This is a genomic window from Acetanaerobacterium elongatum, assembly GCF_900103835.1.
Taxonomy (GTDB): domain Bacteria; phylum Bacillota; class Clostridia; order Oscillospirales; family Ruminococcaceae; genus Acetanaerobacterium; species Acetanaerobacterium elongatum.
Genome location: NZ_FNID01000025.1, coordinates 1 through 43,166, shown reverse-complemented (window position 1 = coordinate 43,166; position 43,166 = coordinate 1). Strand labels below are relative to the sequence as shown.

At 48.5% G+C, this 43,166-nt stretch carries 38 protein-coding genes and 1 tRNA gene; 12 read left to right on the top strand and 27 right to left on the bottom strand.

Going from position 1 to position 43,166, the window contains the following annotated elements; all coding sequences use genetic code 11:
- Positions 1 to 207 precede the first annotated feature (207 nt).
- On the bottom strand, positions 208 to 651 hold the full coding sequence (locus tag BLR50_RS09855; RefSeq protein WP_092641385.1) for a hypothetical protein: 444 nt from the start codon (positions 649 to 651) through the stop codon (positions 208 to 210).
- A 512-nt stretch (positions 652 to 1,163) separates the two neighbouring features.
- Here BLR50_RS09855 and abc-f point away from each other — a divergent pair.
- From abc-f to BLR50_RS09840, 3 genes are all read left to right on the top strand, one after another.
- Positions 1,164 to 2,762 carry a ribosomal protection-like ABC-F family protein gene (gene abc-f, locus BLR50_RS09850; RefSeq protein ID WP_092641382.1) on the top strand — a complete coding sequence of 533 codons (1,599 nt, stop codon included), beginning with the start codon at positions 1,164 to 1,166 and terminating at the stop codon, positions 2,760 to 2,762.
- Between the two features lie 18 nt (positions 2,763 to 2,780).
- Positions 2,781 to 3,545: an alpha/beta fold hydrolase gene (locus BLR50_RS09845; protein ID WP_092641379.1), complete on the top strand. Its 765-nt coding sequence runs from the start codon at positions 2,781 to 2,783 to the stop codon at positions 3,543 to 3,545.
- 208 nt (positions 3,546 to 3,753) lie between these two features.
- On the top strand, positions 3,754 to 4,788 hold the full coding sequence (locus tag BLR50_RS09840) for a DUF2804 domain-containing protein (protein ID WP_092641376.1): 1,035 nt from the start codon (positions 3,754 to 3,756) through the stop codon (positions 4,786 to 4,788).
- Positions 4,789 to 4,872: 84 nt separating this feature from the next.
- On the opposite strand, the gene BLR50_RS09835 is transcribed toward BLR50_RS09840, so the two are convergent.
- Together BLR50_RS09835 and BLR50_RS09830 are read right to left on the bottom strand one after the other, a co-directional pair.
- Positions 4,873 to 5,268 (bottom strand): bacteriohemerythrin, encoded by a 396-nt coding sequence (locus BLR50_RS09835; RefSeq protein WP_092641373.1) that lies wholly within the window; start codon positions 5,266 to 5,268, stop codon positions 4,873 to 4,875.
- A gap of 110 nt (positions 5,269 to 5,378) precedes the next feature.
- Positions 5,379 to 6,572, bottom strand: coding sequence for a ribose-phosphate pyrophosphokinase (locus BLR50_RS09830; RefSeq protein ID WP_092641370.1), 1,194 nt, complete (start codon positions 6,570 to 6,572; stop codon positions 5,379 to 5,381).
- Between the two features lie 617 nt (positions 6,573 to 7,189).
- Here BLR50_RS09830 and BLR50_RS09825 point away from each other — a divergent pair.
- Complete coding sequence (locus BLR50_RS09825) at positions 7,190 to 8,119, top strand: magnesium transporter CorA family protein (RefSeq protein WP_092641394.1); 930 nt, start codon at positions 7,190 to 7,192, stop codon at positions 8,117 to 8,119.
- Between the two features lie 66 nt (positions 8,120 to 8,185).
- Entirely contained in the window at positions 8,186 to 8,980 is a 795-nt protein-coding gene (gene udp, locus BLR50_RS09820) for a uridine phosphorylase (RefSeq protein WP_092641366.1), read from the top strand.
- Positions 8,981 to 9,069: 89 nt separating this feature from the next.
- On the opposite strand, the gene BLR50_RS09815 is transcribed toward udp, so the two are convergent.
- The 5 genes from BLR50_RS09815 to BLR50_RS09795 form a co-directional block, all read right to left on the bottom strand.
- Positions 9,070 to 9,822, bottom strand: coding sequence for an ABC transporter permease (locus BLR50_RS09815; RefSeq protein WP_092641363.1), 753 nt, complete (start codon positions 9,820 to 9,822; stop codon positions 9,070 to 9,072).
- A gap of 31 nt (positions 9,823 to 9,853) precedes the next feature.
- On the bottom strand, positions 9,854 to 10,810 hold the full coding sequence (locus BLR50_RS09810; protein WP_092641360.1) for an ABC transporter ATP-binding protein: 957 nt from the start codon (positions 10,808 to 10,810) through the stop codon (positions 9,854 to 9,856).
- A gap of 126 nt (positions 10,811 to 10,936) precedes the next feature.
- Entirely contained in the window at positions 10,937 to 11,755 is an 819-nt protein-coding gene (locus BLR50_RS09805) for a MerR family transcriptional regulator (protein ID WP_092641357.1), read from the bottom strand.
- A gap of 138 nt (positions 11,756 to 11,893) precedes the next feature.
- A complete protein-coding gene (locus BLR50_RS09800) occupies positions 11,894 to 13,834 on the bottom strand; it encodes a methyl-accepting chemotaxis protein (RefSeq protein ID WP_092641355.1) in 1,941 nt (646 codons plus the stop codon).
- A 189-nt stretch (positions 13,835 to 14,023) separates the two neighbouring features.
- Positions 14,024 to 15,031 (bottom strand): aldo/keto reductase, encoded by a 1,008-nt coding sequence (locus BLR50_RS09795; RefSeq protein ID WP_092641352.1) that lies wholly within the window; start codon positions 15,029 to 15,031, stop codon positions 14,024 to 14,026.
- Between the two features lie 119 nt (positions 15,032 to 15,150).
- Here BLR50_RS09795 and pdxR point away from each other — a divergent pair, with 119 nt between their 5' ends.
- Entirely contained in the window at positions 15,151 to 16,557 is a 1,407-nt protein-coding gene (gene pdxR, locus BLR50_RS09790; RefSeq protein WP_092641349.1) for a MocR-like pyridoxine biosynthesis transcription factor PdxR, read from the top strand.
- 40 nt (positions 16,558 to 16,597) lie between these two features.
- On the opposite strand, the gene BLR50_RS09785 is transcribed toward pdxR, so the two are convergent.
- From BLR50_RS09785 to BLR50_RS09775, 3 genes are all read right to left on the bottom strand, one after another.
- Positions 16,598 to 17,659, bottom strand: coding sequence for an acyltransferase (locus BLR50_RS09785; RefSeq protein WP_162840394.1), 1,062 nt, complete (start codon positions 17,657 to 17,659; stop codon positions 16,598 to 16,600).
- A gap of 116 nt (positions 17,660 to 17,775) precedes the next feature.
- Positions 17,776 to 18,864 (bottom strand): glycosyltransferase, encoded by a 1,089-nt coding sequence (locus BLR50_RS09780; RefSeq protein ID WP_092641343.1) that lies wholly within the window; start codon positions 18,862 to 18,864, stop codon positions 17,776 to 17,778.
- A 137-nt stretch (positions 18,865 to 19,001) separates the two neighbouring features.
- Positions 19,002 to 19,574 (bottom strand): uracil-DNA glycosylase, encoded by a 573-nt coding sequence (locus tag BLR50_RS09775; protein WP_092641340.1) that lies wholly within the window; start codon positions 19,572 to 19,574, stop codon positions 19,002 to 19,004.
- Between the two features lie 279 nt (positions 19,575 to 19,853).
- Between BLR50_RS09775 and pduL the strand changes: the two genes are divergently transcribed.
- The gene (gene pduL, locus BLR50_RS09770) at positions 19,854 to 20,426 is read left to right on the top strand and encodes a phosphate propanoyltransferase (RefSeq protein WP_092641337.1); all 573 of its coding nucleotides are present in this window, start codon (positions 19,854 to 19,856) and stop codon (positions 20,424 to 20,426) included.
- Between the two features lie 106 nt (positions 20,427 to 20,532).
- On the opposite strand, the gene BLR50_RS09765 is transcribed toward pduL, so the two are convergent.
- The 5 genes from BLR50_RS09765 to BLR50_RS09745 form a co-directional block, all read right to left on the bottom strand.
- Positions 20,533 to 21,327: a polysaccharide deacetylase family protein gene (locus BLR50_RS09765; RefSeq protein ID WP_092641333.1), complete on the bottom strand. Its 795-nt coding sequence runs from the start codon at positions 21,325 to 21,327 to the stop codon at positions 20,533 to 20,535.
- A gap of 28 nt (positions 21,328 to 21,355) precedes the next feature.
- Positions 21,356 to 23,506 (bottom strand): glycoside hydrolase family 3 C-terminal domain-containing protein, encoded by a 2,151-nt coding sequence (locus BLR50_RS09760; protein WP_092641330.1) that lies wholly within the window; start codon positions 23,504 to 23,506, stop codon positions 21,356 to 21,358.
- 415 nt (positions 23,507 to 23,921) lie between these two features.
- A complete protein-coding gene (locus BLR50_RS09755; protein ID WP_092641327.1) occupies positions 23,922 to 24,767 on the bottom strand; it encodes a carbohydrate ABC transporter permease in 846 nt (281 codons plus the stop codon).
- The gene (locus tag BLR50_RS09750; RefSeq protein ID WP_092641324.1) at positions 24,764 to 25,744 is read right to left on the bottom strand and encodes a carbohydrate ABC transporter permease; all 981 of its coding nucleotides are present in this window, start codon (positions 25,742 to 25,744) and stop codon (positions 24,764 to 24,766) included. The genes BLR50_RS09755 and BLR50_RS09750 overlap by 4 nt, the downstream gene beginning before the upstream one ends.
- Positions 25,745 to 25,837: 93 nt before the next feature.
- Complete coding sequence (locus BLR50_RS09745) at positions 25,838 to 27,277, bottom strand: ABC transporter substrate-binding protein (RefSeq protein ID WP_092641321.1); 1,440 nt, start codon at positions 27,275 to 27,277, stop codon at positions 25,838 to 25,840.
- Between the two features lie 648 nt (positions 27,278 to 27,925).
- On the opposite strand from BLR50_RS09745, the gene BLR50_RS09740 reads away from it, so the two are divergent.
- A complete protein-coding gene (locus BLR50_RS09740) occupies positions 27,926 to 28,819 on the top strand; it encodes a helix-turn-helix transcriptional regulator (RefSeq protein WP_092641318.1) in 894 nt (297 codons plus the stop codon).
- Between the two features lie 106 nt (positions 28,820 to 28,925).
- Entirely contained in the window at positions 28,926 to 30,179 is a 1,254-nt protein-coding gene (locus BLR50_RS09735; RefSeq protein WP_092641315.1) for a [Fe-Fe] hydrogenase large subunit C-terminal domain-containing protein, read from the top strand.
- Between the two features lie 51 nt (positions 30,180 to 30,230).
- Here BLR50_RS09735 and BLR50_RS09730 read toward each other — a convergent pair.
- The 3 genes from BLR50_RS09730 to eno form a co-directional block, all read right to left on the bottom strand.
- Positions 30,231 to 30,307 (bottom strand) — tRNA-Arg (locus tag BLR50_RS09730).
- A 189-nt stretch (positions 30,308 to 30,496) separates the two neighbouring features.
- A complete protein-coding gene (locus tag BLR50_RS09725) occupies positions 30,497 to 31,195 on the bottom strand; it encodes a coenzyme F420-0:L-glutamate ligase (RefSeq protein WP_092641312.1) in 699 nt (232 codons plus the stop codon).
- A gap of 146 nt (positions 31,196 to 31,341) precedes the next feature.
- Positions 31,342 to 32,634 carry a phosphopyruvate hydratase gene (gene eno / locus BLR50_RS09720; RefSeq protein WP_092641309.1) on the bottom strand — a complete coding sequence of 431 codons (1,293 nt, stop codon included), beginning with the start codon at positions 32,632 to 32,634 and terminating at the stop codon, positions 31,342 to 31,344.
- A 262-nt stretch (positions 32,635 to 32,896) separates the two neighbouring features.
- On the opposite strand from eno, the gene BLR50_RS09715 reads away from it, so the two are divergent.
- The gene (locus BLR50_RS09715; RefSeq protein WP_242871737.1) at positions 32,897 to 33,961 is read left to right on the top strand and encodes a polysaccharide deacetylase family protein; all 1,065 of its coding nucleotides are present in this window, start codon (positions 32,897 to 32,899) and stop codon (positions 33,959 to 33,961) included.
- Positions 33,962 to 34,185: 224 nt separating this feature from the next.
- The gene (locus BLR50_RS09710; protein WP_092641306.1) at positions 34,186 to 35,298 is read left to right on the top strand and encodes a coiled-coil domain-containing protein; all 1,113 of its coding nucleotides are present in this window, start codon (positions 34,186 to 34,188) and stop codon (positions 35,296 to 35,298) included.
- A gap of 92 nt (positions 35,299 to 35,390) precedes the next feature.
- Here BLR50_RS09710 and BLR50_RS09705 read toward each other — a convergent pair whose 3' ends face one another.
- The 6 genes from BLR50_RS09705 to BLR50_RS09680 all read right to left on the bottom strand — a co-directional run bounded on the left by BLR50_RS09705 (position 35,391) and on the right by BLR50_RS09680 (position 41,426).
- Positions 35,391 to 35,582, bottom strand: a complete 192-nt coding sequence (locus BLR50_RS09705) for an alpha/beta-type small acid-soluble spore protein (protein WP_092641303.1) — start codon at positions 35,580 to 35,582, stop codon at positions 35,391 to 35,393.
- A gap of 210 nt (positions 35,583 to 35,792) precedes the next feature.
- Positions 35,793 to 36,440, bottom strand: a complete 648-nt coding sequence (gene fsa / locus BLR50_RS09700; protein ID WP_092641300.1) for a fructose-6-phosphate aldolase — start codon at positions 36,438 to 36,440, stop codon at positions 35,793 to 35,795.
- Positions 36,441 to 36,818: 378 nt separating this feature from the next.
- A complete protein-coding gene (gene trxA / locus BLR50_RS09695; protein WP_092641297.1) occupies positions 36,819 to 37,133 on the bottom strand; it encodes a thioredoxin in 315 nt (104 codons plus the stop codon).
- Positions 37,134 to 37,189: 56 nt separating this feature from the next.
- Entirely contained in the window at positions 37,190 to 38,260 is a 1,071-nt protein-coding gene (gene pyrB / locus BLR50_RS09690) for an aspartate carbamoyltransferase (protein ID WP_092641293.1), read from the bottom strand.
- 95 nt (positions 38,261 to 38,355) lie between these two features.
- Complete coding sequence (locus BLR50_RS09685) at positions 38,356 to 40,602, bottom strand: glycoside hydrolase family 3 C-terminal domain-containing protein (RefSeq protein WP_242871736.1); 2,247 nt, start codon at positions 40,600 to 40,602, stop codon at positions 38,356 to 38,358.
- Between the two features lie 203 nt (positions 40,603 to 40,805).
- A complete protein-coding gene (locus BLR50_RS09680; RefSeq protein ID WP_162840393.1) occupies positions 40,806 to 41,426 on the bottom strand; it encodes a TetR/AcrR family transcriptional regulator in 621 nt (206 codons plus the stop codon).
- Between the two features lie 189 nt (positions 41,427 to 41,615).
- On the opposite strand from BLR50_RS09680, the gene BLR50_RS09675 reads away from it, so the two are divergent.
- Positions 41,616 to 42,050, top strand: coding sequence for an RrF2 family transcriptional regulator (locus BLR50_RS09675; protein WP_092641287.1), 435 nt, complete (start codon positions 41,616 to 41,618; stop codon positions 42,048 to 42,050).
- Positions 42,051 to 42,114: 64 nt separating this feature from the next.
- Here the strand turns inward: BLR50_RS09675 and BLR50_RS09670 are convergent, their stop codons facing one another.
- Positions 42,115 to 42,693: a hypothetical protein gene (locus tag BLR50_RS09670; protein WP_143008091.1), complete on the bottom strand. Its 579-nt coding sequence runs from the start codon at positions 42,691 to 42,693 to the stop codon at positions 42,115 to 42,117.
- Between the two features lie 219 nt (positions 42,694 to 42,912).
- A partial coding sequence (locus BLR50_RS09665; protein WP_143008058.1) for an integrase core domain-containing protein occupies positions 42,913 to 43,166 on the bottom strand: 254 nt, incomplete at its 5' end.

The following is a 43,166-nucleotide window of genomic DNA, read 5'->3' as shown; positions in this document are numbered from 1 at the left end:
AGTTACATCAGCTATTACAACACCCGGCGTGTGCAACGCAACTTGGGTGTTCTGACACCGTTAGAGAAATTTAATCTCTACTTCGCTGCATAAAAAGCGACCAGTGGTTTTGTTCACCACTGGTCGGGAAAATTTTATGTTTTTTCGCTGTCCTCTTGACGGGATGCAGTTCACATAAGAAGTGCGCTTCTTGTATATTGGATTGTACTACTGTTCTTCGCAAAGCTTTACCCGCAAACGGCATTCACTGTCGCCGCGCAGAACGGTTGACAGCAAGGTTACGGTAAAGGGCTGCTCGTTAAGAATTGCTTTCAGATTGTAAATTAAGCTTTGCCGGGAACACTCGCAAAGCCTGCCGGTAGTAACATACCCGCAGGTGTACAGATCACACAGGCATTTAGGGTAGATAAGATCGTATACCCTGTTCTTCTCCACAGTTTCCGTTTTCACAAATTCGTTCTCTTGCCCAAGGCGCGCAAAAAAGTCGTCAAGGCTTGAGGACTTATTGTACACGGATCGGTACCAATCCTTTGTGCCGGATTCCGAACACGCCTTGCCGCACTCACATAAAACATGAGTGCGCTCCTCATCGCAGATAAGGTTAAGCGCATGTTCAAAACCGCCGAACCATATTTTAAAAAAGTCGTTCATACTGCCCTCCCATTGCTGTTTGATTACATTATAGCCCAGAAATACCTTAATTGAAAGTATCACCCGTGTATTGACAGAACAGCCCGCCCGTGCTAGGATATAGGTAATCTACAATGTCTGGAGTTGAAAGAGTGAAACACTTCTCTTGCTAACAATTTAAGCACTAATAGGCGTAGCGGTATGTGTAAGCAGCCGTTGTGTTTGCGGTGCAAAAAGCAAGGAAGCACTCTTTAGGTTGTTTTTTAACAGCCTTGATAACTTTAGACAGTGAATATCCTAGCCGTTGGTTTTTATACCGTTACGGTTATTTCAGGTGCTGTTTATGGCCGCAGGAGCAATGCTTCTCTGCGGCCTTTTTGTTTTGCTTCTGCGGCAGAATAACTGATAAGTTTTGGAGGAATAAGTTTGAAAGATAAATCTTTCAAACATCGGTTTTGTGCTTTTCGATTTGAAAGATCGAAATTTCGGTTAAGGCCGAAACCGCACAATTCCCAGAAAGGAATGATCATAATATGTCACAAATCAGCGTAAGCAATCTTACGTTTTCATACGACAGCAGCGCCGATACCATCTTCGAAAACGTCTCGTTTATGATAGATACCGACTGGAAGCTTGGCTTTATCGGGCGAAACGGCAGGGGCAAAACCACCTTTTTGAACCTGCTGCTGGGGCGTTACCCCTATCAGGGGCAGATAACCGCCTCGGTGGGGTTTGACTACTTCCCGTTTTCGGTAGGTGATGAAAACCGCAGTGCCTTAACCGTAGCGCGCGGAATTATCGCCCCATTTGATGAATGGGAGGCTCAGATGCAGGCACTCACCGTTAGCGGCAGCGAGCAGGACCTGCAGCGGTACGGAGATATCCTTGAGCTGTACACCGCACAGGATGGCTTTATCATCAACGAACTGCTTGAAAGGGAGCTTTCCAAGCTTCTGGCGGATGTAAGCCTGCTGCAGCGCCCGTTTAATACCTTAAGCGGCGGAGAAAAAACCAAGCTGATGCTGGCCGCATTATTTCTAAAAAAGCATCGTTTTCTGTTAATCGACGAGCCCACCAACCATCTAGACGCACAGGGGCGCCTTGCGGTAAGCGAATACCTTGCCTCGAAGAAGGGGTTTATTCTGGTATCGCACGACCGTGCGTTTTTGGATCACTGCATTGATCATGTTCTCTCCATCAACCGTTGTAACATTGAGGTTCAGAAGGGCAACTACACCACATGGCAGCAGAACAAAGACCGGCAGGACGCCTTTGAGCAGGCCCAGAATGAGCGGCTAGCACACGATATTACCCGCCTTACCGTTGCGGCTGAGAATACCGCGCGGTGGTCGGAGCAGGTGGAGAAAACAAAATACACACGCCCGGCCTCCGGCCTGAAACCCGATAGAGGCCACATCGGGCATCAGGCCGCCAAGCTGATGAAACGTTCCAAGGCGATTGAGGTTCGGCGCGCGGACGCAATCGAAGAGAAATCACAGCTGCTCAAAAACCTGGAGAAATCTGAACCCCTAAAGCTTACGGTGCTCAGGCATCATGCGCAGCGGCTGGTGGAAGCAAACAATCTGACCATTGACTACGGCAGCGGGCCGCTCTTTCAACCGCTCGGCTTTACCATTAATGCAGGTGACCGTGCAGTGCTTACCGGCACAAACGGCAGCGGCAAAACCAGCCTGATTAAGCTTCTGCTGGGCGATGCTATTCCCCATACGGGGCAATTACAAACCGCGAGCGGCTTAACCCTCTCCTACATGCCGCAGGATGCCTCGTTTTTACATGGTGGGCTGCGGGAATACGCACAGGCACAGGGTATTGACGAAAGCCTGTTCATGACCATCCTGCGCAAGCTGGATTTTACCCGCGAGCAGTTTGAAAAGGAACTGTCTGCCTACAGCGGCGGGCAAAAGAAGAAGGTACTGCTGGCAGCCAGCCTCTGCCGCCCCGCTCACCTGTATATCTGGGACGAACCGCTCAATTTTATTGATCTTCTTTCCCGCGTACAAGTTGAAAATCTGCTGCTGGAATATCAGCCTACCATGCCTTTTGTTGAGCACGATCAGGTTTTCTGCGATAAAATTGCAACACAATCAATTTTGTTAAACAAAAGTATTTAAGGTGGTTGGAGGTACGATATGTCATACTTTATATATAAAGAAAAAGCCTGTTATTACGAAGAGTACGGAAACGGCACGCCGCTGCTGTTACTACACGGCAACACTGCTTCTTCCAAGATGTTTCAGGATGCTATTGAACCCCTTGCAACAGATTTTAAAGTAGTGCTATTAGACTTCTTAGGGCATGGAAAATCGGAGAGAGTGGATGAATTGGCAGCCGATTTATGGTTTGACGAAGCGCTGCAGGTAATCGCGCTTTTAGAGCAAAAGCACTATAAGAACGTTAATCTGATTGGCAGCAGCGGTGGGGCGATAGTTGCCATCAATGTTGCCTTAGAGCGGCCCGATCTGGTTCATAAGGTGATTGCAGACAGCTTTGAGGGCAAGGCTCCTTTAAAAGAACTCGTTGAAAATATTGCTGAAGAAAGACGGCTTTCAAAGCAAGATGGAAACGGGAAGGCATTTTACCGTGCAATGCATGGCGAGGATTGGGAAGGCGTTGTAGATAACGACACCGCAGCAATTCTTCGTCATGCAAAAAATATCGGGAGTTTTTACCATAAGCCTTTAAGCAAACTGCATATACCGATATTATTCACAGGCTGTAAGGAGGATGAATATGCGAAACTGATTGACCCGAATTTCTACGAGAAGACATTCGCTAGTCTAATTAAAGAAATAGGCAGCGGAGAGCTGCATATATTTGAAGGGGGAAGGCATCCCGCAATGTTAGGGTGTAAAGAGGAATTTATTATGAAGGCGAAGGATTTTCTTTTAAATTAAAACGGATGCAAATTGGGGTTACCGGCAGATGCAAATTGCTTTTCTCAAAAGAGTTTTTCAACAAAATAACAACAAATTCTATTATTATATATAAAAATATTTAACAATATGATTGAATACTGTCAATATTATGCTATAATTGTAATAGGTAAATAGTTCCGTAAGATGAAAGGAAAGCTTGAATTGCAGAAAAGAAAGGGGATTCACCATGCAGACCGAGATTACATCCGCAGGCCCTCTTTTGAACGAGAAAGGCATTCTTAATGTACGGGGTTATGCCAAAAAGCTGTTACCTGAGTACAGCCGAAATTCTATCAAGGCCGGTAAGCTGCGCATTAAGGAATGGGATTACTACCTGATTACCAATAACCATTATGCAGTGGCCCTTACCGTAGCCGATAACGGCTACATGGGGCTTGCCAGCGCCAGCCTGCTGGAATTTGACACCGCAAAGCACCATACGGCAACGGTTTTAACCGCCTTTCCCATGGGTAAGCTGCGTATGCCTGAAACCTCCAAAACCGGTAATGTTCTGTTCGAGCATAAGAAATGTCATATTTCATTCGAGATTACACCCGAAGGGCGTTATTTGAGCTGCAGTTTCAAAGACTTTAAAAACGGCAGCCCGTTTACGGCAGATTTTAAGCTAACCGAAGAGCCGGAAGAATCGATGGTCATTGCCACACCTTTCGCCAAAAAGAAGACGGCTTTTTATTATAATCAAAAGATCAACTGCATGCGTGCTGCAGGAAAAGCGGAGTTTGAGGGCAAAACCTATACCTTTTCCCCCGATACCTCCTTCGGTACGCTGGATTGGGGGCGTGGAGTATGGACCTACTCCAACACCTGGTACTGGGGCAGCGCTTCCGGGCAGCTAAACGGCGTACCGTTTGGCTTTAATCTGGGGTACGGCTTCGGCGATACCTCTGCCGCCAGTGAGAATATGCTTTTTTACGGTGGCAAAGCTCATAAGCTGGACCAGGTACTGTTCAATATCCCGAAGGACGGTACCGGGCAGGATGATTTTCTTTCTACCTGGACGTTCGGCTCCAGCGACGGAAGATTTTTGATGACCTTTTCCCCGATTCTTGACCGTGCCTCCTGCACAAACCTTTTACTCCTATGCTCCGACCAGCATCAGGTTTTCGGCCGTTTCTCCGGCACCGCAGTACTGGATGACGGCAGGACCATAAAGCTGCAGAACTTCCTTGGCTTTGCCGAAAAGGTGAAGAACCGTTGGTAGTAAGTACTACTGCATCCGATTAGATGATATGACAAAGGGCCAAGCGGGCATAAACCTGCTTGGCTCTTTTATGTTATTGGGCAATTACTTATTTACATACTGTGCAATCTCGGTGTCTACATATTTGATATGGTTAATCAGCCAGCCGGAAAGCAGAGAGTTCAGCTTTGAAACCGAAAGAATGGTAGCGCCGTTATCAGCGATATCCTTCTTAATTGCCTTAACCTGCACTATAAAATCATCGTGAAGCTTTTTATGCTCCACACATTTGGGGTAGCCCGATTTCTTTTGAATCTCCTGCTCCTCGGTAAAATGCTTTACAGTGTAATCCTCCAGAAAATCAATTGTCTTAATAACCTCGGCTCTGCCCTTCCCTGCACTACAGGCTGCATAAAGTGCCTCCATTGCCGCAAAAAGGGCCTTGTGCTGCTCGTCGATGTGTGGTACCCCGATCTTTAAGCTGTCGTTCCATGATTGCATGATGATTCAGTCCTTTCATTTATGTAACGGTTAGCCCGAGCTGATTAATACTATAATAAAACGCCGGAATAAAAAATTCCAGCGTTTTTATAAAAATATATTAAATTAGTCTATTTTTTATTATTTTTCTCGTTTACCCGATTCATTAATGCTGCAATACGCTGCGCGGGGTTGAGCAGTTCGCTGATGGACTGGTCGTAGTTGAGCTTATCGATTATAAGCGCCATATACTTTGCCATATCCACTTCCTGATACCATGGGCGCTGCCGCAGCTCCTCGGGGCGGTAGACCAGGTTGGTGGTGAACACCTTGTCGATAATGCCGTCGGCGTAGGCTTTATCAAAGTTGGCAAGCCCTTCGCAGAACAGGCCGAACGAAACGCAGATGAAAATCCTCTTTGCCTTTTTCTCCTTCAGCTTTGCGGCAATATCCAGCACCGAATCACCGGAGGAAATCATATCGTCGATAATAATTAAGTCCTTGCCCTCAACGTTGGAGCCTAAGAATTCATGTGCCACAATGGGGTTTCTGCCCTGCACGATGGTTGCGTAATCGCGGCGCTTATAGAACATGCCAAGGTCTACGCCTAGGATAGAGGAATAGTAGATGCATCGGCCCATGCCGCCCTCGTCGGGAGAGATAATCATCAGCTTGTCTTTGTCGAAGGCGATATCGTCCACATGGTTAACCATGGCCTTTAAAAACTGATAGGTGGGGTGAATATTATCAAAGCCGTGCAGCGGGATGGCGTTGTGCACCCTAGCATCATGCGCATCAAAGGTGATGATGTTGTCAACACCCATCGAAGTAAGTTCCTGCAGCATCAGCGCACAATCCAGCGATTCGCGGGAGGTTCTGCGGTGCTGTCTGCCCTCGTAGAGCATGGGCATAATAACAGTAATGCGTCTGGCCTTGCCGCCTGCCGCGGCGATAATACGCTTGAGATCTTGAAAATGATCGTCAGGGCTCATGGGAACGTTTCTTCCGTACATCGTGTACTCAACACCGTAGTTAAAGACATCGGCAATGATATAGAGATCGTGCCCGCGGATGGATTGCTTGATTAAGCCCTTGGCTTCGCCTGTTCCGAATCTTGGGCAAACTGTTCCGATTTTAAAGCTGTCCAACAGGTAACCCGGCACCTCGATATCGGGGTTTTGGATGTTGTGCCTTTCCAGCCTCCATTGGGTAAGGTAGTTGTCAACTCTATCGGTAATCTCCTCGCAGCCTCTCATCCCGATAATACCAAGGGTACCGACAGGGATATCAACTACCTTGCACTCGTGACAGTCAATGTAATCCATCAACCATTAACCTCCCAGACGCATAGTATTCATTTTGTATACGACATCTTTTGCAACCACAAAAGCTTGTGTATTTTTGCTGATTTATGTACATTATTGCCGCTAAATAAATTTTACACAGCATTTACTTGGTTGTCAACAAACAGTTGCATAGAAAATACACAGGAAATCCTACGCGAGACTATACAAAATGCGCTGGAATTAAATTTACAATTCATGCCGGTGCACATTTTGCGCTTTATATTCACCAGTCTACCCCGTTTACCGCTTGTATTCGTTTGTTACGGGCAACTAGCGGTGCTAGCCAACGCTTATCGCAATTACGCGCCTAATTTATAGCCGTACCTCTTGTATTTGACGTTTTTTATGGTATAATGGATGATAGTAAGCTATATTGGGTATAGTATGAGCCATTGCTTAGAAGGCCTCCCAATATAAGGCTGACGCTAAGGCATTTAAGCTTTGTGGACAGCCCTTGCAAGATTATTATTACGAGTCTGGAGGTGGCGTTGTGAGTCCCGACCCCGGTAATCCCCGAAGTTGCTGCAAATCTATTACGCGGCGGATTCTTGCAGCGCCTGCCGCTGTTTTGTCCCCGCAGTTTGGGAGTGATGTTTTTGATCACATTTTTCAAAACAGAAAACAACCGTCTTGAGCAGCTTGATACCATTGCGGAAGGCTGCTGGGTGAATGTAGTAAGCCCCGACGAGAAGGAGATTTCGTATCTGGTTGACACCTTAAAGCTGGATAACGGCTTTGTGCGCAGCTCGCTGGATGAAGAAGAGACCTCCCGTATTGAATCGGAAGACGACCAGACTCTAGTTATTATAGACGTACCCGTTGCTGAAAAGCAGAGTGAAAACACCATCCTGTATACAACCATGCCTATAGGCATTATTATCGCCGACAAGGTAATTTATACCATATCCCTTAAAGAAAATGCCGTGCTCTCTGAGTTCGCGGGTAATATGGTAAAGAATGTGCAAACCCATCTGCGCACTCGCTTTCTGTTCACCCTGCTGCTGCGCATCGCCACCCGGTACCTGCAGTACCTAAAGCAGATTGATAAAATCTCGCACCTGATGGAGCAGCAGCTTCATAAGTCGATGAAAAACAAGGAACTGATCCAGCTGCTTGGGCTTGAAAAATCACTGGTTTACTTCTCCACCTCGCTCAAGGCCAACGATATTACGCTCGAGAAGATCCTGCGCGGGCGGTTTTTGAAGCTGTACGACGACGACAAAGAGCTGCTGGAGGATGTGCTGATTGAAATCAAGCAGGCCATCGAGATGTCCAGCATTTACTCTGACGTGCTCTCGGGTATGATGGACGCATTTGCCTCCATCATCTCGAACAACCTCAACATTGTAATGAAGGTGCTTACCTCAATTACTATCGTCATGGCTATTCCCTCCATTATCAGCGGTTTCTACGGTATGAACGTTACCGGTCTTCCCCTTACTAACCTGTGGTGGTTCCCTATAGTACTCTCGGTGGTAGCCATGGTTGTTGTCGGCTTTATCCTTGTGAAAAAGAAGTTGTTTTAGTGTTAAGAAATATTGGAGCCTTATCGCACCCTGTAAGGGTATGATAGGGCTCTTTTGTCAAGGCTAATGTGCACCAACCGCGAAAGGGATGATTCATCCGTGAATGAAGAAAAACTGTTTCACCTTGCCCTTACCAAGGCCGACGGCGCCGCCTATGCCATACTGCCCGGTGACCCCGGCCGGGTGGAGAAGATTGCCGCATTCCTGCAAAGCCCACAAAAGGTTACACAGAACCGCGAGTTTACTACCTATGCCGGCACCCTGAACGGTGAACGCGTGCTGGTGACCTCCACCGGTATCGGAGGGCCATCTGCCGCCATCGCGGTGGAGGAGCTCTGCCAGATTGGCGTAAAAACCTTCATTCGCGTGGGCACCTGCGGCGGTATGCAAACCGACGTGCTCTCGGGCGATGCGGTTATCGCCACCGCAGCAATCCGTATGGAGGGTACTTCCAGAGAGTACCTGCCCATTGAATTCCCCGCCGCAGCGGATTTTAACGTGGTATCCGCGCTGGTGGGGGCCGCAGAAGGCTTGGGGTTGCGCTATCACACCGGTGTTACGCAGAGCAAGGATTCCTTTTACGGTCAGCACTCCCCCCAGCGTATGCCAGTTGGGTATGAGCTGCAAAGCAAGTGGGAGGCCTGGAAAGCCGGTGGGTGCTTGGCATCGGAGATGGAGTGCGCCGCCATCTTCTGTGTTGCCGCAACCCTTGGCGTACGGGCCGGCGCAGTGCTGCACTGCATCTGGAATCAGGAGCGCGCGGCTGCGGGGCTTCCGAATCCGGAGGTACACGATACCGAGCAGGCAATCAAAATAGCTATCGGCGCCATTGAGCGGTTGATTGCCGAAGAGGCACACTAATCCATCTGAATCTTCCATCCCCGATAAAAAGTGCAGGGTCGGACATTACTCCGGCCCTGTTTCTATACCCGGCCTCAGCAGGAACTTCTTTATTTTTCATCCTTCTGCAGGCAGCGAACGGCAAGCAGAAAGCTAAGAACAGTTAAAGCAGCCATTAAGCCCGCGGCAAGCAGGTATAGGCCCCAGTCGGGTGTTGCATTCAGCATCAGGTTTCTCAGGCTGTTGATAACATGGGTAAACGGGTTTATCAGTACCGCAATCTTAAACCCACCGGGAACCTGATCGTACGGCATTAGTGCGGTGCTTACAAAGAACAGCGGCATTACAAAGGTATTCACCAGCGCGATGAACGGGTTTTCATCGCGAAACAAAAAGCTGATGGCATAGGAGAGCCCCGCCACAAAAGCGATGGTCAGTACAAGCAGTAAGATAATCAGCAAGACCCCCGCTATGCCCGACGCTACGGTTGCACCCAGCAGGAGTGACAAAGCCGACAGTATCGCTATCGAGACAAACGCCGCCACGGCAACATCCAGGATATGCCCCAGCACAATCGAGCTGCGCTTAACCGGCGAGATGTAAACCCGGTAATAGATGCCGCCGGTTTTCATCGAATAGTTTGCAATACCACTGATACCGGCACTGGTAAGCACCAGCATCACCAGAATACCCGGCAGCGAGAATGCCGTATAGTTTTGACCGCCGCCTGCTACTGCCTTCGATCCAAACATGGTACTGAACAGCAGCAGCCAGAACAACGGCTGTATGCTCGTCATAATGAGTGTTGCGGGGTTTTGCAGACGCCATTTCTGGTTGCGCCAGAGTATATTCAAAGCTTCCATCTACAATTCAATCCTTTCATAAAACTTGTATTTAAGATGCCGAGCTTTCAAGCCTTGTACCGCCGGTGATGGCAATAAAGACATCTTCAAGGCTCGGGCTTACCGTTTCTATGCCGCTGAAAGTGATGTTCTGTTCCGAAAGCCAGCGGTTAAGTGCCATAAAATCACGGTCACAATTTTGAACCTGCACATAAACCTCCTGCTCCTCACAGCGTAATCCTCTTACAAGCGGGTGCTGCTGCAGCAGCTTTGCAGCCTTGGGGGCCATATCTGGTTTATTAAAGCTCATTCGTATCAGGTTCTGGCTGGTGTACTGCCGCAGGCTCTGGGGGGTATCCTGCACCAGTTCGTGCCCCTCCTTCATAATGCAAATGGTGTCGCTCAGTATGTCGGCCTCCTCCAGATAGTGCGTAGTCAGAAACACTGTGGTGCCAAAATCGTTCTTAATCCGCTTTACGGCATCCCAAAGTATCTGGCGTGATTCAATGTCCAGCCCGACCGTCGGCTCGTCCAAAAACAGAATCTTTGGGAAGGAGATCATGCTCATGGCGATATCCAGCCGCCGTTTGATGCCGCCGGAATAGGTTGCTACCCTGTCCTTCATATACTCCTTTAATCCAAAAGCCTCCGTCAGGGTATCGGTTCTCTTGAGTATGTCGGCTTTAGCCATATGGAACAGCCTGCCCTGAAACAGCATGTTCTCCTGAAGTGACAGATGGTCGTCAATAGATACCCGCTGCGCCACACAGGCCATCTGCGAGCGCACATATGTCTGCTCGCGCGCAAGATTTTTCCCGAGAATGGTCACCTCGCCTGAGGTGGGTGCTAAGAAGGTTGTAAGTGTGTTGATTAGGGTGGATTTACCCGCTCCGTTTGGCCCCAGCAGAGTAAATATCTCTCCCTCCTTTACCGTAAGGCTCAGCTCGTTTAGGGCAGTTTTGCCGCGCGCATAGGTTTTGGTCAGCTTTTTAACCGAGATTGCATCCAATGCTCATCCCTCCGTTGTTTAGAATACAATCAGCATACAGCCTCGCATAGTGCGAGAGTCAAGAGCAAATCTCATAATTTTTTCTCGAAAGCAAAAATTCGTCACCCAAATTTGAGTGACGAATTCTTATTTCTTGCGGATTGGAAAGCAAACCTCGGTAATCAGGTTTTCTGGGTTAGGCTCGGTTAACGGGGATATGTGGTAGATATTAAACATCGACCCAACTAATTCATATTGGTTATATAAAGTCCACTTTGCAATAGACGCACATACCTTTTCCAAGAGGTTATAGGCGCCCTGATAGGTGATGGCAGCAACGGTAATCGGCTCGACTGTTTTAAAGCGTGCCCTCTGTGTATCGTGGTAGCTGCCTATCACCGACCTTTGAATCTCCACGTCAATACCCTGCTCCTTATACCCCTCATCGTGAAAAACTGCAATGTTATAGCTTGGGGTTGAGTATTGAATATTTTGCAGCTTCGCTTCCTCACACAAGGCCTCCCACAACAGCCCTTCGTCGGTGTAGCTGGGAATCACCTGCCGCAGGCTGACAATATTGCGCTTTGGAATCTCCTTTACGGCGATGCTGCATTCTGAAGGTGCAGAGCCCTTCTCAATGCTTTTTATGGCTGTATCCATCATCTGCAGCTGGTTTTGCATTGCAGAGAGCTCCTCTTTCTTTTGAATCATCTGTAGTGAAAGATACCGTTTCAGCAGGTCAGTATCATCATACTCCGATAGAATCTCTTTAATCATCGCAAGGCTCAGGCCCATATTCTTGAGTGCCTGAATACGGCTTGCATCTGTTAGCTGCTCCTCGCTGTAGTAGCGGTAACCGGTAAACTCATCGGTATGGCGCGGGTGCAGAAGCCCTATTTCATCATAGTGGCGCAGCATGTGAATGCTGATGCGCGAAAGCATTGAGAAGTCACCTATTTTAAGCATGTTTCTTTCCTCCCAATACAACTTTATGCTTCTATTCTAAACCCTCGCATAGTAGTAGAGTCAAGAACAATTAAAATGCCTGGAGATGGGTTGCACCACCTTCAGGCATTTTAATTTTAATAAAAGAACTTAATAAGTTTAATCCTGCTTCAGCTCAAACCGCGCGATAAGCTCCTTAAGCATAGCGGCCTGGCTGCTCAGTTCCTCGCTGGAAGCGGCACTCTCTTCGGCAGTGGCGGAGTTGTTCTGCACAACGCTTGACATCTGCTCCATACCCATATTAATCTGCACCACAGCGGTGGCCTGATCATTGGTAGCCGAGCTGATGCGCATTACCATATCGTTTACGCCCTCTGCGTTCTTCGCAATCTGCTCCAGCGACTGTGCCGTCTGCTGTGCGATTTTTGTGCCCTTGGCAACAGAGGCTATCGACTGTTCAATCAAAGCCGTTGTATCCTTCGCTGCCTCGGCACTCTTGCTGGCAAGGTTGCGTACCTCATCGGCCACTACCGCAAAGCCCTTGCCCGCCGCGCCCGCTCTTGCGGCCTCAACGGCGGCATTCAGGGCCAAGATATTGGTCTGGAATGCGATATCGTTAATAACCTTAATAATCTTGGATATCTGGCTGGAGGAGTTGCTGATCTCGTTCATTGCCTTGAGCATCTCTTCCATCTGGCTGTTGCCCAAAGCAACATTATCGCCCGACTGTTTTGCCAGCTTGCTTGCCTCGTCTGCATTTCTGGCAATACCCTGAATGCCCTCGGAAATTTCGTTTAAGCTCGCCGAAAGCTCCTGAATAGTAGAGGCCTGCTCCATCGTGCTCTGTGAAAGCCCTTGTGCGCCCATTGAAATCTGTGAGGCACCCTGCTCTACCTGCTCAGCCGCCTCCAGAATGTCTCTAAACGCCTTGTTCAAGGCACCGGATATTTCGGTGAGTGCGGTTTTAATCGGTTCAAAATCGCCTTTGTAATAAAGCTCGCTCTCCTTACGCAGGTCACCTTTGGCGATACCGGTAAGAATATCGGAAATTTCGGATATGTAGCCGTTTACAGTGCTGACGGTGGAAGCCAGGGAGGCTAACAGCACACCCGTTTCGTCCTGTGACTTGATATCGGGTACCGGCGTTGAAAGGTCGCCCTCTGCAAGCAGCTTAATGCGGTCAGTGGAGGCGACAACTGGATTAGAGATAGAACCTGCCATTCTGGCGGAAAGAATGCCTGCAACAAGTAACAATAACAGACAAAGCACCGCACAAATGGCCAGAGTAATATAATAGCTCATCATGTACTCCATTTTAGGGAGTACAACCCCGACAGACCATTTTTCGGTACAGTTAATCGGCTGGTAAGCAATCATTACCGTCTTTCCGCCGATGTTCACTTCCTCAATACCGGTTTTCTGCTCCGTCATCTCCGATACTACAGAAGCAGCCTGTTTAAAACCGGAATCCTTCTGGGCAAGGGTGATATAGTTGGTCATGTCCTGAACAACCTTTTCGTCCGGGTGCGCGATAATCGTACCTGCTTTATCAACTACAAAGGCATAACCGCTCTGGCCGATGCTAATTTTTTTAACAATATCGTTAAAATGTTTGTAATCAATAGTTCCAAACATTACCTCATTGCCCATGGGGGTGGCCGCTAATATTGTAACCTTGCCGGTTGTTTTATCAATCAGCGGGCTGGAAATATAGCTTGTACCGCTTTTGGCCTGTTTATAATACTCTCTTTCACCGATATTCACATTTGCAAAGGTTGTGCCGTTAGCATCGGCAACATCGAACTTCACGAAGGTAGAATCTTTAACAATCTTAGCAAGCTGCTGCTCACGTTCCGCGTTGGTTAAAGTATAATTCTGAGCAATGGCATCTCTTGATGCAAGTTCCAAGTCATCCTTAATCAGCTGTGCCTCGCTTAAAACATTGGATGCATAAGCCTTCGACAGCTCGGTTAAAAGCTGCCGAGCATTTTCCTTTATGTTCAGATAAAAAATGACTGTTGCAACAGTAGTAATAGCAACCCCAAGAAAGGCACATATGGCGATTGTAGTAAGGCCGATGCGACGTTTAATTGTTTTCATTACTCCACCCTCGATTTATTGTATTTTAATATATTTTACTAAAAATTTTACCAAAAATCAATAAGATATACAAAAATACATCATTATTTTACTCCATTCGGTCTATTAACAGAGAAATAGTGCAAAAGCCGGATAAAAGACGACCTTTTATCCGGCTTATAAATATTGGGCAATTTTGATATTCAGCGACTATCTGCCCATCTCGGCAAGCTGACCGTCAGTTAGCGTGATGGTAAGCGCCGCGATGTTTTCGCGGTACTGCTCCTCGTTGCTGAAACCTAAAATGGGTATGAGCTTAGGCTCCTGCCTCAGCAGCCATGCCAGTACCAGTTGATTGCCCGTAACCCCAAGCTCGCGGGAAAGCTTATCCACAATTTCCAGCTTGCGGGCGTTTTCAGTCGAGTCAAAGTTACTCCAGTTATAGTAACGCTTGCGTTTCTCCTCGCTGTTGTAAATGCCCTTCAGCAACGGTGAATATGCCATCAGTGTGATATCCGGATTGGCTTTGATATACTCCAACTGCCCCGCATCCACATGCTCTACAATGCCGGTATCCACCCCTTGCTTGGGGTGCAGGTAGGAATATTCCTGCTGAACTGCGGTATAAAGCCTAACCCCCAGCCGCTTGCTTATCTCTCTGGCCTCCTTAAGCTGAGCGACTGTAAGATTGCTGCAGCCAATGTGGCGAACCTTGCCCTCCTTCACCAGCTGGTTTAGAACCGAGAGCGTTTCCTCTATCGGGGTGTTCTTATCGTAAACATGGGTATAGTAAAGGTCAATATAATCGGTTTTAAGCCGGCGCAGGCTGTCTTCTATACCCTTGCGGATTACACCTGCGGAAAGCCCTTCATACTCACCCGGTACCCTGTCCCACTCGGGAATGCCGTCGGCACCGCGGATGTTGTGCGGGTTCTTCAGCCTGCCGCCAACCTTGGTGGCCAAGAAGATTTCGTGACGGTTTTTACGCTCCTGCATCCACTTGCCCAGTACATTTTCACTTTCATCGCCCACAAACTCGCCGCTGCCCATCCACCAAGCATAACAGTTTGCTGTATCCAGGAAGTTGCCTCCGGCCTCGGTAAAATGGTTTAACACCCGCTGCGAGGTATTGTCGTCCATTGCCGTGCCCATTAGCATACAACCAAGACAAAAACGGCTTACCTTTTCGCCGGTTGTTCCGAATTCCTGCATAATCATAATTAACACCACTTTCTGTCATCGTCTATTGTTTTTGCTTACAGTTTTATTATATAATTAAATTGGATTGTTAATAGCGCCAATTACAGGCTATTTTTTAGAACCAATCGGAGGGGCTTATGTACGGGTTTGAGATTAACAAAGAGCTGCCGGTTTCAGCGGCAAAGCAGCTGGCCCAGCAGATACGAAGCGCGGTGCTTTCCGGCGTGCTTCCCGCGGGTGAGCAGATGCCCCCCACGCGAAGCCTTGCTGCCGAGCTGCATATTGCGCGCAACACGGCAATAGAGGTGTATGAGCAGCTGCTCTCGGAGGGCTATCTTGTAAGTAAGGTTGGTTCGGGCACCTTTGTAGCCGGGTTGGGTAAGCTGCCCCTGCCTCGCCCTATGCCTCCTGAGCTTGGCCATTCATCGGGGCGAAAGCCGAAGAAGGACCTCATTATGTTCGACCCGGGCAGCCCCGATTGTACCGCCTTCCCGCAGGTTCTTTGGGCACGTCTGTTAAAGGAGGCCTGTCTTGATGCGGATAACAGCACCTTTGGTTACCCCTCCACCGGTGCGGGAACCGCCGCTCTGCAGGCGGCCTTGTGCTCCTACCTTTATCGCATGAAGGGGATTGTGTGCAGCGAGGCGCAGGTGATAATTGTTCCGGGTACCTATAACGGGCTGCAGTTGATTGCACAGGTTCTTTACCGCGAGGGCTGCACCGCCGCGGTGGAAGACCCCTGTATGCCCTTTGTCCGGCAGGCGTTTACAGAATCAGGCTATGCTTTAACCCCCATTGAGGTGGATGCACACGGCATGATAACTGAGAAGCTTAATCCAAGTGACTCTGTTCGGGCAATTTATGTAGTACCTTCGCATCAGTTTCCCATCGGCGGAGTATTACCGGCTGCCCGGCGTGTTGAACTGCTGCAGTATGCCGCAAAAAAGGATGCTTATGTTATAGAAGACGATTACGACGGTGAGATTCGCTACGAGGGCGAACCGATTCAGCCGCTGCACCGCCTGAACGCCGAACGTGTGATCTACTTGGGCAGCTTTAGTAAGATATTCTCCCCCGCCCTGCGGATTGCCTACCTGATACTGCCGTGGCAGCTAAAGGATAGGGTAATTCGCCATATGGAGCTTGCGAATATTTGGAGCGGTACCATCGAGCAGCTGGCCCTTACCCGCCTGCTGGAGGAGCGCCTGCTGGATAAGCATATCTATCGCACAAAAAAGCTGTATGAGGCCAAGCGCCAGCTGCTGATGCACTGCTTGCAGCAAGAATTCGGGGATCAGGTTAGCGTCTCGGGTGAAAACGCCGGTATGCACCTTCTGGCCTCTTTCTTGCGCCCACTTACAAGCGAGGACTTTCATCGGTTTACGGAGCTTGGCGTAGAGGCGGATGGGGTAGAGAGCTTTGCGCTTACAAAAGGCCGCCATTGCCATCAGTTGGTGCTGGGCTATGGTAATCTAACCGAGCAGCAGATTCATGAAGGGGTACTGCGGTTAAAACATGCCCTGCATAATTCTGACATCAACTAAAGCAAAAGCTGCTAAGCAATGCCTAGCAGCTTTTAGAGTATCAAGCGATGAAATTTCTTAACACGGGAATCTTTTTAAAAAGATAAGCCGGAAGTATACTTAATGCAAACACTGCGGCAGCCAGCAGCGGAACAAGAAAAACGGGATTCAACGAGGTTGGGGTAAAGCCATACAGCCTGCGCTCAAATGGAATGATGAAAAAGTCATGCACCAGATACATCGCAAAGGTAATATTGGAGAAAGCCTCAATCCGCTTATCCCATTTTTCACCGAAGCTGAGCTTTGATAAGTTGTTCTTTCCAAATACCATCATGGCTATGGCGGTTAGCGCAACATTGGGGGTAGTAAATTGATAAAAAAGCTGGTTTCCTATGTTTTCGCTTACCGATAATATTGAGGAGGCTACTATCGTAAAGATTAGCCCGAGCACCCCGCCTGCATATAGCAGACCAATGTATTTTACTTTGGTGTTATAGCGGCTGATGTAATAACCCAAGATAAATAAGCCCGGAAAACCTATCCCCTGCAGGAAGAACGCCATATCTCTGAGCGGTGTAAAATAGGCGGCGATAGGGATAATACCGGAAACAAAAATCAGCCCAAGGCTCATACGCAATAGCCGCTTAGGAGTACTTACAGCCACCAATCGGCGGAGCAGCGGTGTCATCAGGTAGAGCGCTGTGATGGCATATAAAAACCACAGGTGCCGCCTTGCCTTCAGTGTAACGACCGAAAGCAGACCTCCTAAAACATCCTGCAGAACAATCCTGCCGTTTTGAAGGATTGAGGAATACAAATAGTACAGTACCCCCCAAAAGAACAATGCCGCAACCATTCGCAGTACATTTTTCCTAAAAAGGGTGCTGAAGGTGATCGTCTTTTCGGGGTGCAAAAAATGCCTGCCGCTCATCATAAAGAAAACGGGGATGCACCAGCGGCAGATAGCATCATAAAAATTCAGTGTCTGCCATTCAAACGAGCTTACGGGCAGGCAAACCCAATCGCAAGCCGCGATATGGATAACCACCACGGCAAATATAGCTAGAATGCGTACTATATCAAGGTAGATAATACGTCCGGGAATGGTAAGGTTATCACTCACTATAGTACCTCATTTCTGTGGTTTAAGGTTTTAAACATTCCCTGATAACCGGTAATGCTTTCACATCTGCTTTTATTACGCTGAAACGACAGAAATGAATTCAATAAAGCCGATACTTATACCTTAGTTTTTTCTTCCGCCAAGTTTTGCGGCCGCCTTTTGGTGCGGAATACCCACTCACGCTGCACCTGAAAACTTACAAGGAAGAGCAGTGCATCAATGATTACCTTTATACCGATAGGGCTGAGATGCGTTATGTTCGAAAATCCATAAACCCCAAGATAAGAGAAGGTGGCCTGAATAACACAGATAACCACATATTTAAACAGTGAATTTGCTTCACCCTTTTTAAATACCAGGTTACGGTTTACCTTATAGTTAAAGGTACAGGAGCCTATTCTGGCCGCATAAGTGGCAAAGAGGGTATTGTAAAACAACGAAAAACCCGATGTAACAGATAGAATAATTGTAAACAGAATCATATCCACCAGGAAAGAGGATAACGACGAGAGTAAAAAGCGGAAGATAAGCGCGTAAATTCTGGCTGAATCCCGTAATATATTAAAGTGGGTGGAGCGGTTTTGGCCTAAGTAAATAGTATGTATTGGAATCTGGCGGATCTCAACATCCAGCCGCTTTGTTTCCATCAAAATGCTGCTGCAGTATTCATACCGTTCTCCGCTTGCGCATACCAGATGCTTCAGCAGTTCAGTGGGAATAGCACGCAGGCCCGTCTGCGTATCGGTTACGTTAATACCGCATAAGAAGCGAAATACATAACGTGTGATGATATTCCCCGCACGGTTTGTCCACGGTACCTGCACGGCCTTAAAATCGCGGCTGCCTAAAATCAGGCTGTCTGGGTTTTCCTCAAGCGCAAGCGCACAGCGATAAGCGTCTCCGGGGTCGTGCTGCCCGTCGGCATCCACTGTAACAGTGCCCAAGTAATCTGGAAAAAGGGTTAAAAACTCGTTAAAGCCGGTTTTTAGCGCGCGCCCATAGCCTAGGTTCACCGCATGATAAGCCAAACGACAGCCGTACTGCAGCACGGCCTGCTCAAAGATTGCTTTTGTGTGCCCTGCGCTGCCGTCGTTTACAATGATAATATGTTCAAACCCGGCACCAATCAACCCTTTAACCGTTTCAAGAAGTCTCTCATCCGGGTTGTATGCGGGTATTACTGCAGCGACCTTCAGTTGGTTCATATCTTGCCTCCTTAGCGGGGTTTTGCTATAAATCCTTTATACGGTGCTCTATTTAATTCAAACAATTCAACTATAGCATGATGGATGATTTTTGTAAATATTGTATTATATCTTAACCCTCTGCCCAAGAAGTATGTTTAGTATGTATGTGTGCAAATTTCGTTAATCTTATCCCTTAACAATAAACAATCATCAAACGCAACGGGCTTCAGGTTTGGGTTACGCAGCAGTGCGGCGGGATGAAAGGTGCCCATTACAAGCCGGCCGTTTTGCTCAAACCATTTGCCATGTTCGGTGGTTACCTTAAAATCCTCTCCGATAAAGCGCTTTGCGGCAATTCGCCCAACACAAACAATAATTTTCGGGTTGATATACTCAATCTGCCGTGCCAGGTGCTTGGCACACGCGCTCTGCTCCTCGGGCAGCGGGTCGCGGTTCTCTGGCGGGCGGCATTTGATGATATTTGCAATGTAGATATTCTTATCACGGTATAAGTCTATGCACGAAAGCAGCTTGTCCAGCAGCTGACCGGAGCGCCCCACAAACGGCAGACCCTGATCATCCTCCTGCGCACCCGGCGCCTCGCCAATGAACAGCACCTCGGCAGTTTCCACCCCCATACCAAACACTACATTTTTGCGGGTCTGGCTTAATGGGCAGGCGATACAGCACTGAACCTCTTTTTGCAGGCTGATAAAGCTTTCGCTCATATATAAACAATCCTTTCTTACAAAAGTAGGCATCCGTTATTTGCGCTGATACAAAAATTATAACACAGTACGTCATGCATAGCAATTTTCGTATCCTAAAATGAATTGGTGAAATGCATTATCCCATCAAGAATAACAGATAGCACATCCTATACTGTAATTGGTATAAAAACATTAACATTTTGGCTTGCATTAGCGGCTCATTCGTCGTAGAATAACATTGTATGAAAATAAGGTGTGTTAACTTTTAGCATCGCCTAATATTGGAGGAAGCAACGGATGAAGTTTATTGTTGAAACATCGGCCCGTCATGTACATGTTACCGAGGCGGATTTAAAGACATTATTCGGAAATGACGCAGTACTTACCAAGAAGAAGGATCTTTCACAGCCCGGGCAGTTTGCCTGCGAGGAGCGTGTTACCATTGTTGGCCCGAAGAATTCGCTTGCGGGTGTTTCTATTCTTGGCCCGACACGCCCCAGCACTCAGGTAGAGCTTTCGGCCACCGACGCCCGTTCTATCGGTATCTCGGCTCCTATTCGCGAATCCGGTGATACCAAGGGCAGCGCGCCCTGCAAGATTGTCGGCCCTAAGGGTGAGGTTGAGATCTCCGAGGGTGTAATCGTTGCCAAGCGCCATATCCATGCTACCCCTGCCGATGCCGAGAAGCTTGGCGTAAAAGATAAGGAAGTTGTTTTTGTAAAGGTTGCTACCCCCGAGAGAACCACCATTTACGGTGATGTAGTGGTTCGTGTTTCCGACAAATTTGCACTCGCCATGCACATTGATACTGATGAATCCAATGCTGCCGGCTGTACGGGCACCGTTGAAGGCGAGATTGTAAAACTCTAATCAGCATACTAACTGATAACTGCCCTTTCTCTGATATGGAGTGAGGGCAGTTTTTATTGCGCAAGCGGCATACCGGTTTATCCGGTATGCCGCTTAACCTGTTTTATTAAAGATGTAAGATTTCGCCCGGCAGGACCTTATGAAGCACTCCACCCGATTTTATCCAAACATTCTGTCCTGACGGGTTATATACCGTCAGGACATCCGTTGTTGAAACAAGACTGCGTACAGCACTAAGATAACGCTTAACTTCAATATTCGTGGCATACCATACCTCGTCATGTGAGCCGATCTGACTGCAAAACTCCTCCATCAGGCTCCAATTTCCATCACGCTCGAATTCGTAGCTGTGCCCCCAGATATAGAACAGCTGAAGGCGTTCGTATTCAAACGGAGCAAGAAGGTGCTTTTCATGATTCAGGAGCTCATTTTTATGATGGCAGGTCGGCTTCCAACGCAAGAAGTCTGGCTCAGCCTGAAAGCCTCCGGTGCTTTCTACCGTACGCGCGTATTCAAAGCCCAACGACTTTACAACTGCTACAACATCATCGGAATAAACACCAAACGGATAGGACAGGCCGGTAACGGGGCTGTTTGTAAGCTCTTCCAGCCGTCTGCGGTCCTCCCAAAGCTCGCTTACCAGCTGTTCCCTGGAAAGGTGGGTAAAATACAGGTGCTGCACCCCATGGCAGGCCACCTCATGCCCTGCATACAAGGCGGCTACCTCTTTACTGGTAATAAAACCTTCTCGGTCAAGGGTACCGGAATTCAGGTGAAAGGTAGCCTTAAGCCCGTAGCGGTTTAAGATTTCAACCAGCCGACGGTCATAAACCTGGCCGTCATCGTAACTTAGTGTTACAGCGGCCTTCCTGCCCATTGGGTAACATGCCTGCCAACTCATAAATCAAACCTTCCTGTTCATTAAAGTGTCATCCCAGATAAACATCCGTGCTTAGGGGGCGCTTGCCCGCCAGCTCAAAGCTGCGTTCATCCGGCTGGCTTCCGCCAACATAGATAGAATAATGCCCCGGCAGATATACACGCCTGCCATCCAGCAGAACAGTTGTCAAACTGGCGGCCTTGATTTCAAACCGCACCTTTGCACTTTCGCCTGCTTTAAGGAAGATATGCTTCATTCCGCATAAAGAGAAGTTCGGCTGCTCGCCCAGCAGGTCTTTTACCTCTGCATTACACGCTTTAGCGGCATTCTCTTGAACGTGGTTTTTAATATAGATCTGCACCGTTTCAGCTCCGTCGCGGCTGCCCTCATTGGTAACGGTAATCTCTCCGCACAGGTTTTTTTCCGGTGCAGTCTTATTGGCATCCAGCTTTAAATCAGCATAACGGAACGTGGTATAGGATAGACCGTAGCCAAAGGGATACAGCGGCTTATCCTGCATATACCGGTAGGTGCGGTTGTGCATGCTGTAATCCTCATAATCCGGCATAGTACCGTCATAGCAGAAGGTAACGGGCAGACGCCCCGACGGGTTTGTTTGCCCAAACAATATCTCGGCTAAGGCGTTGCCGCCCTGCGCGCCGCTGTACCAGCATTGCATTACCGCCGCACAACGCTCGGCTGCACTGCCAATATCCAAAGCGCTGCCGCTGTTAATCACCAACACAACCGGCTTGCCCACTGAAAGTACAGCCTCCAGTAGCTTACGCTGCGGCTCAAGCAGCAATAAATCCGGCTTATCGCCTGCTGCATAGCTGTTGCCGGTATCGCCCTGCTCGCCTTCAATTGTCGCATCCAGCCCAAGGCAGAGAATAACTGCATCGCTCTCTGCTGCGCAGCCCTTTGCCTCAGAGAGGCGGTCATCATACATTGCCAGCGGCTCTACCCTATCCTTAAAGAGATGGCAGCCCATGGAATAAAATACACGAATATCGCTTCCGGCGGCTTTTTTAATGCCTTCCAGATTGGTTACATACTCCGAAGCGGTGCCGCAGTAGTTGCCCTCTAACACCACACGGGAATTTGCTGTTGGGCCGATTACGGCAAGCCGGGTAATCTTATTGCGGTTGAGCGGCAGTATGCCGTTGTTTTTCAGCAGCACCGCAGACCTGCGCGCAGCCTCTAAAGAAAGGGCGCGGTGGGCGTCACTGTCATTCTCATCATAGGGGATATTATCATACTCGCAGTCACTGTCAAACAGGCCAAGGCGCATACGCGTTTCGAACAGGCGCACCGCAGCCTTTCGAATCTGCTCTTCGGTAACAAGTCCCTCCTGATAGGCTTCCAGCATATGCAGGTAGGTGTTGCCGCAGTTCAGATCACAACCGTTTTGCAGTGCAAGAGCGGCCGATTGCGCAGGGGTATCGGTAACCCGGTGGTGCTCATGAAAATCTCGGATGGCCCAGCAATCGGAGACTACATGGCCCTTAAAGCCCCATCTCTCCCGCAGGATATCTACAAGCAGGGTTTTGCTGCCGCATGAGGGCTCGCCGTTTACACGGTTATACGCGCCCATCACGGCTTCTACCTCTGCTTCCTTCACCGCTGCTTCAAAGGCCGGGAGATAGGTCTCTTCCATATCCTTTAGCGATGCCTTGGCATCAAAGCTGTGGCGGTTTGCCTCCGGCCCCGAGTGTACGGCAAAATGCTTGGCACAGGCAGCTGTTTTTAAGTACTTTCCATTGCCCTGCAAACCGCGAATAAACGCGACACCAAGCGTCTTGGTTAGATAGGGGTCTTCACCATACGTTTCCTGCCCTCGGCCCCACCGTGGGTCTCGGAAGATGTTGACATTCGGTGACCATACGGTTAAGCCCTTGTAGATATCGCGGTCTTCGTTCTTGGAGTTCATATTATACTTGGCACGGGCTTCGGTGGAGATAACCTCGGCAATCTCGGTTAAAAACTCCGGGTCAAACATCGCCGCAAGCCCGATGGCCTGGGGGAATATTGTTGCGGTACCAGCACGCGCCATACCGTGAAGCGCTTCATTCCACCAATTGTATGAGGGTATACCAAGCCTAGAAATTGCCGGGGCATCGTATCGAAGCTGCGAAGCAGCCTCCTCCAGCGTCATCTGCGACACTAGTTCTTCAGCTCTGGCACGGAAATCGTTTTTCATTTTATTCACTCACTTTTTTAATAGTATTTGAATTGCCTATTATCGGCATTTACTTAATATACTTAAACCTATACAAACGTTTTATAAAAACATTATTTTCTTTTCTTGCAGACAAATTTTATACGCGCCTAAACGTGTGTTATCAGCAATATAAAATTACTTGCGCTTAATCCAACACAGCCTCGGGCTTCTGATTACAATAAAACCAGAACGGTTAAAAAGCCGTCCTGGTTTTAATACACTGGTAACACGATTAAAAGCGTCTTTCCCTGGCGCTCACTGGCAAATAAATAGTTTCAATACTGTCTGAGATACTTAACCCTTACCCATAGGAAGGGCATTAATGTACTCGACAACAAGAACAAACTAATCGCTTCCTGTAACTGGGCTGAAATTGGGAGCAGGGTAAATGTACTTACTCCTTTACGCCACCCAGCTGCACACCCGCTATAATATACTTTGAAAGCGCAAAGTATACAAAAAATAGCGGCAGCACTGTCAGCGACAACCCTAAGTAAATCGAGCCATATTCCCTCTTAAAGATATCGCCCTTCAGCAAGCTTACCATAATAGGCATTGTGTATTTATCATTAGCAGTAAGCAGAACCATAGGCATAAACAGATTGTTCCAGCTTGCCACAAAAGCAAAAATAGCTTGTGTTGCAATTGCCGGTTTCATGATTGGCAGTATAATCCGGTTAAAGGTATGAAATTCACCTGCACCGTCTATACGAGCGGAATTCACAATGTCAATCGAGAATGTTGCCACCAGATACTGCCTCATAAAGAACACCATCGCGGGTGCGGCTATAGACGGCAGAATTAACGGCAAAAAGTTGTTCGTCCAGCCGAGTTTATAAATAAATTGATAAAAACCGATACTGGACATCTGTGCGGGAATCATCATGATAGCAAGGATAAACGTAAAGAACGGTTTGCGCAGCTTCCAACTATACGCTGTCAGACCGTATGCGGTAAGCGAAGAAAAATACACCGCACAAGCCGTTGAACCTACAGAGATAACCATTGAGTTAAAGAAGCCCAAAAGCGGATTAAAGCTCTTGCCTATCAGTACACTCCAGTTGCTAAGTAAAAACGTTGAAGGCAACAACGATATAGCATGCTGTTGAATCTCATAGGTTCCGCGGGTTGCGTTCATTAACATTATCCAAAAGGGAAAGATACTTAATATAGAAAGGAATATGCAAACTATGTAGATAATTGTTTTAGCTATTCCTCTGGATACACTCATGCTTTTCATAATGCTGCCCTCCTACTTGCCAATTTCTCAGCTTTTTTGAGAGCTTTCTTTTCTTTTTCAAGCTTAACTTCGTCTTTATCACGCATAATAAAGAAGAGTATTAATGAGAATACCAAAATAATGGCAAACAAAATCATGCTTGCAGCAGATGCGCGGTTATACATGTAGCTTCCGGTATAGGCCTGGTTATAGATATATACACTGGTAGTGAGCGTAGCATTATCCGGGCCACCTAAGCCACCAAGAATGAACAGCTTAGGAATATCGAACATCGTCAAACCACCGATCATACTTGTAACCAAAACATAAAGCAGTATCGTTCTGATGTTAGGTAAGGTCACCTTGAAGAATGTCTGTGCGCCGGTTGCGCCGTCAATCTCCGCGGCTTCAAAAAGTGTAGGATTAATACCCAACACACCCGCGATAAGAACTACCATTGTATTTCCGTACCACATCCAGAACTGGATAAACGACAAGATACCTCTTGCCGTATTTCTGTCATTCAAGAAATATACCGGCTCTTTGATTATGCCCATTGTCATCAGCAGGTCGTTAACCGGGCCCATCGGGTACCCAAACAGTGCATTAAACAGAATAGCAACCGTTGCTGCGGTTATAATATTAGGCATATAGAGCAGAACCTTGAAGAAACCCTGCCCCTTAATTTTAAGGTGATTGTTGGTAAACCATGCAGTGAGTAAAAGAGCAAGCAATATCTGCGGAATAAAGTTTAACACCCACAACAACGCCGTATTAAACAGCGATATCTGGAAGTTCTGATTTGAAAGAACTATCCCGAAATTTTGAAACGGATTATCTAAAAAGCGAAAGGCGGTTTTGCCGAAGCCCTTAAGGTTTGTAAATCCAATCACAGCCGTGTAAATTGTGGGGTACAGCGAGAAAACTAGGAACGCCAGCACGAATGGTATGGAAAATATGTAGCCGTATTTCGCGTAACTTACGCTCTTGCGGCGCATAAGCGTTCACCTCCGGTAAAGTGCGTAGTATTTTTTCTTAAATTAAAAAATGGGGCGGACGGAAAGGCGTCCGCCCCATTTTACTGATTGAAATTACTCTACAGTAATGTCAAGGCTCTCAGCTACCTTAGCTTTGAAATCCTTAATAGCTGCTTCTTTGGTCTTCTTGCCAGCAGCATACTGACGAACCTGATCACGGAGTGCGAGGTTGATGGTTTCGTCGTACTGGGTCATGTTCTTGGTGTTGATATTAGCTTTGCCAGCGGGAACGAAGATGTCAAACATATTCTGACCGCCGAGGAACTCTACCTTACCGTCAGACTTCTTCATAACGGTTGCGGAAGCAACGGTGTCCTTGGTGCCGCCAGGGCCATTAAGAGTACCGTTAGCCCAGAAGTACTGGAGACCAGTGTCAGAGCTGTCAAGGGTGATCCACTTAATGATGTTACCAACGGAAGCCTTAACCTTGCTGTCCTTGTTGGCAAGTACCCATGTGCCGCCCCACCAGAAACCGATAGGAGATTCGCAAACTGCCCAGTCACCATAGGTGCCTTCGCCGGGCTTCTTGCCGCCGGAGTTGCCAGCCATTACATAGTTGATGAGCCAAGCAGGACCGAAGAAACCAAAGATCTTCTTGGGGCCGCCGTCTTTCATGTCAGCGTTCCAAGCATCCTGCCAGTCCTGAGTAACGTTGCTTAAGCCTTCATCGGTAAGCTTCTTGGAATAATCAAAGAAAGCTTCGCGAGTAGGATCCATGTAGAACTTGCCGTCAACAACCCAGCCTTTTTCAGCCTGAGCCTTAAGGGGCTGCCATAAGTCGCCGTCGCCGGAGATGATGCCATAACCCTTAGCCTTCAGCTCTTTAGCTGCAGCCCAGAATTTATCAAGACCGGGGCCAACCTTATCTTTAATGGTAGCGGGGTCATCTGTGCCCCAAACGTCCTTCGCGATGGAACGACGATAAATATAAGCACCGCCGGTAGCCTGATAGCCAAGAGCTACCAGAGCATTGTCGGAAGGTCTGGTACCGATATCAACGGTATACTGAGCAATATCAGCCTCTTTGAGCATAGCGTCAACGTCAATGCCGAGATCCTTGTATGCAGCAGCAGACGCAGAAGCATCGCCCTGGGTATACTTAAGTACGAATGCGCTCTCTGCAGCATAGATATCAGGAGCATCTGCGCCGCCGGCTGCCATAGCCTGGTCGAGAGCGGGCTGATAAGCGCCATCGGTTGTAGCAACGATGGTCGGCTTAACTTCGAGAGTAAACTCGGGGTGAAGTTCCTTGTACTTGGTCATCATCTTCGGAATTTCATCAGTGAAGCTCCACAGATTAACAACCTTTACGCTGGCGTCGTCTGTAACTGCGGGAGCAGCAGCAGAGCTAGCAGCTTCAGAGCTGGCAGCAGCCTCAGAGGGAGCAGCAGCAGCATCAGAAGAGGCTGCAGGAGCCGCAGGCTGAGAGCAGCCGGTAAGAGCTAATGTCAAAACGAGTACACACGCAAGGGAAAGAGCAACAATACGTTTCACTTTTTAGTTCCTCCTTTGTCAATTATGCCTAATATAAAGTTAATTGATAGCTGAGAGCATCTTAAACCCCTGCCAGACGCAATATCTCTGTTAGAAAGCATCAACACCCCACGAAAGCATCAATGCCCTTAGCAGAAAATTGTATCAAACAAGTGTTCAAAATGCTTCAACAATCAAAACTTCCATTGTTGCAGCAAAGTTCCTGACGGGTACAGGAATCTTTGCCGAGGGTCTGAGGGTATTCCATCGTCCTTTACAATGGGAAACATTCTATGAAAACGTTTTAGATATGTAAACAAAATTAAAATGAGGCGTAGACTATTTTCCTCTTTGTTTTACTCAGCTTTAACTAATTCAATAAAATAGACAGCCTCAACTACCCCTATAGTATAGCAATCTGCACAAGCCATCGCATTTCAAAAATTGCCTTCTAATTATAAATTGTTGCTATATTGTTTAGTTCTATAATTTTGAATCAAGTTGTCTTTAGGCTGGCAAATGTAATTTTGTATATTATTTAAGGTAACTGAATCGTTTTCGCTGTCATTATACTCAAAAAAATTATTGCCTTTTTGTTAACATATGTTATGATTAAGCTGTAAAGCGCAATAATTGAGATTTAAGGCCGTAATAACAGGAGAATGGTTTATGATAAGAACTCTCAACGGCATCAAAGAGACTGTGAATTTTGAACAAGGTTCCTCTCTTATACTTTACAACAACGATGAGTGCGAAAGCTACCCGAACCACTGGCACCCGGCCATTGAGATTATCATGCCCCTGGAGAATAGCTATAAGGCTGTTTGCGGCGGGGTATCTTTTGATCTGCAGGTTGGCGACGTACTGCTGATAGCGCCCGGCACCCTGCACCGTCTGCACGCGCCAAAAGTCGGAAGGCGCATGATCCTCCAGGCAGATTTTTCGCTTCTTAGCCACTTAAAGGAATTTGATTCTATTATGTCGATTATTATTCCCGCGGTGTGCATCAACGCACAGAATTACCCCGAGATTCACGCAGAGATTGAGCAGATTATGCGCTGCATACTCGATGAGTATTTTGGCTCCTCCCCGTTGAAGGAGGCTCTGATCTATTCCTATATGATTCGCATGATAGTGCTGATTGGAAGGCAATATACCCATAACGTCAAGGATTCGGAGCTGCAGGATAACAAGCATCATGAATATATAGAGAAATTTCTGTTTGTCTGCGATTATATCAACAAGCATTTTGACGAAAGCCTTACTCTTGATCAGGTTGCGGCTATCGCAGGTTTCAGCAAGTATTACTTCACCCGCCTGTTTAAACAATTTACAGGGGTATCCTTTTATAAATACCTAAACCGGCGACGCATTATGTACGCCGAACAGTTGCTGATTACCCGTGAGCTCTCCATCACCGAGGTCGCCATCCGTTCCGGCTTTGGTAACCTTTCGGCCTTTATACGCATGTTTAAGCTGCTAAAAAACTGCACTCCTACGGAATTCCGTATCCTTTACCAGTCTATCGACCAGCCGCTGAACAATTGTGAGGACGACGATTGAACAATTTATACTCAAAAATCATGTACCCGTAGTTAAATAATTCATAGACCGTTACACTATACTACAATTAGATACTTTATCAAATGTAGACTTGAGGTGTGAAACTATGGATCGGTACAGTGAACTGAACCGCGAGCTGGAAAAAGCGGCTGTAGCCGGAAACCTTGACGAGGCTTGTGAAAAGATTCAAAAAGCCGGTAATTCCCGCGACCTTCATCTGCTTGACCTGATACTGCATCCCGAAAACCAGCCTCCTGTTGTAAAAACAGGCGCCTGCCGATGCAGCGACGAAGGCAATGGAGCCTGCGCGGTTTCCTGCCTGTTTGACGCCGTCAAACGCGACGAAAACGGCAAGCTGATTATTACCAGCAAGTGCACCGGCTGTGGAGAATGCCTAAAAGCCTGCCCCCAGAATAACCTTGAGGGTCGAAAAGATTCAGTGGCACTGATAAGGGCGCTGAAAGAAAAGGATGTACCCGTTTATGCCATGATTGCGCCGGCATTTTCCGGCCAGTTCAGCCCAGATGTGACCTCCGGTAAGCTGAGAAGTGCATTTAAGCTGATGGGTTTCTACGGTATGATTGAGGTGGCAATGTTTGCGGACATTCTTTCGCTGAAGGAAGCACTTGAATTTGACCGTACAATCATAAATGATGAGGACTTTCTATTAACAAGCTGCTGCTGCCCGCTTTGGGTGGCGCTTATCCGAAAATCATATCAGACGATGATTCCGCATGTGCCGCCTTCGGTATCCCCCATGGTTGCCTGCGGAAGGTCGATAAAAAAGCTTCATCCGGATGCTGTTACGGTTTTCATCGGGCCGTGCCTCGCAAAGAAAGCCGAGGCGCGGGAACCCGATATCTCGGATGCCGTAGACTTAGTATTGACCTTTGAAGAGATTGCAGAGCTTTTTGACATCTTAAAGATAGAACCGGAGAAGCTTGAAGAGGATCAAAGCGACCACTCTTCCCGTGCAGGCCGGGTCTACGCAAGGGTTTCGGGTGTTAGCGAGGCCGTGCAGGCAACATTGAACCGGCTTCGCCCTGACAGAAGAATTTCGCTGAAATCTCAGCAGGCTGACGGTATGATTGACTGTAAAAAGCTGCTGAAGGAGCTCTCGGAGGGTGAGATACGCTCAAACTTCATAGAAGGCATGGGGTGCCGCGGCGGCTGTGTTGGCGGTCCAAAATCGTTGATAGGCAAGGATGAGGCCCGCGACCACGTGAACCGCTACGGTAACGAGGCAGGTTTTAAAACGCCCGTCGACAGCCCTTATGTGCTGGATTTATTGAAACGGCTGGACTTTGATACGGTAGAAAGCCTTCTGGAGCGAGATAACTACTTCACCAGAATTCTATGAATAGCAAAAGCGGCATGTAAAATGAACTTCTCATTCTTACATGCCGCTTTGTGGCGCGCCCGGAGGGACTCGAACCCCCGACCTACTGGTTCGTAGCCAGTCACTCTATCCAGCTGAGCTACGAGCGCACGTCTATTCTTTTCGCTGAATTCTTAGCACCTAAACTGTAATCAGCCTTAATATAATACCATGTTCGCATACCATTGTCAACCGCAAAAGACGCATCTTACTGCAATTATTTTTGCAACTAATCTTAAAGTCAACAGGACATATCATAGGCGCCGGAGTGCTTCCGGCGCCTATAGCAATGCATACAATTAAGCCTTGCGGATAAGCCCCATCGGGGTTTGCTCGTTGGTTTGACCAAGGGGGTTGTCCTTTAACAGCTTCACAAGCCACTCGCGGCTCATATCCTTTGAAGAGGTTCCCAGGATAGCACCCTCCAGATCGTTGATATCCACTATCGTTGCGGGGCAGCCCAGCGCATCAGAAAGATCCTTGGCCACCTTGTCCGGATCGGCGGGGGCAAGCACTACATATTCATTATACGGCGGCAATGTATAGCTGCACGGTCCATCGATTGACCTTGCCTTTGGGCCTGCAATCACATAAAACCATCCACGCTTGCGGAACAGCTTGCCGATTGCCGAGATAAAGGCTGCAAACAGAATTTTAATGGTTCCGCACTCCTGCAGCGCCATCTCCATCGTTTCAGGGATACCGAGGCCGATGCCGTAGGGGGTTTTCAGCACAAAGCGGCTTAAGAACTTTGCCAGCGGGCGCGGGTGGATATCCTTCATGGGAATGGCGCGCTTTTGGGTGCATGCCACCGCCTTTTCAGAAACAAAGAAGATATCTCCTGGCTGCACGTGGGGCTTGGCATACTTTACAGCCACATCACAGATATTATCTTTATCGGTAATTACATGGGTTTTAATCGCATACCGAACATAGTCTATGCCATCTACGGTTATGATACCGTTTTTCTCTTCATTTACAAGAAGCTCGTCACTCATGGTTTAAACCGTCCTATCGTTTACATTATGATAACACCAAACTCTAGTATATTCCGTTTGCTTTGGAATTGCAACCCTTTTTCTGGACCCCTCAGGGTTTAAAACGGAGCTGCTCGTTTGGCCATTGTTTTGTCCTGCGATAGCGATTAAACCGTGGCCGCGTTGGATAGAAACGGGTTTTGGTAGATGGCGGCCTCACCCAAATGCTCCTCAATACGCAGCAGGCGGTTGTATTTCGCCACACGATCGCTGCGCGCGGGGGCACCCGTTTTAATCTGCCCCGCATTCACCGCAACCGCAATATCGGCAATAAAGCTGTCCTCCGTCTCGCCGCTTCGATGGGAGATTACGGTTGTATAACCGGCCTTTTGCGCGGTGAGAACGGCCTCAAATGCCTCGCTGAGGGTGCCGATCTGGTTTACCTTCACCAGAACAGAGTTTGCAGCCCCCATTAGAATTCCCTGATTCAGGCGCTTTACATTGGTAACAAACAGGTCGTCCCCCACCAGCTGCACACGATCACCCAGACGCCGGGTTAAGGTTTGCCACGTTTCAAAATCCTGCTCGCCTACCCCGTCCTCTACTGAAACGATGGGATATTTGGAAACCAGCTCGTCCCAATAATCAATTAGCTGCTCGGGAGTATAGGTCAGGCTCTTTTTAGGCAGGGTGTAGCTTCCGTTGTCATACCATTCGGAGGAAGCAGCATCAATCGCTATCATAACATCCGTGCCGCCTGTATAGCCTGCCGATTCTGCTGCCTCAAGGATCAGCTTGATGGCATCCTCGTCGCTTGCAAGGTCGGGGGCAAAACCGCCCTCATCCCCCACCGCTGTGGAAAGCCCCTTGCTTTTTAAAAGCTTGCCCAGCGACGCATAGATTTCCGAGCAGCAGCGCAGCCCTTCCTTAAAGGAGGTTGCCCCCACCGGCATAATCATGAATTCCTGTATATCCACATTGTTGGAGGCATGCGCGCCGCCGTTTAAGATGTTCATCATCGGCACCGGCAGCATTCTGGACTGTATCCCGCCAAGGTAACGGTAGAGCGGAACACCGGCACTCTGCGCCGCCGCACGCGCCGCAGCCAGTGATACGGAGAGCATGGCGTTTGCCCCAAGACGCGTTTTATTCTCGGTACCATCCAGCTCAATCATCCTGCGGTCAATCGTCTGAATGCTGCTAATACCCATTCCGCACAAGGCGTTGTTAATCTCGCCGTTAATGTTTCCTACTGCCTTGGTTACACCCTTTCCGTTATAACGCTTCGCGTCACCGTCACGCAGCTCGTGTGCCTCGTAAATGCCCGTAGACGCGCCGCTGGGCACGCTGGCCATGGCGGTCACACCGCTGGAAAGTGTAACCTGTGCCTCCACCGTGGGGTTACCGCGGGAATCTAAAATCTCTCTGCCGTAAACCCTTGTAATCTTAATCTCGCTCATGCCTTTATACTCCTTTATCATTTTATACCTATTACGATTATTCAGTTATATATAGCCAATTATAACTATTCTTCACTTCAGACGCTAAATTATACCAGTAACACTTAGAAAGAAATTTAACAAAATAAACTGCATTTTTTAAAGGCATTCACGCACACTAGTCTTGTAATTCGCATCTTTAATTTTCAAGATAGAAAAAATTTTGGATGTATGTTATAATATTATGTAAACAGTTATCCATATCCAAAGGGGAGAATTATAGTTGAAACGTATTTGCAAGGCTTTTGCATTATTAGCCGCTATGCTTTTTATGTTAACATCCTGCACCTATTCCCTATTAGGCAGTTCCAGTACACCCTCAACGGCTGCTTCTTCGGCTGCACAAAGCTCTGCGCCAGCCTCCAGCCTGCCGCCCGATAACGGCACCAGCACCCCGCAGGTAGATTCCTCCGGCCCCGTGAAGCCGGAAGCCCCGGTGAAGCCGGTAATCTCACCCGAATACGAGGATCTTGCCGCATTGAGCAACGAAAAGGTTCAATGGGGGCCGGGTAACCAATTTGGCAGCGATGGCAGGCCAACCGGCCCTGTAAGCCTTCAGAAGAAATACGGAAAGTACGGCGCTTATTTTATCTCACCGGACAAGGATAGCAAAAAGATCTATCTGACCTTCGACGAAGGCTACGAGAACGGCTTCACCGCCAAGATACTTGATACGCTGAAGGAGAAGGGCGTTTCCGCCGTATTCTTTGTCACCTACGACTATGCCAAGCGCAACCCTGAGCTTGTACAGCGGATGATTGATGAGGGGCATATCGTGGGCAACCACAGTACCACCCATCCTTCTATGCCGGATCTCTCGCTTGATGAGGCAAAAAAGGAGATTCAAACCCTGCATGACTATGTGCTGCAGAACTTCGGCTATGAGATGTGGCTGTTCCGGCCGCCGCAAGGCGATTTCTCGGAGCGCACACTGGCGCTTGCCCATTCCCTTGGCTATCTGAACATCTTTTGGAGCTTTGCGTATAAGGATTGGGATGTGGAAAACCAGATTGGGTATGACGCAGCGCTTGCCAAGGTAACCAAAAACCCACATGCGGGCGGTATCTACCTGCTTCACGCAGTTTCAAAGGATAACAGCGAGATTCTTGGCAGCGTAATCGATAATTTCACAAGCAAAGGCTACACGCTCTCAACATTCGACCTTTCCGGTGATACTGCGGCTCAAACAAAAACTGAAAGCTCGCGCAGCACTGCCGAAAGCTCTCCTGTCTCTTCAAATTTCTCCGATACTTCCTCCCCCGCAAAAGATGCGGTTGTTATTAAGTAGTGCTTATTAGGAACGCTTTTTTGGCGTTCCTTTTTTTAAGCCAATAATATACTAATTTTGTATACAATTTAGATATACCATAAAACATCAAAGCTGTAAAGCAGAATTTTATTAATTTGCTTCCAATTATTAATATCGAGCATAGTAATTGTATTTTAGATTTTGTATTGCTATACTAATTGTAAAGATGGATTTATGAAGCAGCTGTACAGGAGGCAAAACGCGTGGGCGTAAATAAGAATATCAGGGTGACAGTCGCGGGGGATGACAAAAAAGACGTTACCATCTACATAAAAAAAGCGGTCAAAGCCGCGCAGAACAACGGTGCCGAACAGGATGACAATCTGGCTAAGATTTCTGAGCTGGAACGCGACTACCGCACAATGGCTGACCGTTTTAACCGTGAGCAGGGACTCTCCTTGCATCTTGAGGGCGAATGCAACCGGTTAAAGGCCGAGTTGGAACGCCATAAGGCCATTGCTGTGCAAAAGGAAGCAGAAGCGGCGCAGCTTTTACAGGAGCTGCAGGAAACTCGGGAAGAAAACAAAGCGTTAATTGAGAAAGCCGAAATGCTTGAGAAGCAGTGTGCACAGCTGGATGCACTTCGTCACCAGCTGGGTGGATTGATTACCGAGACAAAGCGAAAAACCGAACGCTATGCACCCTCTGATTCAAGCGAAGCACAGGCAGAACAGCCTGCCGGCAGAAAGCAGGACTTTTTCCGGCGTGATATCAACGACTTCCGCAAGAATTTAAGCGAGCTTGAAAAGCAGATTGCAGGAGGCTTTGCGGATATCAGCACGTTTATTGACAACGCCCACCTTGAGATTGAGAATGAACCTTCCTCGCTGTTTGAGGCCGATATTCCCGAGCTGTTTGATTATAACGAGCCTTTCTATTATGCTCAACCGGATGATTCGGCTAACGCCGCCCCCGTACTTGAAGTAGAGGCCACGTTGGTGGAAAGCATGGAGGATAGTTCCGGAATACAGAAATCCCTTCAAGGTGAGGCAGGCGCTGTTGAGGCGCTTCCCCTGCAGCCGGAGAATAAGCCAATCGAAAACAACCCTGCTGCGTCTGAAGATAAAGCAGACGAGCAGCAAACCGAAGAAGAGCCGGCAAGACGCCTAAACTGGCTGAATTTCAAGCTCAGACGCGAAACCGTTCGCGCCGACGAGCTGCACAGCAGCCAATCCTTAAAGCCTGCCGAAGATGATTTTGTTGAGGATACTTTAACCGCTGACCCGCTCTTCTCATCCCCCATCTGGGCAGACGAAATCCCGGCTGGCGAAGGCGGCTTCCGCAAAAGATTTCACGAGCACCGCAGCCATTCATAGTTAAAACACGAGGGGCTTGCGCACATCTGCACGCAAGCCCCTCTAAATTATCCGCTGCTAGTAATATAGGTTAAAAAGCAGTCTGAGCTTAACTATTTTGCCGAGTTCTCGTAAGCCTGGATCATCTTCTTAACCATCTGCCCGCCGACAGAACCAGCCTGTCTGGAAGTAAGGTCTCCGTTGTAACCCTGCTTCAGGTTTACGCCAACTTCAGTTGCGGCTTCCATCTTGAAACGGTCTAAAGCCTCGCGAGCCTGAGGAACGATAATTCTGTTGCTAGCCATAATTCTACACTCCTTATTAGATTTAGAATGAAGCGTTTGCACTATTATTGTAGTCCGCGACGAAATGAATATGAGAGGGAATTGGCGGTATGGATTGTAGAAACTATATGGCTTTTTAGCATTTTTTATTATTTTAATACGGAATGTATCAATAATAGCACAGGCTCCGCCAAAAAAGCGGAGCCTGAATGGTTTTGATGTGAATTTCTATTACTTCTTAGGAACAGTTTCCCAATCCTTTAAGAAGCGCTCGATACCCTGCGTGGTGAGCGGATGGTTGCAGCACTTCTTCATTACATCGTAGGGGACGGTTGCAATGTGTGCACCTGCAAGAGCCGCAGCAGTAACATCCTCAGGCTTGCGGATGCTTGCCGCGATAATCTCGGTATCAATGCCGTGAATGGAGAAGATACCGGCAATCTCTTCCAGCAGGTCTACGCCGTGGGCGCCCACGTCATCAAGTCTGCCTACAAACGGGCTAACATAGGTAGCGCCCGCTCTGGCCGCAAGCAGCGCCTGTGCGGCAGAGAAGATAAGGGTAACGTTGGTCTTAATCTTCTTTTTGGTAAGCTGTGCGGTGGCCTTTAAGCCCTCTGCGCACATCGGTATTTTAATAACGATATTCTTGTGAATCTTAACGAGTTCCAATGCCTCGCTTACCATGCCTTCGGCGTTGAGCGAGATAACCTCGGCGGAGATCGGCCCGTCTACAATAGAGGTGATTTCGGTTACAACCTCTTTAAAGTCGCGGCCCTCCTTGGCAATTAAGCTGGGGTTGGTGGTTACACCGCAGATAACGCCTAAATCGTTAATTTCGCGGATATGCTCCACATTTGCGGTATCTAAGAATAATTTCATGGTGACAATCCTTTCCTTTTATTTTGAGGCTTGACTGAAAGCATGCCTTTGTTAAAAGCCAAAAAGCCTTCATTACAAGCACTGTTTAAACTGCCTAACGATTAGTATACCCTATTTTCGAAACAGTTTCAACACTGCACACTGCACGTTAAAAATTAAATTATTCTAACGTCTTATCACCTTTTACATGTATCTTTCTATAGATACATACCAGCTTTTAATCATGTCCGCTTTGCTTTCTTTGCATTTTAGCAGTGTATGTTTCATCAAATTCATAAAAAATGCAAAATCTATTATTGGGGTATTGCAACAGAAAACTCGGTTATCATACTTGTTTAAACAAGGTAAGATAACCGAGTGTCCTATGCATTGGTAAATTTACAATCCGCAGAGCGCGAGATAATCCTCTTTTGAACGCAAGCCCACCAGACGGCCTGCCTCTGCGCCGTTTTTTATGTACAACACCGTAGGGAGCGCCAGTACGCCGAACTGGTCGGCAAGCTCGGTCTGCTCGTCGGCATCCACCTTGCCCACCACCACCTTGCCCTGCAGCTCCTCCGCCAGCTCGTCGATAATCGGGGCTAGCGTACGGCAGGGCGGGCACCACGCGGCCCAGAAATCCACCAGCATGGGCAGGGGCGAGCCCTCTGCCTTCTCGTAAAACTGCGAGTTTGTCAGGTGCACAGCCGGCATAGCAGCCTCCTTTTCGCCATCAAGAAGCGATGAAAGCGTGATGAAATTACACGTTGCTATATCAGTATACGCTGGCTGCAGTATTCGCATTCCAACATATCGCCGCTGCCCTTATAAAGGTTCGGCAGATATTTTTCCGTTTGGGTAATGCAGTGAAGATTCAGGCAGCTAAACCCGCCCGTGCGCGGTTTGGGTATTGCTGTTGCCGGCAGTGAGCCGTCGAACAGCATCAGGATCAGCGCCATGCGGGCATAAATGCCGTAGGCAGCCTGCTTAAAGTAGATGGCGCGCGGGTCGGTATCCACCGCGTCGGCAATCTCATCCACGCGCGGCAGCGGATGCATAATCTTCATATCCAGCTTTGCGCGCTCCAGCTTCTTTTCATCAAGGGTGTAGATGCTGTTCTGCCTTTTGTATTCCTCCTCTGAGGAAAAACGCTCCTTCTGGATGCGCGTCATATACAATACATCCAGCTCGCCGATGGCCTCCTCCAGGCTGAACACCTCTTCAAACGGGCAGCCGTTGGCCTGCAAAATATCGCGGATGTAGGAGGGGATGCGCAGCTCTTCGGTAGAGATGAGCACAAAGCGGTTGCCCTTAAACTTTACCATCGCCTTGAGCAGGGAGTGAACGGTTCGGCCGTTTTTCAAATCGCCGCACAGGCCGATGGTGAGATTCGTCAGCCTCCCCTTCTCCTGCTTTAAGGTAACAAGATCGGTAAGCGTTTGGGTGGGGTGCAGGTGCCCGCCGTCGCCTGCGTTGATAACAGGGCAGCTCGCGTACAGAGAGGCCGCCTTGGCACTACCCTCGTAGGGGTGGCGTATTACCAGAATATCGGCGTAGCCGCTCATAATTTTAACGGTATCCTTCAGGCTTTCGCCCTTTGCCACCGAGGAATTCTGTGGGTTATCAAACCCGATTACCTCACCGCCCAAGCGCAGCATCGCTGTTTGAAACGACATCTGCGTACGGGTAGAGGGCTCGTAAAAAAGCGTTGCCATAATCTTGCCCGAAAGCCTGCCAAAATAATCGGACGGCTTTTTGCTAATCTCCCCGGCAAGCATAATCAGCTTTTCCCATTGTGCTACTTGCAGGTCATCAAGGTCAATTAAATGCGGCAGATTCATGTAGGCAAGTCTCCTTTTAGAACGCTAGAATTTTATCTTTCCTATTGTACCACAAGAAAAGTTAAAATCAACTTGCTGGGGATGAAATCTGCCTGTTATTTTAAAGTTTTTTCAACCGCCGCAATCTCTTCCATTGTTAAATCTGAAAAACAGATCATCGCGTGCAGCGGCATATATTCGGTCATAGAGTTTCTCATCAAACCGGTGGATTTGCCAAGTGCATCAGGGTCATCAAGGTCGCCGACGGCATCCATCCTTTTCAACAGTTGCTTCAAGGGTGCGGGGTTACTTGAAAGGCGGAGTACCTCCCCCACCGTAGTGGTATCGGTAATCTTTAGCGGAATTATCGTTGTGCTGTGTACTGTTACAACAGCCTTCAGCGGAAGCTCGGCGCTGCTGGGGCCTGCAAGAAGCGTATATTCCCCGCTCGGGGCCACCCAGTCCTTTATGTCTGTGTCATAATACGCAAAGCTGCGCTTATCCAGTGTAAAGACAACGGTTTTCTGCTCGCCCGGCTCGAGCTTTACCTTTTCAAAGCCCTTGAGCTCTTTAATAGGCCGTACGATGTCGGCAACGGCACAGGGGGCTACATAAAGCTGTACAATTTCGCTGCCCGCCCGCTTGCCTGTATTCTTTACAGTTACCGAAACCTGCAGTGTTTCCTGATCAGACAGCTTTTTTCTGCTCAGCCGGATATCCTCATAAGAGAATGTTGTGTAGGAAAGCCCATGACCGAACGGGTACTGCACCGCTATCCTTCGCGCGTCATACCAGCGGTAACCTATAAAGATGTCCTCGCTGTACACTACCCTTTTGGTATCCCCCGGGAAGTTCAGCCAGCAGGAGGTGTCCTCCAGCCGCAGCGGGAAGCTTTCGGCCAGCTTGCCGCTGGGGTTTTCTTCACCATACAGCAAGTCAACTGTGGCCTGCCCTACCGCTTGCCCGCCCAGATACATCTCCAGGATGGCATTCACCTTATCCCGCCACGGCAGATAAACCGGGCTTCCGTTATGCAGCACCACCACTGTATTGGGCTGAACGGCAGCAACCGCTTCAATCAGCCGGTTCTGGCATTCGGGCAGATTCAGGTGCGTTCTGTCGTAGCCCTCCGATTCAAAGACATCGGGCAGGCCCGCAAATATGACGGCAACCTCGGCCTCCTGCGCAAGCTTTACTGCCTGCCGCAGGGCTTCGTCATCAATTTCATCCGTCTCTGCACCGAAGCCCTTTGTATAGGCAACGTTCGGATATGCCTTTGCAGCATCCAAAGCACTGTCTACGCGAAAGCTGTTGATATGGCTGGAGCCGCCGCCCTGATACCTCGGCTTCTCGGCAAACTCACCGATAAATACAACCTTTTGTTCCTTATTGAGTGGCAGTACCCCCTCGTTTTTAAGCAGTGCCGCACATTCGCAGGCCGCTTTGCGCGCAAGCTCATGGTGCGCTTCGCGGTTATACTCTGCCGCCGCACGGCCTATGCCCTTATCAATCCATTCAAGAAGACGGGTAACCGCCTGGTCAAGCACTTCAATGGGCAGGGTATTATTGCGCACCGCCTCTGCAATCAGCTTATCGCGCTCGCCGCGGCTGGAGGGCATCTCCAGCTCAAGCCCGGCCTTAAGCGAATTCACCCGATGGTTTACCGCGCCCCAGTCTGACATCACAATTCCGTCAAAGCCCCACTCCTTACGGAGCACGGTGCTTAGCAGCCACTCGTTTTCACAGGAGTAGGTACCGTTAATGCGGTTGTAGCTGCACATCATCGTCCACGGCTTGGCGTTTTTTACAACTTTCTCAAAAGCCGTAAGATAAATTTCCCTCAGCGCACGCTCACTCACCTCTGCGCTCACCGACATACGCCGGGTTTCCTGATTATTCGCCGCAAAGTGCTTAGGCGAGGTGCCTACGTGGTGTGCCTGCACAGCGCTTACAAACGTGGCAGCCAGCTCCCCCGCCACATACGGGTCTTCGCTCAAGTATTCAAAGTTGCGCCCGCATAAAGGGCTGCGCTTCATGTTAATGGCCGGCCCCAAAACGGTATGCACCCCTTCGGCCACAGCCTCTTCACCGATGGCATCGCCGATACGCTGCATCAGCGAACGGCTGAAGCCTGCCGCCAGCGCGGCACCGCTTGGATAACAAACCGCCTGCACCGTTTCGGTTTTACCGGGTTGCTCCTTATTTTCCTTTTGGGCGCGCAGCCCGTGCGGGCCGTCGCTTACCAGTATTGCATCCAAGCCAAGGCGCTCGACGGTCTTGGTGTGCCAGAAGTCGGCACCCGAACACAGCCCGGCCTTTTCTTCAACAGTAAGCTCCTTCAGCAGGTATGGTATGTTCAGCATGTTTAAAACCCCTCTTTTGTTATTATGTTTTAGTTTTTATCCTTAGATGAGCGATATTCCGGCAAGCGGCATCGAACTGTATGAAACACGTGTCCCATTGTGGGGCAAAAAATAATGTGCAGCCTCTGCACAGGTTTATTTACAGCTAGAGCATATAACAATTTAAGCCAAAAGTCAATCGGTAATATACTGTTTGCCCTTTCTCACCGAATACCTCGTAAAAGAATATCCAGATTAAAGCTTAACAGCTCGCGGGAAATGCCATGTTCAATATTATAGTGCTGCTCGCGCGGCAGCACACGCTGCGCCATAGCAAGGCAGCTGTTGGTTAAGGTTAAGCTCAGTTGACCGGCCGTAAGCTTAGTAGTAATGCTGCCGTCGTCCATCGCACTCTGTAGGGCCATGGTTAATACCTGACTGTTGGCATTGGAGCGCAGAAAGACCAGATAGCTTTTGGCCATCTCGTCGTTGGGATATTCACCGGTAAAGGCAAAATCAAAATCACGCAGAAAGGTTACCTTATCAATGTTTGCGAGCAGCTTGTCGTTGAGTGCCCGCAGCAGCCGTTTTACCGCCTCATACCCACTTTGGGCGTTGGAAATGTCGGTTGCGGGGAAAACCGAGGTAATGTCCTCAAGCTCCTGCTGCGCGATATAAAAGATAATGGCGCTCTTGTTCTCAAAATGACGGTACAGCGTACTGCGCCCGATTCCGATTTTGCGCGCAATATCCTTCATCTCGGTTTTCTCAAAGCCATTCTTAATAAACAGCTCCCGCGCTGCTTCTATAATCTGAAGATCGGTATCGCTTAATTCCTTTATCAAACAAATCACCCTTTGTGCAATCAGCATAGCACAGTGGTTTTGCCGCTGTCAAGCAAACACCTCAACGGTTAGGAATACCTATTGCACGGATATGAAAACACTGATAGAATAGTAGTATAGATTATAATTTATTAGAATGCCCGCGTTTTGTGTCTCTTGGCACATACGCCGGAAAGGATTGATACATAGATGAAGATTTCTACAAAGGGGCGCTACGGCCTGCGGCTGGTGCTCGACCTTGCGGTGAATTACGAAAACGGGCTGACCTCGTTAAAAGATATTGCGCAGCGGCAGGAGATCAGCGAAAAATACCTGGAACAGATTATCATCCTGCTGCACAAAAGCGGGCTGATTAAAAGTATGCGCGGTGCGCAGGGCGGCTATACGCTCACCCGCCACCCCAGGGATATCACCGTGGGCGAGGTGCTGCGTTCGCTGGAGGGGCCTTTTGTGCCGGTAGACTGCGTGCAGGATCGGGGAACTTGTCTGCGTTCCTCTAAATGTGCAACCATTACGGTGTGGGAGAAGATTGGCAACGCCGTAAACGAGGTGCTTGACAGCATGACAATGCAGGACCTTGTGACCGATTATAACCAGAAAAACGGCAGCGATTTCTGCATCTGATTTTTACAGGCATATATGCTTGGGGCTTGGGGGCATTACTGCTCTCAAGCCCTTTTTATGTCTATTACCCTAAGCGTATAACCAAAACCGAGGCATTGCCGATATCGGCGGTGCTGTCGCCGTTTATAAGACGTATCAGCCGCTGTTCACCCTGCGGCACCAGGATAGCGGCATGCGCGCCAAGTGACATGCAGGTGCCCATGAAATAGGCGTTGCGGCAGAACGAACGGGAGCCAAGCAGCTCCTTACCGTCCGCTTCCAGCAGCAGCGAAGCGGTTACGCCGGTAGCGGGCGCCGCCGAGACATTGTACCATACAACAAATACCCCTGTTGTCTCCCCTGCTCTCAGCCTGATTGCGCTTCCCAGCTCCACAAGCTCTATGTTTTCTTCGCCGCCTAAGCAGGCCGTAAAGCACACCGGCATACCGGGTTTTACATCCTGCTGCAGCTCTGTGCGGATATACTGGGCAAAGCCTGCCGCAAGGCTGCCGCCCGCAAGGTTTGCCACCAGCTGCTTCTTGATCTGTCGCGGCAGTTCTTCATCTTCTTCGGGCTTGCTCTTCCTTGCGTTTGCTTTCTTGGGCCTCAGCCCCAAGGAGTTCAAGAAGGCTTCCTCCGAGATGTCGAATTCTTCCCCGGGCACGCAATCATTCCCCCTGTTCCACACTTGAAAAATAAGTACAAATACATTATATGCGCGGGGGAGAAAAAGCTTGAAAGGAATCTGGTCAAAGCTTGTCATATTACCATTGGATAACGAAAAAGCACCCTTCATCATTCGCTGAACTGCATCCCGTCAAGAGGACAGCGAAAAAACATAAAATTTTCCCGACCAGTGGTGAACAAAACCACTGGTCGCTTTTTATGCAGCGAAGTAGAGATTAAATTTCTCTAACGGTGTCAGAACACCCAAGTTGCGTTGCACACGCCGGGTGTTGTAATAGCTGATGTAACTCTCAATCATCTGAATAAGTTTCTGCTTGCTGGTGAATCTCCGACCGTAATAGCGTTCGCGTTTCAAAATGCCCCAGAATCCTTCCATAGGACCGTTGTCGATGCAATGTGCCACACGGGACATGCTTTGCGTCATACCAGCTTTTTCGAGTTTGTTGTGAA

What these genes read in the sequence shown, in the direction of transcription:
- BLR50_RS09845 (WP_092641379.1), top strand. Translation starts at nt 2,781, where the DNA reads ATGTCATACTTTATATATAAAGAAAAAGCCTGTTATTACGAAGAGTAC.
- trxA (WP_092641297.1), bottom strand. Translation starts at nt 37,133, where the DNA reads ATGCCGGCTGTGCACCTGACAAACTCGCAGTTTTACGAGAAGGCAGAG.
- BLR50_RS09815 (WP_092641363.1), bottom strand. Translation starts at nt 9,822, where the DNA reads ATGGAAGCTTTGAATATACTCTGGCGCAACCAGAAATGGCGTCTGCAA.
- BLR50_RS09735 (WP_092641315.1), top strand. Translation starts at nt 28,926, where the DNA reads ATGGATCGGTACAGTGAACTGAACCGCGAGCTGGAAAAAGCGGCTGTA.
- abc-f (WP_092641382.1), top strand. Translation starts at nt 1,164, where the DNA reads ATGTCACAAATCAGCGTAAGCAATCTTACGTTTTCATACGACAGCAGC.
- udp (WP_092641366.1), top strand. Translation starts at nt 8,186, where the DNA reads ATGTGCACCAACCGCGAAAGGGATGATTCATCCGTGAATGAAGAAAAA.
- BLR50_RS09705 (WP_092641303.1), bottom strand. Translation starts at nt 35,582, where the DNA reads ATGGCTAGCAACAGAATTATCGTTCCTCAGGCTCGCGAGGCTTTAGAC.
- fsa (WP_092641300.1), bottom strand. Translation starts at nt 36,440, where the DNA reads ATGAAATTATTCTTAGATACCGCAAATGTGGAGCATATCCGCGAAATT.
- BLR50_RS09755 (WP_092641327.1), bottom strand. Translation starts at nt 24,767, where the DNA reads ATGAAAAGCATGAGTGTATCCAGAGGAATAGCTAAAACAATTATCTAC.
- BLR50_RS09760 (WP_092641330.1), bottom strand. Translation starts at nt 23,506, where the DNA reads ATGAAAAACGATTTCCGTGCCAGAGCTGAAGAACTAGTGTCGCAGATG.
- BLR50_RS09835 (WP_092641373.1), bottom strand. Translation starts at nt 5,268, where the DNA reads ATGCAATCATGGAACGACAGCTTAAAGATCGGGGTACCACACATCGAC.
- BLR50_RS09840 (WP_092641376.1), top strand. Translation starts at nt 3,754, where the DNA reads ATGCAGACCGAGATTACATCCGCAGGCCCTCTTTTGAACGAGAAAGGC.
- BLR50_RS09765 (WP_092641333.1), bottom strand. Translation starts at nt 21,327, where the DNA reads ATGAGTTGGCAGGCATGTTACCCAATGGGCAGGAAGGCCGCTGTAACA.
- pyrB (WP_092641293.1), bottom strand. Translation starts at nt 38,260, where the DNA reads ATGAATCTGCCGCATTTAATTGACCTTGATGACCTGCAAGTAGCACAA.
- pdxR (WP_092641349.1), top strand. Translation starts at nt 15,151, where the DNA reads ATGTACGGGTTTGAGATTAACAAAGAGCTGCCGGTTTCAGCGGCAAAG.
- BLR50_RS09800 (WP_092641355.1), bottom strand. Translation starts at nt 13,834, where the DNA reads ATGAAAACAATTAAACGTCGCATCGGCCTTACTACAATCGCCATATGT.
- eno (WP_092641309.1), bottom strand. Translation starts at nt 32,634, where the DNA reads ATGAGCGAGATTAAGATTACAAGGGTTTACGGCAGAGAGATTTTAGAT.
- pduL (WP_092641337.1), top strand. Translation starts at nt 19,854, where the DNA reads ATGAAGTTTATTGTTGAAACATCGGCCCGTCATGTACATGTTACCGAG.
- BLR50_RS09830 (WP_092641370.1), bottom strand. Translation starts at nt 6,572, where the DNA reads ATGGATTACATTGACTGTCACGAGTGCAAGGTAGTTGATATCCCTGTC.
- BLR50_RS09855 (WP_092641385.1), bottom strand. Translation starts at nt 651, where the DNA reads ATGAACGACTTTTTTAAAATATGGTTCGGCGGTTTTGAACATGCGCTT.
- BLR50_RS09750 (WP_092641324.1), bottom strand. Translation starts at nt 25,744, where the DNA reads ATGCGCCGCAAGAGCGTAAGTTACGCGAAATACGGCTACATATTTTCC.
- BLR50_RS09725 (WP_092641312.1), bottom strand. Translation starts at nt 31,195, where the DNA reads ATGAGTGACGAGCTTCTTGTAAATGAAGAGAAAAACGGTATCATAACC.
- BLR50_RS09805 (WP_092641357.1), bottom strand. Translation starts at nt 11,755, where the DNA reads ATGCTTAAAATAGGTGACTTCTCAATGCTTTCGCGCATCAGCATTCAC.
- BLR50_RS09675 (WP_092641287.1), top strand. Translation starts at nt 41,616, where the DNA reads ATGAAGATTTCTACAAAGGGGCGCTACGGCCTGCGGCTGGTGCTCGAC.
- BLR50_RS09685 (WP_242871736.1), bottom strand. Translation starts at nt 40,602, where the DNA reads ATGCTGAACATACCATACCTGCTGAAGGAGCTTACTGTTGAAGAAAAG.
- BLR50_RS09780 (WP_092641343.1), bottom strand. Translation starts at nt 18,864, where the DNA reads ATGAACCAACTGAAGGTCGCTGCAGTAATACCCGCATACAACCCGGAT.
- BLR50_RS09795 (WP_092641352.1), bottom strand. Translation starts at nt 15,031, where the DNA reads ATGATTATGCAGGAATTCGGAACAACCGGCGAAAAGGTAAGCCGTTTT.
- BLR50_RS09740 (WP_092641318.1), top strand. Translation starts at nt 27,926, where the DNA reads ATGATAAGAACTCTCAACGGCATCAAAGAGACTGTGAATTTTGAACAA.
- BLR50_RS09775 (WP_092641340.1), bottom strand. Translation starts at nt 19,574, where the DNA reads ATGAGCGAAAGCTTTATCAGCCTGCAAAAAGAGGTTCAGTGCTGTATC.